Annotated in this window: 42 protein-coding genes and 1 tRNA gene (2 of these 43 only partly in view); 22 read left to right on the forward strand and 21 right to left on the reverse strand. The window is 48.0% G+C overall.

Annotation, left to right across the window (positions count from 1 at the left end; translation table 11 throughout):
* From KD145_RS05980 to KD145_RS05995, 4 genes are all read left to right on the forward strand, one after another.
* Positions 1–581, forward strand: the 3' portion of a protein-coding gene (locus KD145_RS05980) for a GLPGLI family protein (protein WP_212004997.1). 265 nt of this gene lie to the left of the window's left edge; 581 of the gene's 846 nt are visible here — the last part of the coding sequence; its start codon lies off the left edge, out of view; its stop codon occupies positions 579–581.
* 10 nt (positions 582–591) lie between these two features.
* Positions 592–1,728, forward strand: coding sequence for a carboxypeptidase-like regulatory domain-containing protein (locus KD145_RS05985; RefSeq protein ID WP_212004998.1), 1,137 nt, complete (start codon positions 592–594; stop codon positions 1,726–1,728).
* A 66-nt stretch (positions 1,729–1,794) separates the two neighbouring features.
* A protein-coding gene (locus tag KD145_RS05990; protein WP_374223485.1) for an IS3 family transposase occupies positions 1,795–2,891 on the forward strand; the annotation gives its coding sequence in 2 pieces (ribosomal slippage) (positions 1,795–2,041 and positions 2,041–2,891; 1,098 coding nt in all).
* A 262-nt stretch (positions 2,892–3,153) separates the two neighbouring features.
* Positions 3,154–4,461, forward strand: a complete 1,308-nt coding sequence (locus KD145_RS05995; RefSeq protein WP_212004999.1) for a hypothetical protein — start codon at positions 3,154–3,156, stop codon at positions 4,459–4,461.
* Positions 4,462–4,468: 7 nt separating this feature from the next.
* On the opposite strand, the gene KD145_RS06000 is transcribed toward KD145_RS05995, so the two are convergent.
* From KD145_RS06000 to KD145_RS06015, 4 genes are all read right to left on the reverse strand, one after another.
* Positions 4,469–5,101 carry a TetR/AcrR family transcriptional regulator gene (locus KD145_RS06000; RefSeq protein ID WP_212005000.1) on the reverse strand — a complete coding sequence of 211 codons (633 nt, stop codon included), beginning with the start codon at positions 5,099–5,101 and terminating at the stop codon, positions 4,469–4,471.
* Positions 5,102–5,581: 480 nt separating this feature from the next.
* A tRNA-Lys gene (locus KD145_RS06005) sits at positions 5,582–5,657 on the reverse strand.
* 125 nt (positions 5,658–5,782) lie between these two features.
* Complete coding sequence (locus tag KD145_RS06010) at positions 5,783–6,274, reverse strand: DinB family protein (protein ID WP_212005001.1); 492 nt, start codon at positions 6,272–6,274, stop codon at positions 5,783–5,785.
* A gap of 78 nt (positions 6,275–6,352) precedes the next feature.
* The gene (locus tag KD145_RS06015) at positions 6,353–7,387 is read right to left on the reverse strand and encodes a hypothetical protein (RefSeq protein ID WP_212005002.1); all 1,035 of its coding nucleotides are present in this window, start codon (positions 7,385–7,387) and stop codon (positions 6,353–6,355) included.
* Between the two features lie 150 nt (positions 7,388–7,537).
* On the opposite strand from KD145_RS06015, the gene KD145_RS06020 reads away from it, so the two are divergent.
* On the forward strand, positions 7,538–8,545 hold the full coding sequence (locus KD145_RS06020) for an RNA ligase (ATP) (protein ID WP_212005003.1): 1,008 nt from the start codon (positions 7,538–7,540) through the stop codon (positions 8,543–8,545).
* An 18-nt stretch (positions 8,546–8,563) separates the two neighbouring features.
* Here the strand turns inward: KD145_RS06020 and KD145_RS06025 are convergent, their stop codons facing one another.
* The 7 genes from KD145_RS06025 to KD145_RS06055 all read right to left on the reverse strand — a co-directional run bounded on the left by KD145_RS06025 (position 8,564) and on the right by KD145_RS06055 (position 19,658).
* Positions 8,564–10,609: a TonB-dependent receptor gene (locus KD145_RS06025; protein ID WP_212005004.1), complete on the reverse strand. Its 2,046-nt coding sequence runs from the start codon at positions 10,607–10,609 to the stop codon at positions 8,564–8,566.
* Positions 10,610–10,642: 33 nt separating this feature from the next.
* A complete protein-coding gene (locus tag KD145_RS06030) occupies positions 10,643–11,791 on the reverse strand; it encodes a putative sensor domain DACNV-containing protein (RefSeq protein WP_212005005.1) in 1,149 nt (382 codons plus the stop codon).
* A 39-nt stretch (positions 11,792–11,830) separates the two neighbouring features.
* Positions 11,831–14,209 (reverse strand): ABC transporter permease, encoded by a 2,379-nt coding sequence (locus KD145_RS06035; RefSeq protein WP_212005006.1) that lies wholly within the window; start codon positions 14,207–14,209, stop codon positions 11,831–11,833.
* 178 nt (positions 14,210–14,387) lie between these two features.
* On the reverse strand, positions 14,388–15,437 hold the full coding sequence (locus KD145_RS06040; protein ID WP_212005007.1) for a type II asparaginase: 1,050 nt from the start codon (positions 15,435–15,437) through the stop codon (positions 14,388–14,390).
* Between the two features lie 28 nt (positions 15,438–15,465).
* Positions 15,466–17,112 (reverse strand): aspartate 4-decarboxylase, encoded by a 1,647-nt coding sequence (gene aspD / locus KD145_RS06045; protein ID WP_212005008.1) that lies wholly within the window; start codon positions 17,110–17,112, stop codon positions 15,466–15,468.
* Positions 17,113–17,152: 40 nt separating this feature from the next.
* The gene (gene aspT / locus KD145_RS06050; RefSeq protein WP_212005009.1) at positions 17,153–18,853 is read right to left on the reverse strand and encodes an aspartate-alanine antiporter; all 1,701 of its coding nucleotides are present in this window, start codon (positions 18,851–18,853) and stop codon (positions 17,153–17,155) included.
* 88 nt (positions 18,854–18,941) lie between these two features.
* Positions 18,942–19,658, reverse strand: a complete 717-nt coding sequence (locus KD145_RS06055; protein WP_212005010.1) for a hypothetical protein — start codon at positions 19,656–19,658, stop codon at positions 18,942–18,944.
* Positions 19,659–20,042: 384 nt separating this feature from the next.
* Here KD145_RS06055 and KD145_RS06060 point away from each other — a divergent pair, with 384 nt between their 5' ends.
* Positions 20,043–21,557, forward strand: a complete 1,515-nt coding sequence (locus tag KD145_RS06060) for a glycoside hydrolase (protein WP_212005011.1) — start codon at positions 20,043–20,045, stop codon at positions 21,555–21,557.
* 77 nt (positions 21,558–21,634) lie between these two features.
* Here the strand turns inward: KD145_RS06060 and KD145_RS06065 are convergent, their stop codons facing one another.
* From KD145_RS06065 to KD145_RS06085, 5 genes are all read right to left on the reverse strand, one after another.
* Positions 21,635–22,288 (reverse strand): hypothetical protein, encoded by a 654-nt coding sequence (locus KD145_RS06065; protein ID WP_212005012.1) that lies wholly within the window; start codon positions 22,286–22,288, stop codon positions 21,635–21,637.
* A gap of 87 nt (positions 22,289–22,375) precedes the next feature.
* Positions 22,376–23,869, reverse strand: a complete 1,494-nt coding sequence (locus KD145_RS06070; protein WP_212005013.1) for a RagB/SusD family nutrient uptake outer membrane protein — start codon at positions 23,867–23,869, stop codon at positions 22,376–22,378.
* A gap of 12 nt (positions 23,870–23,881) precedes the next feature.
* The gene (locus KD145_RS06075; RefSeq protein ID WP_212005014.1) at positions 23,882–27,055 is read right to left on the reverse strand and encodes a TonB-dependent receptor; all 3,174 of its coding nucleotides are present in this window, start codon (positions 27,053–27,055) and stop codon (positions 23,882–23,884) included.
* Between the two features lie 253 nt (positions 27,056–27,308).
* Positions 27,309–28,337 (reverse strand): FecR family protein, encoded by a 1,029-nt coding sequence (locus KD145_RS06080; protein WP_212005015.1) that lies wholly within the window; start codon positions 28,335–28,337, stop codon positions 27,309–27,311.
* Between the two features lie 99 nt (positions 28,338–28,436).
* Entirely contained in the window at positions 28,437–28,991 is a 555-nt protein-coding gene (locus KD145_RS06085) for an RNA polymerase sigma-70 factor (RefSeq protein WP_212005016.1), read from the reverse strand.
* Between the two features lie 202 nt (positions 28,992–29,193).
* Here KD145_RS06085 and KD145_RS06090 point away from each other — a divergent pair, with 202 nt between their 5' ends.
* Together KD145_RS06090 and KD145_RS06095 are read left to right on the forward strand one after the other, a co-directional pair.
* Entirely contained in the window at positions 29,194–30,033 is an 840-nt protein-coding gene (locus KD145_RS06090) for a hypothetical protein (protein ID WP_212005017.1), read from the forward strand.
* Complete coding sequence (locus KD145_RS06095; protein WP_212005018.1) at positions 30,030–30,944, forward strand: patatin-like phospholipase family protein; 915 nt, start codon at positions 30,030–30,032, stop codon at positions 30,942–30,944. Before KD145_RS06090 ends, KD145_RS06095 begins: the two co-directional genes overlap by 4 nt.
* A gap of 125 nt (positions 30,945–31,069) precedes the next feature.
* Here KD145_RS06095 and KD145_RS06100 read toward each other — a convergent pair whose 3' ends face one another.
* Positions 31,070–31,882 (reverse strand): hypothetical protein, encoded by an 813-nt coding sequence (locus KD145_RS06100; RefSeq protein WP_212005019.1) that lies wholly within the window; start codon positions 31,880–31,882, stop codon positions 31,070–31,072.
* Positions 31,883–31,997: 115 nt separating this feature from the next.
* Between KD145_RS06100 and KD145_RS06105 the strand changes: the two genes are divergently transcribed.
* Positions 31,998–32,528, forward strand: a complete 531-nt coding sequence (locus tag KD145_RS06105) for a GNAT family N-acetyltransferase (RefSeq protein WP_212005020.1) — start codon at positions 31,998–32,000, stop codon at positions 32,526–32,528.
* A 4-nt stretch (positions 32,529–32,532) separates the two neighbouring features.
* On the opposite strand, the gene KD145_RS06110 is transcribed toward KD145_RS06105, so the two are convergent.
* Genes KD145_RS06110 through KD145_RS06120 form a run of 3 tightly spaced genes read right to left on the reverse strand, consistent with a single transcriptional unit; the run spans position 32,533 to position 39,236 of the window.
* Positions 32,533–34,443, reverse strand: coding sequence for a CocE/NonD family hydrolase (locus tag KD145_RS06110; RefSeq protein WP_212005021.1), 1,911 nt, complete (start codon positions 34,441–34,443; stop codon positions 32,533–32,535).
* Between the two features lie 20 nt (positions 34,444–34,463).
* Positions 34,464–35,963, reverse strand: coding sequence for a RagB/SusD family nutrient uptake outer membrane protein (locus tag KD145_RS06115; protein WP_212005022.1), 1,500 nt, complete (start codon positions 35,961–35,963; stop codon positions 34,464–34,466).
* Positions 35,964–35,975: 12 nt separating this feature from the next.
* Positions 35,976–39,236 carry a TonB-dependent receptor gene (locus KD145_RS06120; protein WP_212005023.1) on the reverse strand — a complete coding sequence of 1,087 codons (3,261 nt, stop codon included), beginning with the start codon at positions 39,234–39,236 and terminating at the stop codon, positions 35,976–35,978.
* Positions 39,237–40,062: 826 nt separating this feature from the next.
* Here KD145_RS06120 and KD145_RS06125 point away from each other — a divergent pair.
* Positions 40,063–40,305, forward strand: coding sequence for a hypothetical protein (locus tag KD145_RS06125; RefSeq protein ID WP_212005024.1), 243 nt, complete (start codon positions 40,063–40,065; stop codon positions 40,303–40,305).
* A 164-nt stretch (positions 40,306–40,469) separates the two neighbouring features.
* Here the strand turns inward: KD145_RS06125 and KD145_RS06130 are convergent, their stop codons facing one another.
* A complete protein-coding gene (locus tag KD145_RS06130) occupies positions 40,470–41,387 on the reverse strand; it encodes an alpha/beta hydrolase (protein ID WP_212006715.1) in 918 nt (305 codons plus the stop codon).
* A 203-nt stretch (positions 41,388–41,590) separates the two neighbouring features.
* On the opposite strand from KD145_RS06130, the gene KD145_RS06135 reads away from it, so the two are divergent.
* The 12 genes from KD145_RS06135 to KD145_RS06190 all read left to right on the forward strand — a co-directional run.
* Complete coding sequence (locus KD145_RS06135) at positions 41,591–41,995, forward strand: hypothetical protein (protein WP_212005025.1); 405 nt, start codon at positions 41,591–41,593, stop codon at positions 41,993–41,995.
* Positions 41,996–42,153: 158 nt separating this feature from the next.
* A complete protein-coding gene (locus KD145_RS06140) occupies positions 42,154–42,789 on the forward strand; it encodes an RNA polymerase sigma factor (protein WP_212005026.1) in 636 nt (211 codons plus the stop codon).
* An 86-nt stretch (positions 42,790–42,875) separates the two neighbouring features.
* Complete coding sequence (locus tag KD145_RS06145) at positions 42,876–44,105, forward strand: FecR family protein (protein ID WP_212005027.1); 1,230 nt, start codon at positions 42,876–42,878, stop codon at positions 44,103–44,105.
* Positions 44,106–44,385: 280 nt separating this feature from the next.
* Entirely contained in the window at positions 44,386–47,646 is a 3,261-nt protein-coding gene (locus KD145_RS06150; RefSeq protein ID WP_212005028.1) for a TonB-dependent receptor, read from the forward strand.
* A 24-nt stretch (positions 47,647–47,670) separates the two neighbouring features.
* Positions 47,671–49,311: a RagB/SusD family nutrient uptake outer membrane protein gene (locus KD145_RS06155; RefSeq protein ID WP_212005029.1), complete on the forward strand. Its 1,641-nt coding sequence runs from the start codon at positions 47,671–47,673 to the stop codon at positions 49,309–49,311.
* 59 nt (positions 49,312–49,370) lie between these two features.
* The gene (locus KD145_RS06160; protein ID WP_212005030.1) at positions 49,371–50,501 is read left to right on the forward strand and encodes an aryl-sulfate sulfotransferase; all 1,131 of its coding nucleotides are present in this window, start codon (positions 49,371–49,373) and stop codon (positions 50,499–50,501) included.
* 31 nt (positions 50,502–50,532) lie between these two features.
* A complete protein-coding gene (locus KD145_RS06165) occupies positions 50,533–51,528 on the forward strand; it encodes a c-type cytochrome (RefSeq protein ID WP_212005031.1) in 996 nt (331 codons plus the stop codon).
* 433 nt (positions 51,529–51,961) lie between these two features.
* Positions 51,962–52,288 carry a hypothetical protein gene (locus KD145_RS06170; protein ID WP_212005032.1) on the forward strand — a complete coding sequence of 109 codons (327 nt, stop codon included), beginning with the start codon at positions 51,962–51,964 and terminating at the stop codon, positions 52,286–52,288.
* Positions 52,289–52,415: 127 nt separating this feature from the next.
* Positions 52,416–53,723 (forward strand): ATP-binding protein, encoded by a 1,308-nt coding sequence (locus KD145_RS06175; protein ID WP_212005033.1) that lies wholly within the window; start codon positions 52,416–52,418, stop codon positions 53,721–53,723.
* Positions 53,724–53,876: 153 nt separating this feature from the next.
* Entirely contained in the window at positions 53,877–54,278 is a 402-nt protein-coding gene (locus KD145_RS06180; protein WP_212005034.1) for a helix-turn-helix domain-containing protein, read from the forward strand.
* Positions 54,279–54,355: 77 nt separating this feature from the next.
* Positions 54,356–56,629, forward strand: a complete 2,274-nt coding sequence (locus tag KD145_RS06185; protein WP_212005035.1) for a heavy metal translocating P-type ATPase — start codon at positions 54,356–54,358, stop codon at positions 56,627–56,629.
* A 26-nt stretch (positions 56,630–56,655) separates the two neighbouring features.
* On the forward strand, positions 56,656–57,671 hold the 5' portion of the coding sequence (locus KD145_RS06190; RefSeq protein ID WP_212005036.1) for an iron-sulfur cluster-binding domain-containing protein. The gene runs 40 nt beyond the window's last position; only the first 1,016 of its 1,056 coding nucleotides appear in the window; it begins with the start codon at positions 56,656–56,658; the stop codon falls past the right edge of the window.

The following is a 57,671-nucleotide window of genomic DNA, read 5'->3' on the forward strand; positions in this document are numbered from 1 at the left end:
ACAATAACGACCTGATTAATATGGGGCTAATTTTGCCGACAACTGAAGATGATATTTATGTAGAGAAAGGCAAACTTGCGGTAGTAAAAGACTATGACCAGCAAAGCTATCTGATTAAGGATGCTTCAGAGAAAACCAACTGGATAGTAGGTAAAGAAACTAAACAATTGTTAGGTTATACGGCACAAATGGCTACTGGTATGGTTAAGGGTAGAAAATACACAGTTTGGTTCACTACAGATATACCTGCAAGTTTTGGCCCCTGGAAATTGCAGGGACTTCCAGGTCTGATCTTAGAGGCACACGATGACCACTATTTTATAAAATTCACCTGTACTAAAGTGGTAAACAATGGCAACTTTCAAAATATAAAATCGTTAGATATACCCGCCAATACAATAACTACTACCACTGCCGAATACGAACGTATGAAAAAGGCCAGCGCCCAGGGCTTGGGAATAAACAATTCTGTTGGTACAGAAGTAGCAGTGGATAGGGTTACGGCTGCTGATGGAGGCGAAATTAAAACAGCTCCTAAAAAGAAATTTACCATAAACTATCCTTTAGAACTCACACAGTAATTCAGTAGATTTGTACATAAAAATCTTCTTATCAGGCTTTTGTCTGTTATTGTATATAATTTCGGCAAGGGCACAGCAAACCATTACTATAAATGGTACTGTAAAAGATAGTCTCGCTATGCCGGTGACATCGGCAATAGTTTCTATTATTGCAAAAAATGGCGCGGGTATAGCTTTTATCAAAACCGACCAAAAAGGTTTTTTTACCAGCACGGTGCCTAACGACACCCTATCTATCAAAATTACCGCTCTGGGATATCAGAAATTGATTTTACCTATCCCCCAAAACGCCAGTGAGCCGCTTACCATTATCCTAAAAAAAACGGTAAACACCCTAAAAGAAGTTAACATTACTACTCAAAAAAAAATATCGCTGGCCAGCGATACTTTAATGTATAATGTAAAGGCCTTTAAAGACCAGAACGACAGGGTAATTGCCGATTTGATTGGCAGGTTGCCCGGTATAAAAATTGACGAAAAGGGCGCTATCAGCTACAATGGCCGTTCCATATCAAAAGTTTATATCGATGGTGATAACCTAATGGATGGAAAATACAGGCTTGCCACCAACAATATACCGGTGAATGCGGTAGAGCAGGTGCAGGTTATTGAAAGAGACCAGCCCATAAAAGCCCTGAATGGTTATGTGGTTACCAACAATGTATCGCTAAACCTTAAACTTACCGATAGTGCCAGCACCACAACCATTAATACCGGACATGTCGGTTTTGGAAACAAAGCCTACTCTGTAGAGCTAAACAACCTCATTTTTAAAAAGATGGTTAAAAGTATTGCTAACCTCAAAGCAAATAATATCGGACAGGATTTGCTCAGTGAAAATGCAGATATTGGAACATCTTTTAATAATGAAGTTAACCTAAAAACAGCACGGCCTTATTTATCGATTGATGGTGGTACACAGCCAGCCCTGAGCGATAAGTACTATTTAATGAACAATGACAATGCCGGAAACATTAACACCTTATTTAAGTTTAAATCTGATTGGGGCTTACGCCTGAACCTATCATCATTGCAATTAAAACGAAAATATAATTACAGCAATTTTGTGAATTATTTTTTACCCAATGCTGATACCGTAGCTTATCAGGAGTTGCAGGATAATACTCATAAACTGAACCAATTGTAAGTATCCCTTTTCTGGTGACAGTTTAAACTTAGATAAAAAAGGCTAAATTTAAACTGAACTACTATCATGAAAAAGACCAGATTCACAGAAACTCAGATTGTGTCTATTTTGAAGCAGCAGGAAAATGGGCTTGCCACAAAGGACATTTGCCGCGAACATGGCATTTCTGAAGCTACTTTCTATAACTGGAAAAGCAAGTATGGAGGCATGGAGGCTTCAGATGTGAAGCGCCTCAAAGACCTGGAGGAAGAAAATTCCAGGCTCAAAAGAATGTATGCTGACCTATCCCTTGACAATCAGATACTGAAGGATCTATTCACAAAAAAAGGCTGGGCCCTTCCACAAAAAGACAAGTAGCAGAAGAATTGGTCGCAGATCAGGGTATTTCTGTGAGCAGGGCCTGTCGAATAGTTTCCTTTCCCCGTTCAAAGTTTTATTATCGTAGTCGTAGAAATGACCAGGTACTGATTGATGCCCTTCAGGACCTTGCTTTTAAGCATACTTCCTACGGTTTTCGCAAGCTTTTCGCCTATTTGAGGCGTGCAGGTCATCACTGGAATCATAAAAGAGTATACCGGGTATACAGGCTGCTTAAGCTGAATAAGAGGAGGAAGCTGAAACGCAGAGTGCCAGCACGCATTAAACAACCATTACAACAGCAAACCAATGTTAATATCATCTGGAGCATGGATTTCATGAGTGATAGCCTGATTGGAAACAAACGCTTCAGAACATTTAACGTGATAGATGATGGCTCCCGGGAGGTCTTGGGTATAGAAGTCGATACTTCACTATCGTCATACCGAATTGTACGGGTATTGGAAAGAATTATTGAATCCAGAGGCAAACCAGCCGCGATAAGAACTGATAATGGTCCGGAATTTACTTCAGGTTATTTTGAACAGTGGTGCCACCAGCACGGTATCCGGCTACAATACATTCAACCAGGCCGACCAATGCAGAATGGTTATGTCGAACGATTTAATCGTCTTTACAGAGAAGCTGTCCTCGATGCCTATATCTTTGAGGACTTGCACCAGGTAAGGGAATTAACCTATACCTGGATGGAAGAATATAACCAAAGAAGACCTCACGAATCTTTGAAGAACATGACGCCTTGCGAATGGAAAGCGGAGTTGCAAAAATCCAGAAACTCCAATTAATCACTGTTACCTAGATGGGGTACTTACACAATGGCAAGTTCAGGCTCAAATTGAAAAGAACAGTAGCTCTGTTTATCTGAAATCTATCACTAAACTGGATTTACCAAAATGGAATAGAGATGGTAACTCGGTCCAAAACGGATTAGGTTTCTCACAAAACCAGCCTTCCAATTATTTATCGTTAAGTAATGAAACCAATGTTGTAAAAGCGTTGGGAATAGGTCAAATCCTTCAGTATAATTCTGTTGTACAATATTACAAAATGGACGAAAGTTTAAAAATCCTTCCGGGAATTCAACAAGAGCTGGTAAATGATGGTGCAGGTTACCTGAAGCTGGATCAGCAGGTGCATTCTAAAAGTATCTTCGTCAACCAATCTGTAACGTATAAAACAAAATTTAAACAGCTTATACTCTCATCGTCTGCAGGTACTTCTTTTGAACGCAATAAGCTAAATAGTAATTTATATAAAACGGACAGCGCCAATAATACCAGCGTTGTAGGAAATCGCTTTAAAAATGATGTCGACTTTGATCATTTAAGCTTGTTCGGAAAAGCATCACTCATCTATCTTCTTCCAAAAGGATCATTTAGTATCGAAACAAGCCCTTCGTATGATTTTATCATCTATGCTTCACCCGAAAAAAGTCAGGCTACAAAACATAAATATTTCTTAATCAACCCAATTATTGAGTTTCGTAAAAATATGGGCAAATACAGTGAGTTGAATTTCAGGTATGCACAGCAAACTGAATTTGGGCAAATTAACGAGATTTATCCAGGTACGATTTTAGTAAATTACAGGCAGTTTAACTTCAATGAAACACCCCTGCCAAAAACAGATGCAAATTCTTTTGTACTAAGGTATTCTTACCGAAAACCATTGAAAATGCTGTTTTATAGTATTCATCTCAACTATAACAGCACAAAACAAAACTTTATAAATTCATATATTATAGACAAAGGCTTAACAAAATCTATAGCGATTGATTTTAGAAATAAAACCGATAATTACGCTATAAATGGCAACCTGTCGAAATACTTATTTTTTATGGAAACCAGCCTTTCGGCTTATGCTAATCTGGGACTTCAAAAAGGAAGTAGTTTCTATAATAATGAAATTACACCATTCGATACTTACAACGTTACCTTATCCATAACTGCCAGAAAAAAAATATTCAATACAGCTACAATATCTATTACCGGAGAAATGGCAAAATTTATAAACCATCAAAATACACTCCAAAATGCCATTGTTAAAAACGAAACAAAAACCAGCAAATTAAAAGCCGGGTGGCAGCACAATTTAAACAGCCAAATATCCTATACACTATCGTATGCATTTACTTCGTACCAGCAATCGTTGCAACAGGCCGTGCGTAACAGTTTTCCGGATCTACAAGTTAAATATGCACCCACAAAATGGAAGAGTTACTTCGAATTTCAATGTACAAACTTAGCTAACCAAAATTTATACAAACAAATCAATTCTAACACAAATCAGTTATCAGTGTTTCAAATTCCTTTAAGAGAAAGAACATTTCTATTAAAATATCTATTTACATTTTAAGAGGCCATTAAGAAAAAGCCCATTCAATAATCTGTTTAAGGGTCTTCTTTATTTTTCTGTTTCCTTCCACTGTATTGATGTCAATCCCGCACATGGTCTGACCACTCATCTTGGCCTGAAGCGTTAAGTAGTAAACACCCCCGATCAGAAGACCTTGTACTGCCCTGATATCTACTTCCTTATCCTTGAAAAAATTATCACTAATACTGCTGAAAAGTGCCTCTCCCAGTCGTTCGCGTTCCCTGTTCAGATCTGTCAAAGGTTTGAAATTCTCACATAAGCCCCAGGTAATAATTTTACGCATTTCTTGGTCGGCCATTAAAGCATCAAACTGTCCCTCTAAAGTAGTATAGGCGATCTGCTTGCCGAAATCCTCCCTGCTTCCTTCTATAATTTCATCGATGTTAACCAGGTTAACTTTCCAGTAATCCTTGTTATTCAAATACGCTTGTACAAGATTCTCCATTCCTCCAAAGTACTCGTAAATCAGTTTTCTGTCCACATCTGCTTTTGAAGCCACCCGGCTGACATTTAATCCGGGAAAACCTTCTTTTTTCAAAATAGAACCAACTGCCTTTAAAAGTTTGTTCTTAGTTCTTTCTTTATTTCTAATAGGACCGCTGGTAATTTTTCTTGTCATTTTTTTTGGATTGGTACCTGGCAATTTCCGATTTTCCAATCGATTTTCAAGGGGTATTTACAATTTTCTAAATTTCTATATCCCGATTTTGAGTTTTCTGCGTCTTTAGTTATTAAAAATAAAAGGCTACCTGATAGGCCAGGAAAATTTATTAAAGAAAGCTGGATTAAACAGAAGAAGTATAAGAAATGGCAAAAGAAAAATCAATAAAAATGAAACGATTTGGGTTAAACTGCTGTGTATTGTTTTGCAGGTGCTCTGTCCGGTTGTCAATATAATTCACTTTGATTCCATTCGGTCCGTTCTCAAAGTTTAGCTTTTGTCCTAAATGGGAATCTGTAGTGTGAGCGATTGTTGTAACTACCATATTCTTAACCTATATAAAGTATGGGAAACAAATTGAGATTATATAAAAGAAATTCGACTAAACGCTCACCCAAAACAACAAAACCCGCACCAGGTGCAGGTTTTGAAAGTATCTGGTGATCCCGCTGGGACTCGAACCCAGGACCCATACATTAAAAGTGTATTGCTCTACCAACTGAGCTACGGAATCATTCCCTGTTTTTGTAAGGGATTGCAAAGGTATAAATTATTTTCATTCTGCAAAATTTTTCTCATATAAAATTTAAAAGGCTGCTTGCCACCGGAGCCCGTACCGGTAGTAAGCAGCCTGAAAGATTAATGTTCATCTGCACTTGGACCATAACTTCCTGGGATGGGAATGTCCAGCAGTCGCAGGTATACGCCCAGTTGTGCTCTGTGGTGTACGATCTGGGAATAGGTGATACGGAGGAAAACAGCTTTGGATGTTTCGCTGAAGATCTGGTCTCCGCTACGGAGTGTCCAGGTTTCTTCCAGCTGTGCAGGTGTAGCTGCTGCCAGCTCTTTACGTCCATCTGCCAGTGAAGTTTCAAAGTAGTTCATCAGCTCTTCTCCGTTCTTGATGGATACGGGGGTATATGGCTGTTTCGCAAAATCCAGTTCGGGAGTATTCAGCGTCATGCCTATCCAGTTGGGCATTTCCGCCACATGCGTAGCCAGCTGCACCAGCGTCATGCTCTTAGGATGTGGTTGCCAGTCGTATTTGTCTTCCGGCACACGTGATAACATTTTCCGGGTGGTGAGCGATTCCTGCTCCATCTCCTGCAGTAGTGATTGAATAACAGACATAGTATTTACATTTTATTTGTGATAACAAAGTAAGAATAACGATGTGACAACCCTATGTCAGTAGCAACAAAAATTTTTTTATAAATGTTCTATATCGAGGTTAAACTGACGGGCCAACTGCAATACGGTGGATACATCTTCCAGCTTGACCACAAAAAAACAGTAGCTGTCTGCCGCTGTATCCATATTCATCAGTTGCCAGCCGGTAGTGGTCAGCTGTTGCTGTACAAAAGGGAACAACTGGCGGCCTTGTGGTTCTTCTTCCGGAAGGGCCAGCACAAAGTCTTCGCCGGTTAGTTCGGTGATATAATACTCTATGTCTGCTGCATCAAATTCAGGGGCGCTGTAGACGGTCGGCACAAATTTCTGCAAAACATAACGGAATAGGCCCAGCCCTTCTTCATCTGTTTCTATCATCTCCTCTTCTTCAAAAAAATCAGGATGGAAGGCCGCAAAAGAAGACGGGGCTGACAAAGCGTGATAGAGGGCATGTGCAATAATATCAAGATCGCTGTCTTCTTCATATACGTCCTGGGCCAACAAGGTAATCAGCTTTTTTAAGGCGGTTATCTCTTCTTCCGGAGCGCGGGGCTGTAAAATATCCGGGATCACCACTGCGCGGGCGATGGAGATATGAAACTCGCGCAACAAGGCTATCATGGCTATTTCCAGGTGCTCCAGTACATGAGCACGGGCCTCCTCGTTCAGTGTATTGACAGGCACCGCTGTGCTCAACTGCCGGACCATATCCTGTGGCTGATATACAGGCAGATAATAAACAACCGGACCATTGCTGGTAGAAAACACCACCAATGTTTCAAATTTGTTTGCCGGTACATCGACCGGATAATAGATCACCAGCACATCGTCTCCTTTCATAACAGCCTCACCTGGCATTTGCTGTACCTGGGCCAGAAAAGCCTCCGGACTGTTGAAGCCATTTGCTTCAAACACTTGCCCTTCCATCGTTTTAAAGGCCGGTAAATGTACCAGCAAAGCGGTGATGTCTGCCCTCAAGCCTTTCACCGGAAGATGAAAATGATGACTTTCTTCTTCCTGCAAAGCACGGAACAGTTTTTCAAGATATCTCGTTTGTATGATGCGTTCGGTCATGAAAACCTATTGTTGATATGCCGCAAAAATAGGAGTAATTACACCGCTTCACTGAAAAAAAATTCCGCAGTAAAGTTTTCAAATATCAATTTTAAATATATTTTTGCGCCCTAATATTTTTGTTAACCTTACATCAATCCAAACATCAACATGGAACATAAACTGGCGTCTACCGTTGTGATAGACGACCTGCAGCCCATTGAAGGCGCTGATCTTATCGAAGTAGCCACTGTAAAAGGGTGGAAATTAGTTGTTAAAAAGAATGAATACCAGGTAGGCGACCACGCTATCTATTGTGAGATCGACTCCTTCCTGCCCGAGAAAGAGGAATTTGAATTCCTGCGTAAAAGCTCCTTTAGAAAAATGGGAGATACACCCGGCTTCCGGCTGAAGACCATCAGACTGCGTGGGCAGATATCCCAGGGCCTGCTCCTGCCGGTATCTGTACTCTCCGGATATGCGTATACGTTAGGAGAAGATGTGTCCGCCATACTGGGCATCGTTAAATACGAACCTCCGGTACCCGCCTCCCTGGCCGGTGTAGCCAGAGGTAACTTCCCTTCTTTTATTCCTAAAACAGATGAAGAAAGGGTACAGAACCTGAGCAAAGAATACGAAAAGTACCGGCAGCATACATTTTATGTGACTGAAAAGCTGGATGGCTCTTCCGCCACCTACTACTACCGCGATGGTGTGTTTGGCGTATGCTCCCGTAACCTGGACCTGGAAGAAACACCTGATAATTCTTTCTGGAAAGTAGCCAGAGAGCTGGACCTTCCGGCCAAACTGGCTGCTCTGGGCAAAAACATCGCTCTTCAGGGAGAGCTCATCGGAGAAGGTGTACAGGGAAACCCTTACGGTATAAGGGCGCAGAGCGTTCGTTTTTTCAACGTTTTTGATATCGATGCGTACACTTACCTGGCACTGGAAGCTTTTAAGGAGATGATACACCAACTGGAACTGCAACATGTTCCTATACTGGACGAAGCCTTCACACTACCTGAAACCGTACACCAGCTGCTGCTGACTGCGGAAGGCGCCTCTGTGCTAAGCCCTGCAGGCAAACACGTAGAACGGGAAGGACTGGTGATACGTTCTGCAGACAGACGTATATCCTTCAAGGCGATATCCAACAAATTTCTGCTCAACGAAAACTAAAGGCTGTGGCGCTGTACTTTACAGCGCCACACTTATACCTCCAAAATACGTACGTCCCGGTGCGGGATTGTAATACCGCTCCCCTACTGCATTCAGATCATTCCCCAGACTATACGACTGGTTCAGCAGATTATCAGCTCCTGCCTGCAGTGTCAGATGATATTTATGAGAGAAAGGAAGATGCCAGCCAGCTTTGCATTGCAATAGCTGATACGCACGCGCATAGGCACTGTTGGCATCATTCAGGGGAATAGTGGCGGTATAATTATGCGACATATACAAAAACACAGCCTTCGGCAAATACAGCGTCAGCCCCGTCACCACTACATTCCGGGGCACACCGGTCAGCCTGTTGCCGGAAAAATCCTTACCACCACTTATATAATCCCGGAAATAAAAATCACTCCATGTATAACTGCTATGCAGCTCCAGTCCTCTTATTACCCCATGGGAACGCGGCGTTATCAACTGTAACCTGCCTTCTACTTCCACACCGGTCTGATTAACACCACCGGCATTCACAAAAAACTCCGTGCCGTTGTCATGCAACTTTCGCACGATGGCATCTGTCATACGGTAATGGAAGCCGGTCAGGTCCAGCATATAACGCCTGGATGCCGGCAGCAGGCGTAGCCCTGCTTCATAGTTCCAGCCCGTTTCCGGAGCCAGAGAGGTGTTGATGATATTATCGGAAGCTCTTACTTCCGCCGTGGCTGGCGGTGAATAACCGCGGCTCACACTCATCCGCCCTGTCAGCTGATCATTGATGAGATAAGACAGAGAGATGCGGGGCATCAGTTGTGGTGTAAAGGCTACGTTCGTACGCCCGTTGCGGTTATAGGTGTAATGATAATAATTGACGCTGGCAGCCGCCTCCATGGTCCAGCGATACAGCTGGGCATGAAAACGGGTGAAATAGAAGTATTGTCCTGCAGTCAGTTTATCCGCTGCCTGTATGGTATCCCGCTTGCCTTGCCGGTTACCGTAGTTAATAATATCGTATCGGGTCTGTTCCCATTCCACACCGGCCTGCCATCGCCAGTGCAACGGAGCGCTGGTGGCGGGATGATTGGTCCACGACAGATAGGTGCGGAAGCCGGCTGTATTTTCATCCCGCGCTTCGTAGTTGGTGATAAAAGGATTTTCAAAATGGGTGTTGGCTCCGAAAACGGTAAACACATGCTGCCAGCGGGGGCTCAGCTGTGCTTCATGAATCAGGCCACCCTGGACGGTACGGTTGTAGATACCGGCCCTTTGTGCTACTGCGCCAGGTAGTGTGTTGGTAGCGGGTCTTGCAGCCCTGGGGTCCTGTCCCAGCTGTGTCAGGGTGAGGCTTCCGGGAGTACGGTAGCCCAGGTCAGAATAGAAACCCAGCATCTTCAATACATAACCTGGCTTATATTCCCAACGCTGGCCGATCTGTGAGTAAGAGCGGCGTAAAGCGGTATTCTGCCGGTATCCGTCTGCCTGCTGATAGCCCTGGAAAAGCTGTAGACCATAGTTGCCCAGCTGCTGATGATAAGCAGCCGAAGCATGTAAAAGGCCATAACTCCCTCCCTGCACACCTGCCTGCAACCGGCTACTGTCGCCGGGCAGGGGTAATACATCCAGTCGCACTACTCCGCCTGAATTGGCGCCAAACAGGCTTCCATCCGGACCTTTTAATATCTCGGCACGGCTCAGCACCGAAGGGTCCAGCAGATTCAGGTAAGTGTTGCCGCCTGCGTCGGTGAGCGGGATCTCGTCCATATATATCTTCACATTACGGACCCCAAAAGGAGAACGTAACAAACTACCGCGGATGGATAAACGATAACTGCCGGGCGAACGTTCCTCCATGCGCACGCCGGCAATGCTGTTGAACGCCGGCACCAGGGAAGCCCCCTGCTGCAACTGCAGCTGTTGCGGTGACAGCACACTAACGGCAGTGGGTATACGTAATAATGTCTCTTTCGAAAGATAGGATTTTACCACTACCTCCTGCAGCTCATGCAGGGTATCCTGCTGAGCGGCCAGTGGCAGGGCAAACAGCAACGATACAGTGGTCAGCAAAGGGAATTTCATTCGGTTGATTTATCTGTTTGCAGCAGGTATGGATTATAATAACAGGATATCTACCCGGTGTGCCTGTACCATCTGTTTGGTCCCCGACCATGAGAAAATGGTAAAATAACCGTCCTGGGAAGCTACCAGCGCAATAGCGTCGTGCTGATCATGCACAAACTGTGCGGCCGATAAATGGCGGGTACCGCCGATACTGGAAGGATGTACATACGAAGGACTGCCGCCCATCACCGGTTCCATCATCAGCACTTTTTCTACGGGAGAAGAATTGCCTGCACGGGTGATTTTGGCGCCAAAAGCCAGCAGCTCATGATGTTTATTGATGATAGTAGCGCCATCTACGGCCGTGAGGCCACTGATATTTTCCACCTCCCGGCGTAATGCGTTCTGCCAGTATAATTCGCTGACGGTGGAACTGTCTTGTCTGACAAGATCGGCCACTCCGGCAAATGCCGGTGATACCGGGTATTGTAGCGGCTGTACGATGGATTCTCTCCAGGAAGAGCTGTTGTCGGGTACTACGAGCAGGATACCACCGCGTTTATGTGCCCGCATAGACACCGCTATCTGTATCAATACATTTTCGGGATTGCTCCAGAGCGTGGAAGTGTCCAGCCCCAGCAGAGACCTGAGTAATCCGGGACTACAGGTGTTCATCCCCGATGTTTCATCCACCACCTTCACCTGGTCACCTTTCAGCATGGCCACATTGGTAAACTTGCCCAGCCCCAGTACACGCCGGTGTTTAACCACCAGCAGCCCCGGCTCGGACACGTCCAGTACAAAACAGTAGTTAGGCAGTTTGATGGTAGTGCCCCATATATAAAGCTCATCTCCGTCGTGCCAGATACCTACATGCACACCAGCTCTTTCCACTCCTGGCGCCAGTTTGGTTAGCACCTGCGGATTCAGCGGAAGCGGTTGTTCAAACAACAACGGTTTGCCCGCCTGTGCCGGGTCGACAAACGCCAGCGACATCCGGGTGGCATTGCCCTCTTCCCTCCGCAGGCTCGCCCAGAAAGCCACATCGATGATTCTCTCCACTATCCGGGCAGACGGTATGGAAGCCAGATTATCTGTCCCTTCTTCCTTCGCGGCCTCCAGATGTTTTATAAAATGTGCTTCTATAATTCCGGCTACTGTAGATGCTGCCTGATATGTCGATTCTGTTGTCAGTGCCATATGCCCAATTGATTTCAGGCATAAATATACGAAAGCTCCCTATTCTGTACGGAGGCTCTTTACCGGATTGGCCACTGCGGCCCTGATAGCCTGGAAACTAATCGTGCACAGCGTGATCAGCAGTGCCATCACTGCCGCCACCAGAAAGACGCCCGGACCAATGTTAATACGGTATTCATACTGCGCCAGCCAATGCTGCAGGAAATACAACGCCAGCGGAGACGCAATCAGACAACTGATCAGCACCAGTACGATAAAATCCCGCGACAAGAGGAACCATACCTGCACAATAGAAGCCCCCAGCACCTTGCGGACCCCTATCTCCTTCGTCCGTTGTTCGGCCATATAGGCGGCCAGCCCCAATAACCCCAGACAGGAAATGGCAATGGCCAGTATGGCTAAAATCCCGGAAAGCCTTCCTGTCAGCACTTCCTGATAAAATTTACTGTTGTATGCTTTATCTACAAACTCATAAACATAGGGATAAGCAGGATTATATTTGTTGAATATAGTCTCCAGCCCTGCTAATGCTTTATGTGGCTCTACCCCCGGCGCCAGCCGGTACAACAGATACTCTCCTTCATCATAAGTACGGGTAAACATGGTTGGGTCAGCCTGCTGAAACGGAGACAGCATCAACGCATTGCGCACCACGCCGATTACCCGGTACCGCTCGTTCTCTCCACGCCTGATCTCCGCATTAAGCGGATCTTTCAGCCGGAGCCGCTTCACGGCCGCCTCATTCAGGATTACACTGTTGCTGTCTGCCAGGCCCTGTGTATAGTCCCGGCCACTCAGCAATTTCATACCCATCGTTGAAAAGTAATCATTGGAAATAACGATCATCCCCATCTCAACCGTCTCCCCTGGCAGCTTGCCTGGGAAATATTTCAGGTCACTGTGCCAGCTGATAGTGGTAGGAGGACTGGAAGACCGGGCTACCTGAGAAACCAGCCCGCTTTGCAACAATTCATTCTTTAATACATCATAATGTTTGTTCAGATCATAAGACATCTGTGACATGACCAGCCTGTCTGCATCATAGCCAGTAGGCCGCTCTTTGGCATACTGCATTTGCCGGTAGATCACCAGTGTGCTGATCACCAGCGCTATAGAGCAGGTAAACTGAACCACTACCAGCGCCCGGCGGGAGAATACGGCAGACCGTCCTGTTTTCACCGCTCCCTTCAGTGTTCGCACCGGATTGAAAGACGACAGGTAAACCGCAGGTTTCAGGCCGGCAGCAATACCGGTCAACACCACACATAACAGGGTGATGCCCCAGAAGCTCACATTACTTGCCGGCATGTGCACCGCTGTACCGGTTATGCTGTTAAAGGCAGGCAACAGCAGCCATACCATCAGCAAAGAACATATTAACGCCATAAAGGAGAGCAACAATGACTCCACCAAAAACTGTATCACCAACTGCGACCGTTGTGACCCAATGGCCTTGCGGATGCCCACTTCCCTGCCCCGCTTCCCTGACCTGGCCGTGGTAAGGTTTACAAAGTTGATACAGGCGATGATCAGCACCAATACGCCTATTACACTGAATATGCGGATATAATCGATAAACCCGCCTGTATTCTTTCCGTTTTTATATTCGCCAAACAGATGCCAGCGGTTCATCGCCTGCAGGATCACAATCGACTTCTCCGCATTGGTACTGCCCTTTTCCCGCTTTTCCAGAAAAGCAATCTTTGCCGCCAGCCGGTCAAAGTCAACCCCCGCCTTCAACTTGACGAATATCTGAAAGGCATTGTTATCAAAACCTCCGCTGCGGCTGTTTTTAACAAAAATGGACGTTTGATCGTAGTAACTGAACGGAATGAGGTACTTAAACTGAAAAGTGGAATTAGCCGGTAAATCCTGCAGGATACCGGTTATCCTGAAATTATCACGGTTGTCAACGCGGACCATCTTTCCCATGGGGTCTTCTTTGCCGAACAAGGCTGCGGCAGCAGATTTTGTCAGTACAATAGAAGAAGGGTCCTGAAACACTGTTTCAGCCTTGCCCTGCAGCAAAGGAAACTGAAAGGCTTTCAGGAAATCCTGCTGTACGCCACCACCGTCCATCACCACTTTACGGTCTCCTGCCATGAGCCCGTGTGTACTCAGCCAGTCGGCTTCACATACATACTCCATCTCTGGTATCTCACTACGCAATACATCCGACAGCTTTAAGGATACCGTATTAAAAGTAAGCGTGTCCCCGTTATTTTCGAAGTTGCGCATCACTCTGTACAACTGGTTATTGTCAGGCAGAAAACGGTCGTAGGCATATTCGTTGACTACCCACAACGTTATCAGCATAGCCACCGCCATGCCGGCAGACAGGCCCAGAATATTGATAGCACTGTACCCTTTATTGTTAGTAATGTTGCGCCAGGCAACCTTAAAGTAGTTTCTGATCATGCCAAAGGTTAACTAAGAAAAATGCCAAACTGATAATGCTTCAGATCAACGATCTTTTATATTAAACATTATAAAATATGTTCGGTTTTGATACAATCGTTGTCCGCTTCTGTAAGATATAAAAAGAAAGACGCAAAGGATATCCTTTGCGTCCTGGCCATTCTATTTCCGGGATTGATCAGTAAGTAAAGAAATATTGCTGTAATGTCTTTTTGTCTTTGGTTTTTGTGAGTCCCAGCATCAGGAGGATACGGGCTTTCTGGGGGCTGAGGTCATCGCTTACGATGGTGCCCAGTTTGGCGTCGTCCGTTTCATCGTACAGGGTCACCCTGCCGGTAAGCACCCGGGAAGAGCGGCATATGGTGATACCTTTGTTCACAGCACGCATTACAGCTTCTGTATTGACTTTGTTCAGGTTACCATTACCCAGTCCGGCGGTCACGATACCATCCACACCTTTGTCGATATAGGCATCAATAGTAGTGGAAGGCGCGTCGGCAAAGAGTTCGGCGACTACCACGTTAGGCAGTTTATCCATGCCCGTGATATCGAAGGGTGTATTTTTGTTACCCTTACGCTGGTCGTGCATATAATACACCACCTTGCCGTCGTACACCTGTCCTACTGGTCCGGTGTTGGGAGCTTTAAACGCATCTACGTGGGTAGTGCTGATTTTTTCCGCTTCGCGGCCGGCAAAGATATTTTCACTGAACACCACCATCACACCTTTGCCTCTGGAATTGGGACTGGCTGCTACCGTAACGGCGTCATACAGGTTTTTGGGACCGTCGGCACTGATAGCAGTAGCCGGGCGCATAGAACCGGTAAGCACTACCGGCAGATCGTACCTAACGGTGAGGCTGAGGAAGTAGGCTGTTTCTTCCTGGGTATCTGTACCGTGGGTGATCACGATGCCATCCGCTTCATTGTTTTTAAATATCTCGTTGATACGTTTGTTCAGCTTGATCCAGATGTCTACTGTCATATCCTGACTGCCTACGTTGGAGATCTGTTCTCCTGAGATCTCTGCCACTTTATCGATGCCCGGCACGGCCTCAATGAGATCTTTGATAGGCAAGGATCCTGCCTTGTAGGCCGCACGGTCGGCAGACGCCCCTTTACCGGCAATAGTACCGCCGGTGGCCAGTATTTTGACACGGGGAAGTTTTTGCGCAGATACCGTAAAACATACAATCAGGATACAAATGATACTTAACAGTTTTTTCATACAACCACTTTTTGATGAATAGAGAGATTTATTTTTTCAGGGTTCCGTTACTTTTCCATACGCCTGCATAGGCACGCATGATCTCAGTAATATGTCTGCCGATTAAAGGATACGACGCTGTAGGCAGATTGGCCAGCGAAACACGCACAGACCATTCCGGGCCATCAAAGCCGCCACCGTTCAATAGTACCACTCCGGTCCTTTCCGCCAGCCGGAACAGGATGTCTACCGGTTCGAAGTTTTGTTTCAGCCATATGAAAAATTTCTCTCCATACACTTTTTCACTCCATACCTGTATATCTATTTCAGAATAATAACCGGCATTCAACGCATCTTTTACCAACGCTATTTCCAGCTCATCCCACAACAGTCTGAGACGTTTCTGCACCAATACCTGCGTCAGTTTTTTGTACTTGTTTTTAGTATCCAGCAGCGCAAAGGCAGCAAAGAGCATCATCTGCGTCTGTTGCGGCAAAGAGAGTCCGGCCGTATGGTTGAGTGCCACCATGCGGCTGTCGGCCACCATTCTGTCAATAAATTTGATATGCTGCGGATCAAGCGCAATGCTACCGTAACGTTTTGTCAATGCTTTGGTGCTGGCCGCGGGTAAACGGCTGATACTTTCGTCGAACATATTTTTCCTGTGAACAGCGATCACTCCCAGGCGCCATCCGGTACAGCCAAAGTATTTGGAAAAGGAATATACCCCGATGGTATTGTAGGGTATGGCAGCCATAAGTGAACGAAATCCCGGCACAAAGGTACCATATACATCATCTGTCACCACCATCAAACCAGGATTATCTTTTTTTACAATCCTGATAATCTTGCTAAGTCCATCCGGATCAATGGCGGTGGAAGGCGGATTGCTGGGATTAACGGTGAACAATATACGAATAGACGGGTCTTTTAATTGATTCAGCTCACTATCCGGATACTGCCAGGTATGACGTCCATCTTTGTTCATCGTGCTGGCTTTTAACTGCACCACATCAAAGCCGAAACGCTCCAGCTGGGGTATCTCGATGTAAGGTGTAAACACGGGCACCATCAGCGCTATCTTATCTCCCTTTTTGATCAGAAAATTCTGCATCAGCGAATCAAAGATGTAACACATGGCTGCAGTACCGCCTTCTACGGCAAAGAGATCATATTTACCGGAAGGAGGTTCATCGTTGCACATCTCCTTCATAAGATAGTCGTGCACGATAGGTTCCATATGCGACAACATCCTATCAGGCACCGGATACTGGTCGCCTATCACACTCTCCGCCAGTTCATGCACCCATGCATCCGGATTGTAGTTATGTTGTTTGATACCGTATTTATATACTTTCTGCAGCAATTCTATACCTGGCGCTGTTTTATTGGCAGCAAGAAATTTTTCAAAACGTTTGGCAATCCCCTTTTTCTCCGGGATACCAGCCAGCCCTTCTGTATTGTCCATTACCCGTCTGCACTCCTCCAGTCCGAAGAGGCCCAGCGTAAAAAAAGCTTCGCGTGGTGTGGTGGCTATCCAGTTGGGATTACCCCGGCCGGCGTTCAGCATCACTGTAGTGCTTTGACGGCTCTCCTCCTGCGCCAGTTTGATCAGGTTATCCTTCAACTGAAAAGGGCTCAGGCTTTCCAGCATATGCTCTCTTTTTTTACTGGTTTTAAGTTTTGTAAGTCCCATAGCATAATGGTTTTGGGGAGATGACTAACAAATATTTCAGCTATTGCATGAGCAGGACAATCACGACGCCCCAGATGATCAGCAGGGTATTACCCACAGCATAAGTAACCGTATAACCCAGGGCAGGTGTTTTACTGTCTACTGCATCCTGAATGGCACCTAGTGCTGCGGTGGTGGTACGTGCACCGGCAGTACAGCCTAGTATCAGTGCAGGGTGGAACTTAAAAAGATATCTGCCCATCAGTACGCCGGATAACAATGGCAGCGCTGTGGCAACGGCTCCTACCAGAAAAAGGCTTATGCCTACCTGCTTAAATCCATCGACAAAGCCGGGACCTGCAGAGATGCCCACTACAGCTATAAACATATTCAGCCCCACATTGTTCATCACCCATAAGGCTGGTGCAGGAATACGCCCGAAGGTAGGATGCTGGGAGCGAAGCCAGCCAAATACCAGCCCGATGATCAGCGCACCACCACTGGCGCTCAGACTGATAGGCACTCCACCTATTCTTATCGTCAGCACTCCTATCAATCCTCCTATCACAATACCCAGTCCAACAAAAGTCATATCGGTCTTTTCCGTAGGCCTGTCAGCGTAGCCTATCTGTTGTGCGGCCTTGTCCACTTCTTTTTTGAGGCCCACCAGCTCTATCATGTCTCCCCGTTCAATCACGGTATTCGGCATCACGGGCACTTCAATATCAACAGCTTTAATACTACGGATGAAAATGCCGTGCATAAACGGCTTTGCACGCAACTCTTCTGCTGTAAGGCCTGCAATCTCTTTTTTGGCCACCAGCACCGGCAACGCCTCTGCGGGGAAATGCAACAACTCACCATCCTGAATCTCAGGTCCTACCAGCCCATATTCCCCTACCAGATTGGCTCGTCTTCCGCTGATCACAATACTGTCTCCTTTATGGATCACCACATCCGGCGCCACCTCCACCACTTTATTCTGCTGACGCACCTTTTCTACAAACAAACGAAGATCATGGGCTGCCAGCCGCTCCTCCAGCGCCTTTACGGTTTGCCCTTTATCAAACCAGTCGCTGGTAACTTTATAGGCACGGAAAATAACCACCCTGTCTGCTGCAATCATACCAGGCTGATCACTTTCATCACCGGCGCCCATAGAGGCTTCCAGCTCTTTACATGCTTTCTTCACTTTCTCCAGCCCTCCCAACATAGCGGGGGCCACACTGGCCAACAGCCAGGCAGATCCTGCTGTGCCGAAGATATAAGTCACGGCATAACATACCGGTATTGCATTGATAAACTCCTGCTTTTGCTGAGCAGATAACGGTAAACCATTGATGGTATCACCAGCTACGCCTATCACGGCTGATATAGTTTGTGAACCGGCCAGCAATCCGGCTGCCTGTCCCATGTGATACCCCATCACCCGCGCACAGAGCCAGGGAAAAACAAGACAGGTGATCAACATCAGCACAGCAAATCCCATCTGTGGCAAACCCGTTTTTTTCAGGCCACGAAAAAACTGTGGACCTACACTATATCCTACTGCAAACAGAAACATCAGGAAAAATACCGACTTCACCGTGGGAGATATATCAATCTTCAGCTGCCCTACCAGTACGCCTACCAGCAGCACAGCAGTTACAGTACCCAGACTGAATGTTTTGATTTTTAAAGGGCCTATAGCGAAACCCAGCGCGATAGTGAGGAAAATAGCCAGTTCCGGATACTGCTGAAGTACATGGGTGATCCACTGCATATATGGTCATTTTCGTTATAGAAAAGCTCGGTCTAAGCTCTTAAACAAGAGCCTTTTGCGTTTTGTTCGATAACGAAGGGTATGCAGTTCAGTAGTATTCGTTAGGCAACAGCAGCTTCAGGTCGGGCCAGTCATAGTTATCTATTATTTCAGCCTCCTCTGCTCTCTGCATGATCGTTTCAAATGCTGCAGGTACCCAGCAATACAGTATGTAATTATTATAACCATTGCCTGATAAATAAAACCAGGTATCAATTGGCGGAAGGTCCCATGAATCCACATAACCCATGCTTTCCCATTCAGAACCTCCATCGAGTAAAGAGTTATTCGTTTCTATTGCCACTACTTTACCTCTATCCAGTGCTTCCTGTAAAGATGGCAATTCCTTTACCTGCCGGGCTGCCATTGCATCTGCCAACAATCCACCTATATTTACTTTATTCGGTTCGATATTCCATCCCACAAATTTATCATTAAAGTAAAATGCAGGTATCCCGTTTATCTGTGGAATTGTTTGCCTGAATACTTTACAATAGTCTCCCTGCTCATAATCAAAATCCTTTGCCAGCTGCGCCGTCCAGGCAGCCACCTCCAGCAGCTGCCGGATAAAGACCGCCTGTTGTTTTTCTCCCAGTGGTGGATGCTCACGAACAAACGGTTTCCACTCCATTGCAGGTTGTGGTGTTGGTGTTACTAGTGCATTATCTCCGGAAGGAGTATAAAAATGGCGCCATAAAACAACGAGGATCGTCACAATGGCCGCTACGGGCAACAAATATGCATTCAGATCAAAAGCCGGCAACATAGGGAAACAATATGCTACTTGAAAAATTCGTAAAAAATCAGTCGGGTTATCTAAAAAAGATATCCAAAATTACTATCATTAAACATATATCCAAGCAATCGTCCCTGTTATGCTATGGATACCACTACTACCCCTCACCCCTATACGAGAAATGTAATATTCACCACATTATTATCTAATTGCTAAGTTATCCCACAAGTATAGTTTTTGTTAACAAAAATTTTCTATCTTAGGAAGAAATTACCCGGAAATGTGCTGTAGGGTCATATTTTATATTCCGGTGCAGGTGAACAATAGAGAAAAAGTATAGTTTCTGTTAACTTTTAAATTTCGTATTCCCGTAGTCTCTAATCCTATTTTTATAAACCCAAACCCACCCTAACAATGAAAAAAAATCTGAAAGGACTCTCCCTCCCCTTTATGGCGATGGTTCTGGCCACTGGTTGTGCTAAAAACATGCAGGACAACCTCCGTGACACGCCTGGCAAATTGGACACAAAAGCCGGTATTGCTGCTGCCATCAGTCTGGACACCGCCACCATCACCCTTAACTGGGGCACCACCTACCAACGTTTAGAAGGATTCGGCGCTTTTGCAGGACGTGCCACTCCATTTTTTGAATCTCCCAAACGGGACAGCATCATGAAGCAGCTGTGGGGAACAGACGGCTTGCAATTAAACATGATCCGTGGGGAAGTAATGTATAATTATCCTTTTGACAAAACCACCGGTACCGTTACCATTCAGCCTGCAGGAACAAGCGTTGATATGGATATCACCAGTGCAGGATACCAGGCGCTTACCAGCGCACAGAAAGCCCAACTGGCGCAGCTGTGGATTCTGAAAAAGGTTAAAGAACGCTACCAGACACCGATTATGTTTGCCAGCACCTGGACACCACCACTGTCCATGAAAACAAACCCCAACAGCGAAAGCGGCAAAAACTTCAATGGTCTCAACTATAGCTGCTGCTCTACAGATTTTGCCAATTACCTGGCAGGATTCACCAAAGCCTATCAGAACGAGGGTATCAATTTTTACGGCATCTCCCCCAGCAACGAACCGGAGAATGTATTCTCCGACTGGGCCGCCTCTTACTGGACAGCTGGTCACCTGGGTGAGTTCATCACCAATAATCTCCGGCCGGCATTAAACGCCAAAGGACTGAATACCGTTAAAATTATCTCTTCTGAAAATGCAGCCTGGGGCACCGCCAACAGCTTCCTGTCTGGTATGGACAAAAGCAATGTAGATGTGCTGGCTGGCCATGGTTATGTGGAGATCGGTGACCTGATTTTAGGTAAAAGAGGTTTAAACCCCAACCCTGTTACCTGGAACTATGCTACCGGCAACAGACCAGTATGGATGACCGAAGCATCCGATGATTCCGGGGTATATGATAATACCATGACCGGTGGTCTTAAGCTGGCAATCAACATGCATAAGTTCCTGGCAGAATGTAACGTCAACGCCTATGTGTACTGGCTGGGTATGCTGGCCATCCGTAACAACGAATCGCTGATCTGCACCAATGGAGACGGATCACTGGACTACCCTAAAACATATGATGTAATGGGACAGTACTCCCGGTTTGTACATGCTGGTTATTACCGTTTCAACTCCGCCCTGGCCAACAATTCCACATTAAAGGTATCTGCCTGGAAAGACCCGGCTACCGGTAAATTCAGTGTGGTGATTGTTAACCCAGGTGGGTCAGAAACACATTGCAGACTCAACTTGTCCGGATTTAGTTCCAGCCAGCTGACAAGCTACCTCACTGCCGACAACTCCAGCGCGCACTGGCAGCAAAGCGCTCCGATATCGCCTGCAGCCAATGGCGGCTTTGTAGTAGTGGTACCGCCTTCCAGCGTGATCACCTTTACAGGCAATGCTATCTAGGAAATAATTAAATATAAAAAATATAGCCCGGCGTTTTGCAGAACAAAACGCCGGGCTATATTTTTTTTGTGCAGTAGTTATTTCTGCTGAATAATTTTATCAAGATAGATAGTAAAACGTCCCGTCACTTTTACCTTTTTGGCGCCGCAGATATCAGGATTATACGCCGGAATACGGCCGCTGTTCTTAACACCATCCAGCACACAGTCTTGAGACTCCGGTGTTGGAGCATACGCAGCATTATAATGGAATTCTCCGCTCAGCTTCAGCAAATTAGCTGTATCCTGTACGGCATTGAGTGTGATATAGGATTTACTGTTTTTCTGCCCGGGGTCTGTGTCGTAATACAAATAATACAACATACCGGAGAAGTCTCTTTTACCTGCATTATCCTCCACAGTTACCGATCCGCCGACTCCGTTCTGTTCAATGCCGGTTTTCAATTGTAAGGCCATCAGCCCTGTGGAGGTAGATAACACAGGGTTGCCGGAACTGTTCAGGACAGTACCACCTACACCAAAACCTTCCAGCGATGTCTGGGTAAACTTCAGCAGCCCAACGCTCACGTCTTTTCCCCGCTGGTTGATGCTCTGGGTCACATCTCCTTCTATAATAACGGAAACACTATTCAGCGAAGCAGGGTCAGTATCATTCGCCTTTTCTTTGTCAGATTTGCTGCAGGCAGCCATGGCACAGGCCATTAACGGTAGATAGATTTTTTTGTAAAGCATGGTAGTACGAAAATAGAAAAATTCTAAACACAAAGAAACCGGGACGATACCCGGCTTCTTGTTTTTATCTAACAACCTACTAATACATTATTTATATCCCGGGTTCTGCTGCAGGTTAGGATTGGCGTCCAGCTGGGCCTGCGGGATGGGAAACAGTTTACGGAAATCGGGATCGGCAGGATGGAACTGCCATGCGCTGTTCCATTTACCAAAGCGGACCAGGTCCTGTCTGCGACAGCCTTCCCAGATAAACTCACGGCCTCTTTCGGCCAGCAGATCATCCAGTGTAAGCGCCACCAGCGGCTTGCTCACAGCGAAATTGCGAGCGCGTACCTCATTTACCAGGCTGAGGGCAGGTCCGGTTTGACCCGTCCGCAACAGACCTTCCGCTTTCAGCATCAATGCATCTGCATAGCGGAAAATAACCAGGTCATTATTCTGATCGGCATACGGGGTGTTTTTCTCAATCTCATATTTTACGATCCGTACCCCTTCCGTCTGTGTTGCATTGGCCAGATCATTGATTTCCGGCGTAAAGATGAGCGGCGCCCCCTGCTCTGTTTTCAGCGGGGTACCGTCCTGTGCGTACTGCTGCCCCACGAGGAATATGGTTTTACGTCTATCATCATTATCGTATGACTCATAATGTGCTTTCAGCGTGCACCATCCATTCCAGGGTGAACTGGGCAGACCGTAGGTATAACGGCTGTTATAATGCAGTGTGAGATAATGTAGCATCATGCCTTTAGCATTGATGGCGTCGTATGGCACTACAAAAATATTCTCTTTGGATGTTTCGTTGTGGGTGGAGAAATTGGCAAAATAATCGGCTTCCAGCTGATAGCCCTGTTTGGTAACGGAATCGCACATACGAATACAATCATTCCAGCGTGGCATTCCCGTATATACTTCAGCGTTGGCATACAACTTCGCCAGCAGCATAAAACCCATTCCTTTGGTCACTTTGCCATAGTTGCGGGTGTTCAGTTCTGCAGGGAGTGCATTAATATTATCCAGTATTTCTTTTTCAATGAATGTAAAGGCCTGCGCCCGTGGAGTGTTTTTAGGCGGCTCGGTCTGGCTGAAGGAGGTAACAATGGGGATGTTGCCGAAGGCGTCCATGGCCAGGTAGAAATGAAATGCCCGCAGCACCTTCATCTGGGCCACTACCTGCGTTTTGGTGGGCAGCTGTATCGAAGAACCTTCCAGCTTTTGCAGGATGGCATTGACAGGATTTACACCATCGCGGTAAATGCTGTTCCACATATCATTGATATATTGGTGGGTCACCGGAAACTGGTGACTGATCAGCACCCGCCACAGTCCACCTTCGTTCCAGTCGGCGCCCCGGGAAGGCACGGTGGTTTCATCCGTGGTCACCTCGTTCATTTTCCAATAGGCATCACGGTACTTGCGTAAATTGGCGTAAGCCCCGTTGGCAAAGGCATTGAGTTCATCTTCCGTTTTCAGGAAATTATCGTCGGTACCTCTATCGTAAAATGTTTCGTCCAGTTTGGTACAGCTGAAGAGAGAGCAGGCCAGGCCCGCCAGTAGTGTATATTTCAGGATACTTGTTTTCATGGTTGTCATTTTTTATTTAAAGTTCACCGTAAAGCCCACAGCCAGGGACCGTGTTTTCGGATATACGTTACGGTTATCAATGCCAGGCGCCAGGCCATCTATCGGCAGCTCAGGGTCCAGACCGGAATAGGCGGTAAGGATGAACAGGTTCTGCCCTGATACATATACCCGCGGATTGGCAAACCACTTACTGTTGGCAGCGGGGATGTTATAACCCAGGGTGAAGTTGTCCAGCCGCAGGAAAGCGCCGTTTTCAATAAAGCGATCCGACACATAGGTACCGCGGATATTACTGTCTGCATATTTAGCCATGGCATTTCTGCCGGGCAGGCGGCTGAAACGGTCGCTCAGCACCAGTTCGGTGGCGTTGAAGATCTGATATCCGAAGAGGCTGCGCAACAGGAAGTTGAGGTCGAAGTTTTTGTACCGGAAGGTATTGGCAAGGCCAGCCTGGTATTTGGGCAGACCATTACCGGCCACACGGCTGTCGCTGCGGAAATCGAAAGAGCCGTTGCCATCCAGGTCTTTGAAACGCTGGTTGCCATTGGCATCTACGCCATCGTACTGCGGAATATAGAAAGTACCGATAGAATAACCCGGCACCACTTTTACAATCTGCACTGCGGTAAGGCCGCGGGCGCCCACAGTACCGGAATAGATGGCATCGCTCTTGAACTGGTCGTTGGCGATGGATAATATTTCGTTGAAGTTACGGGAGATATTAAACGATACATTCCAGCTGAAATCCTTTTTTTCAACCACGCCGGCACTCAGCGACAGCTCAATACCTTTGTTGCTGATCTGACCTACGTTGGCCAGGATAGTGGGATATAGGTATGGCGGCGAAGGAACATTGTAGTTAAAGAGCAGGTCTTTGGTCCGTTTGTTATAATATTCAATGGTGCCGGTGAGGCGGCCTTTGAACACGCTGAAGTCAATGCCGGCGTTGAATTGTGCAGTGGACTCCCAGCGAAGATTGGGATTTTCGTTCTGCCCGATGGTGTAGGCAGTCACCCAACGGCCGTTATCGAGCACTTTACCACCGGGACCGTAGGTCAGCGGAGATTTGTAGTTGTCGATTTCCTGATTGCCGGTAACGCCGTAGCCTACACGGAGTTTCAGATCTTCCAGCCATTTGCTGCCAGTCAGAAAAGGCTCCTGGGTCATGCGCCAGGCGAACGATGCAGAGGGGAAGGTACCCCACTTTTTGTCTTTTCCGAAACGGGTGGAGCCATCGCGGCGGATGGTGCCGGTGAGCAGGTATTTATCGTGATAGCTGTAAAATGCACGGCCAATGAAAGACACCAGGGAGTTCTCCCCTGCTCCTGATCCTACGGATGGCAGATCAGCCTGACCAGCGCCCAGGTTGTTGTAACCAAAGATATCAGATACAAACTGGGAGTTGCCGGCATTCATAAAGTTATTGTAGAAGTTCTGATAGGAATAACCAGCCGTCACTTTCAGATTATGCTGTTGCCATTGTTTGCCATAGGTGAAATAGGTTTCCAGCGTTTTGTTGTCCCATGTTTTGGATTCGCGGGTGGCGGTACCATTGCTGCCGGCCCCTTCTATGACCGGTGACTTTTTGGAATAGTACAGTCCGCGATCGCTGGAAGCTCTTTCCAGTCCGAGCAACACGTCATAGGTCAGGTTTTTGGTTATATCGTAGGTGATTTTGGCTGATCCGATAAACTTGTTGAATGCGCGCTGGTGTTTGATCTGGTTCGCCAGTGCTACGGGATTGTAGTTATCGTTGATATCCAGTTTTTCGAAATAGGAGCCATCCGGTTTATAGATCGGTGCGGTAGGATTGTAGGCGATAGACTGTTCCCAGATGCGGTTATCACCGTTATCATCAGGGTCTGTGCCCTGGTATTTATTTTTCTCTCCTACATAATTCATGGACAAGCCTATACGAAGGCGGTTGTCGAAGATGCCCTGGTCGAGGGTGATACGGCCGATGATCCTTTCCAGGCCGGAATTGATTACCACGCCTTCATTGTTGAGATAATTGACAGAGGCGCTGTAGCGGGTATCTCCCTTACCTCCGCCCATAGACAGGTTGTGATTGTGGCTCACACCGGTGCGGGTAATAGCCTTCTGCCAGTTGGTGCTGGAGCCCAGATCAAAACCCGCAGGATCGATATTATTGTCTTTTAAATATTTACGGTACTGGTCAGCACTAAGCACATCATAGGTATTGGCGATATGGTCAAAGCCAACATAACCACTGTACGATACCTGCGGGGCTCCTTCCTTACCACGACGGGTGGTAACGATGATTACCCCATTGGCACCACGGGAACCGTAGATAGCAGCAGCAGAGGCATCTTTGAGCACATCGATGGAAACGATATCATCCGGCGGTACCACGTTGATGTCTATACCGGGAATACCATCTACCACAAACAAGGGCTGGCTGCTGGCTGAGAGGGAAGAAGCACCGCGCAGCCGGATGCTGACTTTTCCGTTGGGATTGCCGCCGGGCTTGCTGATTACCAGACCTGCCACCTTGCCTTGTAAAACCTGTACAGGGTTGCTGATGATGCCTTTGTTAAAATCTTTTGGTGTAACACTCACCACAGAACCGGTGAGATCTTTTTTCTGCGTAGCTCCATATCCTATTACCACTACTTCGGTGAGGGCACTGGAGGATTTTTTGAGTTGTATCTGCAGGGTGCTTTTCACCGGTATCTCCAGCTGATCATAGCCTACATAGCGAAACAGCAGTGTTCCGCCGGAAGGCGCGTTGAGCGAGAAATTCCCGTTTTCGTCTGTGAGTGTGCCGATGGTGGTGCCTTTCACCTGTACGGTCACACCGGGGAGCGGCACGCCATCATCGGCGCCTGTCACCCGGCCTTTTACCTGGATATTTTCCCATTCGGCACTTTCTGGGAGAATGACTACCAGCCGGTTTTCCAGCTCTTTATAGGTGAAGCCGGTACCTGCCAGCACCTTATGGAGCAGGGATGGTAACGGCTCATCTTCTGCGTGGATGCTTACTTTCCGGTGGAGATCTACCTTACGGTCGCTGTAGAGGAAACGCACGTCGGTCTGACCGGAGATGCGGTCCAGCACTTTTTTGATCTCCGTATCCTTGACCTGCAATGTCACGCGGCGCTGGGAATAACCGGTAGCGGCCACCTGCAAACAGGAGAGTAAAACAATAAAGAAAGATAGCTTCATAATGAATAGAGGCTTTAGTACCGCCGTTCTTCGCCGGCAGCGATGCGATTGGTTGACATTTTGCATAAATTTGTAATGAAGGGTGAGAAAATAGCAATGCCACTACCGCCTGGCCAAAGGGGATGCGCATTGTTTTTTTACCTTAATGCAGGAAATGTTCACAGCATTTCCTGCTTTTTTTCTGTTTGTTCTACTGTTTTTTACTGTTTCATAACGTTTTTTTGATGATGGTTTTTTATTCCCTTGTTGACATTTAATATATGGTTATCGTTTTGCCCTGTACTTCATAGCGGAAGTCTTCAGTCAGCTGTAAAGCGCTCAGGGCCTGTGTGACAGATTCATTGGCGAAGGCGCCGCTGAACACATAGTGCTTAGGTTTTTCATTCCGGAAAGTGATTTGCACCCCATACCAGCGTTGCAGCAGGAGGGCCAGTTCTTCAAAGTCAACAGCATCAAATTGCAGCCGGTTGCTCACCCAGGCGGTTTCGGTCAGGCTGCTGTCTGCCGCCGGCGCGGCGATAGCAGTGGCAACGGGAACGCCGGCATGCACGGGTTTCAGGTTTATCTTTTTTATAGGAACGGTTGGGATGCCGGTGGCATCCAGGGCCAGTTTTTCGTAGGGTCGCAACCGTATTTTACGGTCAGGTGTATGTTCGGTATATACTTCTACTGCGCCCTGCAGCAGGGTCGTTTCACATTTGGGTTGTCCGGGATAGGCTTTTACGTTAAAGGCAGTGCCCAGTGCCCTGATATTCACGCCGGCGGCATGTACTACAAAAGGGCGGCCAGGGTCGCGGGCCACCTCAAAATAGGCTTCTCCATCCAGCCATAGCTCCCGGTGCCCGGCATCGAGCACACAACGAAGCCGGCTGCCGCCGTTCAGATGTACAACGGTAGCGTCGCTGAGCCGGAATACTTTTCTTTCTCCGTCCATCGTCTGTACTATCTGGTCTGTAGCTGGTTTCCCGGACCGCTGAAAGAAAAACAGTCCCAGGAGGATACCCGCCACTGCGGCAGCACTCCAAAGCCAGCGGTAGGATCCTTTTATAGATGGGGCGGATGCCGGCACCTCCACTGCTTCGGCCATCATTTGCTGAAACACGGCTTCAGGCGGTGCTGTTTCTGACGGAACAGCTTTCCAGTATTGTTCCAGCAGTGACAGCACCGCCCGCTGCTCCGGAAAACGTTGCAGCAATGCTTCCAGCTCGGCCTTACCCGCAGCATCAATAGTGCCTGCCATGCTGGCGGCTATCAGTTCGTTCAGGCGTTGATCAGGTGTCATGTGTACATCCGGGAATATCATCTCCCCTATCCTTCAGACACGAAAAAATGATGGATTACCTACAAGCCTTTAAAATTTTTTTATGGAGAAGTGCCCGGATCATTTTTCCGGTTGCTGCAGTGGTTGCAACACCTGCCGCAGGCGGGCGATGGCCCTTACCAGCTGGGTTTCTACGGTGCGGGGTGAGATATCGAGGATAGTGGCTACTTCTTTATATTTAAATCCTTCTTCCCGGACCATACGGAAAATAGTGCGGCCCTGGGGCGACAACCGCTCTACAGCAGCATCCAGTGATTGCTGCAGCTCTTTCCATTCCAGCGAAGGCAAAAGCCCTGCTACTGCCGGTTCTTCAATCTCTTCCAATCCCAGCCACCGGTGTTGCTGATGGTCCCGTATATAATTATAGCTGCGGTTGCGGACAGCTGTATATAAATAGGTCTTTAATCGTATAACCCCTACCGTTTGTTTACGGTTTTTCCATAACTGCACAAACACATCAGACACGATCTCTTCTGCCGCCTCCCTGGTACCTGCCAGGTCGGTGGCAAAACGTACCAACCTGTTATAAAAATAATCGAACAACGCACGGAACGCCAGCTGATCATCATCACCAATAACAGACTGCCACAGCGTGTTTATTTCAGCGTCTTCCATACAATAGTTTTAAAAAATACGTGCACCCGGGTAAACTAATCATTTTTTCCCGCAAAGCAGCTATCCCTGCCTGTGAAAGTATCAGCATATTTTTCTTCGGTAATTAAGAAGTATCCTTCGGCACTGCAATGCATATTGGCCCAGCCTGGCTTAATTTTCCGGTACCGAATATACTCAACCGGAGACGAGCAATTTATAGTATATGAGAAAAACCGTACTGCTGTTGTTACTATGCCTGGGCAGTTTCAGCGACGTCGCTGCACAAGTACCTGTCAAATGCTGCGATGATGCCAGCTGCAGAGCAAAAGCAATAACTTATGCCCATTCCCTTTCTGCCCTTACCAAAATACTGGGCCGATGCCAGCCACAGGATAGTACCAACATACAACTGCTGGACAATCTGAAAAAAAGGGATATTAAAAGCTATCAGTCTTTTGTAGGCCTGAGTAAACAAACAGCCACCTTTATACATGACACCCTTAATGGCACCTGTTTTGCCGATGCCCTCCCTGATGACGAAGCCAGCAACGTATTTCAGTGGTTGTTATACATGAACCGCACGACTGTTTCCAGTCCTCAGTTTCCATCATCCGAATTCTGCGGCGGGCTGGAAAGACGGCTGGAGTTAGGTCAGGGTGCTGCTGATATTTTCAGTAGCCAGGTGGCTTATATGGGTACTCTCAGAGGATACCTGAGTTATACCTTTGCGCCCGCAGGTCAATGTGGTGGCCACCTGCGGCTGATGGCCGGACCAGCTGTCTTCCTTCGCGGCAATACTTTCTACACCACCCTCAGCAGCAGGCTGGCGGTAAGGATCACGGATATCTCCGTTAAAAAAATACCGGTAGGAGTAGGTAACCTCAACGTATATACGGAATATAACACCAGCTTCGTTCATTTCAACCAGGTGGCTGTCGGAGCCGAAGTGCAGCTAGGCCCTTTCGGTATCAATGCTTCCGTGAACAATGAACTGAAATCTGCCCGTATAGGCTTTGCCGTGGGCCTTGTATTATTTCATCAGCCTTTCAACAAAAAACCATGAACGTACTCATCACCAGCGGAGGCGGCGCCAAAGGCGCTTTCAGCGTGGGCGCATTGCGGCAGCTGCTGGCCGGCACCGGCATCCAATCTTTTGATCTCATCAGCGGCACCAGTACCGGCGCATTAATAGCCGCCATGGTGGCTGCCGGCAAAATACCTGAAGTAACAGACATCTACCTCAGCAACAGCAACGCCGATATCCTCAACAAACAAAATGTCATCAACAATATCCTCAATAACAGACCTTATCTTTACGATACCGCGCCACTCGAAAACCAGATCCGGCAACAGATGGACGATACCGCCTGGCAAACCATCCGGCAGTCCCCTTCCCTGCTTTGCCTGAACACTGTATGCTTACAAACCGGGCGGCTCAGTATTTTCTCCTCCCGCGCGCTGGCATCCGACCCGCATTACGACAATATTGTGATCGACTCTACCGAGATACTGGTAAAATCACTGCTGAGCAGCAGCAATCAGGCTGTTTTTATGCCGCCTGTAACCATCAATGACCGGCAATATGCCGATGGTGGCAACCGCGAGGTAATCCCTACCCGGGCTGTCATCAGCAACCTTTCCCGCCAGGAAGAGCACCGTATCTTTATCCTTAGTAATAACCCCGACACCCAGCTCGCTACCGGTAACGCCTATACGGCCCTGCTGGATGTGCTGATGCGTGCCATCACCATCTTCATACAGGAAGTACGGGAAAACAACCTGGAAGTATTGCGCAACTTCAAACTCACCACTACCAGCCCGGTAAAGGTCTATTATATATGCCCGGACGCAGAACTGGACCCGGATTTCCCTACAGGCCTGCGTTTCGATAAACTACTGATGCAGTCCTGGATGAAACAGGGTCAGCTACGCGCAAAAATGGTATTACAACAGTTCCCGGACGGGAATATGTAGTGCGGAACAAACTATGCGGTATATTAATTTAATAAAACAGCTGCTGCCTTTAAAAAATGCCGCAGGTCAGTGTAGCAGGCATGTTGATCATTATCACCGCAGCCCTCATTAATCCGGCAGTCAGCCTAAGAGCCGAGTAAGTATAACAGCTGATCAGCTTCTCCCTGTTTGCCGGGCAGGAAATGCAGATGTACTTCCTGTCCGGTGCTGATAGCTAATTCCGGCGCCCGCAAGGGCTTCAGCAGATAAAGGGTATCACCTAAACGGATATACGTATCCTCCACTCTTTTGCCTCTTCTGATAGGATGCAGGATCTCTGTGACCCTGCCGATAACAATTACTTTTTCCCTGCTGCGATGTTCCCGGACCAGCTGTTTGTCTGTTTCCGTTAATGCCGCCGCTGCTTTAACCGCCGGCTGGTTGGGATAAGATACCTGCAGCAATACGCCGGTGGCGCTGATATGTAACAATACTTTCTCTCCGGAAAGACCCTCCGCCTGTTCAATAACACCCGGATAAAAGGCAGCCTGCTGTTTACCCAATATCGATATACCTGGCAAAGGTACCGCTACCCGGTATACTTCCCCGTTAGCGGCCACATAGTCCAAACCACCCCTGCCATTGGGTTTCAACGCTTTCAGCTGCAGCTCCACAATACCTTTGCGGCCATCCTGTATGCCCCGCTGGCTGCGACGCGACATCAGCCACATCCCCCGCCACATAAAAAAACAAAGGGCTGTCAGCAGTAAAAAGGCAATCGCTACCGGAATCGAAATTCCGGCCTCGCCCATCCGTGATGAACCCAGCAACAATATTCCCAGGTCCAGCGCAACAAACGTCAGCAGCACCAGCATCCTCAACCGGCGCCCTTTCACACGGCCCAGGCTTTTCAGCAATTGTATGTCCTCCGCTGTAAGACGGGTCTCTTCCTTAATCATACAACGAAGTTACTAAAAGGAAATTGCTCTGACACGCTCTGCCGGTATCTTCCAACCATTGAAACGGTAAAGGGTATACGTCTGAATTAAAGTATCTTTGCAAAAACCGGAACCCATGGAGCATATCGACATCATCACCGCCACCAATGATCATCTCCCACTCCTGCAGCAACTGGCTTCTCAAACCTTCCTCGAAACTTTTGCGGCTTACAATACCGCCAGCGATATGGAGTCTTATGTTTCCAGGCACTTCAATCCGGCACAGCTTGCCCTGGAGATCAATTCACCGGACAGCAACTATTATATTGCCTTCCATCAGCATACACCTATCGGCTACATCAAACTCAACACCGGCGAAGCACAAACCGAGATTAAAAAACCGGATACCCTCGAAATAGAACGCATATACGTACTACAGGCTTATCAGGGACTGAAAGCAGGGCACCACCTGCTGGAGCATGCCATCACTATTGCCCGACAGCTACAAGTAACTTACATCTGGCTGGGCGTTTGGGAGAAAAATGAAAAGGCCCTCGGCTTCTACCGTAAACACGGCTTCATTCCTTTCGGCACCCATATCTTCCTGCTCGGCTCCGATGAACAGACCGACATTCTCATGAAACTGGAGCCCGGAAGCACGCTGTAATCCTTTACTGTTTTACCTGTGGAAGCACAGGCAATATCACTCCTGAAGGATGGACCGCATCATGATATATGCGGATAGTGGCTTTGCGGAAATCATTCTCTGTAGCTTCGTAAATGTTGACGAACTGCTGGGGGTTTCTGTCAGCCAGCGGGAACCAGCTGCTTTGTATCTGCACCATGATACGATGCCCCTTTAAAAAGGTATGTGCAATGTCCGGCAGGTTAAAACGGACTTTTTCAATTTTCCCTGGCACAAATGGTTCGGGGTCAGCAAAACTATGCCGGTAGCGTCCTCTGAAAATATCACCCCGTACCAGCATCTGGTAACCTCCCATCTGGTAAGGGCCACCGGCATCGCGGGTTTTGTTGGGCGGAGGAGCACCCGGATACTGGAAATCATCCGGAAATACGTCAATGATTTTCACTACAAAATCAGCATCCGTTCCGGAAATACTCACGTTCAGATCGGCTGTTACAGTGCCTCCCAGTGTAACCGGTGCCGTTAGCACGGCTGTTTCAAATGTCAGCACATCACAGCGGCGTGAGGCAAAGCGCTGATCATCGGTCATATAATCCCGGGTACGGATATAGTGCACATCTTCCGTATAAGGTACCGGACGCGCCGGATCACTGATGTATTCAGTGTATACCGGGGTCTGCGTCTTCGGTGGCGCCCATGCCAGCGCAGCATCGGGCTGCAGGTATAACGTTGCAGGCTGTACGTAGGAAGCAGGCCACTCCGTAAACTGCCGCCATTGGTTTTCTCCGGTAAAAAACACCGTCGCTTCCGGCAAGGCATCCAGCGAACCTTTGCCTTTCAGATAATAATTAAAGAAAGGTACTTCGATGTTATCCTGGTACCAGGTTGCCGTATTACTGCTGAAGCGGATGTTGCCCAGCCGGGAACCATCTGCAGCAGCCCATTGTCCGTGATACCAGGGCCCCATCACCAGTTTATTGAAATGTGTCACGGGCCTTTTCTTTTCAATAGCCTTATAAAGATTCCAGGCACCAAAACAATCTTCCGCATCAAAGAGACCACCCACTACCAGCGAAGCCGGTTGCAGGTGCTGTACGTAGTTACGCGGGTCGCGGGCTTTCCACCAGTCATCATAGTTGGGATGTGCCATGATTTCTTTCCAGAAAGCCAGGCTGTCGCCGGTAAGACGGGTGAAATTTTGAATGGTACCTATTTTCAGAAAAGTATTGTAATTATCCGCGCAGGGCAGTTTCAGCGCCTGTACCGGTGCTACAGATACGGGATGCGGATGGGGATATCCGAAACCTTTGGTATAAAAACCAAAACAATCCATGAGGAAAAAGGCGCCGTTATGATGAAAGTCATCACCGTGAAACCAGTCTGTCACCGGTGCCTGGGGACTAACAGCCTTCAGCGCCGGATGCCCGCTCAAAGCGCCCATGGTAGTATAAAACCCGGGATACGATATACCGAAAAGGCCTACACGCCCGTTGTTATGCGGTATGTTCTGCAACAGCCAGTCGATGGTATCATAAGTATCACTGGCTTCATCAATATCGGGTGCTTTTTTATCCGGGTTAAATGGCCGGATGTCAACAAAACTGCCTTCACTCATCCATCGCCCCCTTACATCCTGCAACACAATGATATAACCTTCACGCACATACTGTTTCCAGTAGGTATTCCACAGATTGGGGCTGAATGCTTCTCCGTAAGGTGCACTGGAATAGGGTGTGCGGGTCATCAGCACCGGATGTTTTTCACTGCTGTCTTTGGGTTGATAGATAACGGTGAACAGCTGTACACCATCACGCATACGGATATACTGTTCCCGTTTGATATAGTTGGCTTTCACCCAGATGGAATCGGAAGCCGACCGCGCGGCTGCTGTCAGAGACAGCAGCCCGCATATCAGCCCTGTTAAAACATATCTCATGGTTTCCGCTTTGTCCGCAGCTAGTACCCTTTATTCTGGGGGAAGCTGGCGGGATCATTATGTATATTGATTTCGCTTTGCGGGATGGGAAACAGCAAGCGGTCTGTGTTCAGTACCGGTGTGGGCAGTCCGTATTCCTGCAGCAGATGGGCCTGCATAACTGCCACTCCTTTGCTGTTGCGGGCGAGGTCAAACCAACGATCGTTTTCGAAGGCCAGTTCTACCCTCCGCTCCCGGAACACTGCGTCCCGGAAGCTGGCCTGATCAGGAAGATCGACCGTTGTTTTTTCCGGCAGGCCGGCCCTTTTGCGGACTGCATTCAGGTATCCAAAAGCAGTGCCATCGCCGGTTCCCCCGTTATATCCCTGTTCATTGAGCGCTTCTGCCTGTAACAATAATATATCAGCATAACGCAGTACCGGGAAGCTGCTGCCACCATCATTGGTAGCACCAGGCACGTCCAGGTATTTTTTCACATAGTTGCCTTTCATCAGGTTGGTAGCTGAATTGTAATAAACGGTGTCCAGCGAAATGCCCAGCCGCTTGTCTCCTGCTTCGTAAGCCGCCACCAGGTTACGTGTAGGACGGTTATTGTTGGAACCGCCGTACAGTATGCCGTTATAGAAAAAAGAAACCGGCACCATATCAGCGAAATAGTTGTTGCCTTCAGAAGGACTCAGTCCTTTTTTAAAGCGCACGGCAAACAACATTTCCGTGTTGATGATATTGGCAGGTTTATACAGGTCGGCATAATCACTGACCAGACTATAATTGCCTACATTTTTAAGGGCTGTCAGGGCATTGGCCCATTTCTTTTCCGTGACCAGCACTTTACCCAGCAGACCATATGCACTGCCGGCGGTAGCACGCCCATAGTCGTTGACGTTAGTGTACACCGCAGGTAACAGGGAAGCTGCCGTTTGCAGATCATTTTCAATCTGTGCATATACTTCAGTTACCGCATTCCTTTTATGGTTCAGTGCCTGGCTGGTGGTTTCGGTTTTGATGACCAGCGGCACAGGACCGTATAGCCGTACCAGGTTGAAGTAAGAAAGCGCGCGCAGGAAGAGGGCTTCTCCTTTGAATTGTTTTTTGGAAGAATCCGGGATAGCTGCTGCATCAATCTGATCCAGCACGGCATTGGCCCGGGTAATGATCACATAGGCGCCGGCATAACCATCGCTGATAAAAGGATTGGTCGTCACTTCGGTGAAGAAGTCTATCTGTGAAGCCACGCCTGCCAGTGCTCCCCTGTCCCAGATATCGGAGTTGTCGCTTCGTACTTCCATCAGGTAATAATAGCTTTTACCGTAGGTCTGGGTGCTTTGCAGCCCATCATAGATAGCGTTGACACCTTGCTGGAAATCGGAGGCTGTTTTAAAAAAGGTAGCCGTCGTTTGATTGGACTGTGGCGTGAGATTGATAAAATCCTTGCTGCACGCAGTCAGCAACAGGCAACTGACAATGACTGCTCCGCAGGCTTTGAAAAAAGGCAGGTGATATATAGTTGATAATTTCATGAGTGCCTGGTTTTAGAATGAAAGATTTAAGCCGGCAATAAAGGTTTTAGGTAGCGGGTAAGTACCATAGTCTTCCCCTTGTGAGAGCGGACTGTCGGGTCTGGCGTTGACTTCCGGGTTGTAGCCGGTGTAACGGGTCCAGGTGTAAATGTTTTGTCCGGACAAATACAGGCGCAGGGAACGGACATGATTACCCAGCTGTTTGCTGTTGAAAGTATACCCGATGGTCAGGTTACGTAAACGCACAAACGAACCATCTTCCACATGGAAAGAACTGATCTGGGCGCTGTTGGCATTGGTAACCCTGTTGGCCCGCATCACGTTGCCATCGCCTGGGTCCTGTGGGGATTTCCAGGACGATACTGCATCGGCCATCTGGTTAGCATTACCTTCCATATTAAAGATGAAGCGGCGCTGCAGGTTGAGGATTTCGTTGCCCTGTACTCCCTGCAGGGATACAGCCAGGTCAAATCCTTTGAAGCGGAGTTCGTTGGTCAGGCCCCAGATGTAGTCCGGGAAATAGCTGCCGATGGCGGTACGGTCGTTGGCATCAATCTTTTTATCACCATTCACATCAACGAAGCGGCGGTCGCCCGGCTTGGCCGTCGCATAATGCGGATAGGCGTTGATTTCATCCTGGTCTTTAAACACGCCACCATTTACATACCCATAATAACTGCCGATCGGCTGCCCTACTGCCGTAATAAAGAGCTGGGAGATCGTACCATTACCGCCATCAGACAGAATGGGCGCATTACCGGGGCCCAGCTGCAGCACTTTGTTTTTGTTGGCAGCTATATTAAAGCTGGTATTCCAGGAGAAGGCGCCGGTAAGGTTATGGGTGGTAATCCCGAGTTCCACCCCGCTGTTCTGTACCTTCCCTACGTTACGGAGGGCTGTGGCAAAACCGGAACTGAAAGGCACCGGTACATTCAGCAGCAGGTCGGAGGTGGTGGTTTTATAATAATCAGCGTTGAGATAGATCCGGTTGGAGAACAGCCCCAAATCCAGACCGGCATTGAGTTGCGCGGTTTTCTCCCAGGTCAGGTCCGGATTGGCCGGTTGTGCCAGTCCTGCACCATTCACCACGGTACCGTTGCCATTACCCAGGATATAGTTGTTGGATGCCAGCAGATCGTAAGAGGCGTAGTTGGCAATCTGGAAGTTACCGGAAGTACCGTAACTAACCCTTGCCTTCAGCTCTGAAATCACCGGCACTTTAAAGAAGGCTTCGTTGCTGATCAGCCACCCGCCTGAAATGGAAGGGAAATAGCCCCATTTGTTGTTGGCACCGAAGCGGGAAGATCCATCGCTACGCATACTGGCACTGATGAAATATTTATCGTTGTAGTTGTAGTTGATCCTGCCCAGATAAGATAACAAAGACCACTGGGAAGTGTTGGAAGTGCCACTGGTAATAGTAGCCGCATTTATCGTATGTACGGCATCGTTAGGGAAGCCGGTACCAACGGTTTCATTGGCTTTGGTGGTGTTTTTCTGGGAGGTATAACCAGCCAGCACATCGAAGTGGTGTTTGGACACTTCAAAATGATAGTTGAGGGTGTTTTCCCAAAGCCAGTTCACCGACTGGGCCGTTTGAGCGGAGCCTTTAGGTATGGTGGGCGCACCTTGTTGAATAGGTTTGTAGCTGCCCAGTGTGGAAGGCCGGTAATAATTCCGGTTGAAATAGTTGATATCAGTACCGAAGAAGGTTTTGAAAGTGAGGCCTTTTATAATGGTATATTCTCCGTAAATATTTCCCGGGTTACGGATGTGGTCCAGTTTGTCTTCTATCTGAGTGGCCAGTGCCACGGGGTTTTCACCGCCTGAATATCCGTAGGCCCATACGTTTTGTTTGTTGGTGGCCAGGGAGCCGTCGGGGTTGTAGACCGGGAAGATGGGAGCGGCTTTGAGGGCGTTGCTCAGGATACCATCGAATGTCCAGGGACCTTCACTGTTGATGAGATCATAATGATCGAAGGTAGGATTGAGGGAGATGCCCACCTTGAGCCGGGGAGTAAGGTTGGCGGTCATATTGGCGCGGACGCCATATCGTTTATATCCTGAACCGATCACGATTCCTTTCTGGTCGAGATAATTTCCGGAGATATAATACTGGAATTTATCATTGCCGCCGGAGGCCGAGAGGGTATGGTTCTGGACAGGTGCTGTGCGGAATACGGCATCCTGCCAGTCGGTATTAACCAGGCCAGGCTCTCCTCTGAGATAGGGTAATATCTCAGGTGCTATCTGGAAGTTGGAGTTGCCCCGGGTAGCGTTGTCATCGTTGATGCTACCGGAGGGTTTTGCGTCGAGGTATGCATTGTTTTTGGCATCATATGACAGTTTGGCCCATTGGTAGGCATCCAGCATTTTTATTTTTTTGCTGACCTGCTGAAATCCGCCATAGGCATTGTAGCTGAATGAGGGCGGGCCTTCCCTTTTGCCTTTTTTGGTGGAGATGAGCACCACACCGTTGGAAGCCCGGGAGCCGTAGATGGAGGCAGCAGAAGCATCTTTCAGTATTTCGATGGATTCGATATCGTCACTGTTGAGTGTACTGAGTGGATCGGGGGATTTCTGGAAGGAAGCCTGACCGGTGATATTGACCACATCGGTGGTGCCTTGCAGGTTTTTGAGGTCGTTGGATAACGGGAACCCATCTACGACGTACAGTGGATCGATGCCGGCGGAGATGGAGTTGAGGCCCCTGATACGTACACTGATACTACCGCCGGGGGCGCCAGTGTTCTGGATCACCTGTACGCCGGCCACTTTACCAGCGATGGCCTGCTGGAAGCTGGATACCGGCTGGTCTTTCAGTTGCGCTGCACGGATGGAAGATACAGCGCCGGTTACTTCCCGGCGTCTTTGTACGCCATAGCCTACCACGACTACCTGGTTGAGGGAAGAAGTCGTTTCTTTAAGGGTGGCCGGGAGTTGCAGCGGGCTGTTCTCTTTGAGGCTGTATCCCGACAGTACCAGGGGTTCCAGTCCTACAAAGGTAAAGCGGAAACTATAAGGCCCTCCGGCGGGCAGGTTGATAAACTGAAATACGCCGGCGGCGTTGGTTTGTGCCGAGCTAACGGCGCCGGTGGAGGTGTTGGTAGCCGTTACAGAAACGCCTGGCAGCGTTTCGTTCCGGTCGTTGCGTACAGTACCGGTCACGCTTACACGTTGTTGCGCCAGCAATAACAAAGGGGAAAATAAAGCCAGGACCAACAGGGAGGTCCACCGTTCCCACTTACGTGCACTAAAGTAAAATAAGTCCATAGATAACTTTTGGTTTAAACAAATGAATATCCATTACCAGGTTTGGCCTGGTAATTATCCCGGGTAGAAAAAGGTTGACAATCTTTTTTTAGATGAGTTTGCGCTTTGATCGCGTATCAAAAACGATCGATTTCGGTTGTTGCGCTGTTGCCTTTTGCAGGCAGCGAACAATTAATGTTATTCGATAAAAGTATAAACAAGTTTTTAGTCCACCAAATTTATAGACTACTAACTTTCCCAGTACCTGTCTAAAGGAGTTTTTTCCGGATGAATGGCATATCTACATATAATACGCAATCGTCACATTAAATATTTAACAGGTCTGTTTTCAATTAAATATTTTCAATATATCAATATCCTGTGTCGTTAATTTCCGTTGCCAAATACAGATAAACTAATATTATTATATTAATTAAATATACAATTCAATTAATCAGCTCCTGGCAATTCATTTTCGGCACTTCATCAATTTTCATAAATAATAATATAATACAAATTAAGCATTCAATAATTAATCTATCTATGTTCAGGGATCAATGGGTTCAAACAATGATAGATGTCAAAATATTTAATATAGACTCTAATTTAGTTGTAACAGAATTGTATACCTTCATTATTTCATATTGATTAATAATACAAATAATATCATATAATTTACTAATACTATTATTTCACTGATACCACTCTCCTTCCATTCAGAAATTAATTAATAAAATATAATAATATTATACTAATTTAACATCTTATAAATAACGCAGCACACCCGCTTTTACGAGTCAATTCAATTTAACAATATCTATTGTATTAGTTAAAATACACATAAAAAATGACCGCAATCAGTCACGAAAAATTACTGGAGTTAGGGTTCACTTTTCAGCAGGCCAAAAGGTCCTATAAAATCGAAATAGACGGGTCTGGTTTTGGGGTGGTACAAAATGGTCCGCGCTGGTTATTCTCTCCGTTACCGATGGAACACGTATCCCTTGTAACCGTTAATTCTGCGGAAGAGCTGGAAGAACTGGTTTATACCGAAACCGGTAAACGACTGAGTACCGGTCAAACTGCCTGATTGTAATTTATGATATTTACTTAAAGTTTTGCTTTACTTCAATCAATATCATTAAAATAATTATAAATCAAATAGTTACAATACACTTATTGAACATAAAATGTAATAAAAAAATGCAGGTAGTGATACCTGCATTTTTATTAAATACTACATATTAAATAGCGCTATTTCAGCCATTTCTTAAGATCATTGATAAAAATTGCCTGCTGATCAGTGAACACATTATGCGATGCACCGGTTAGATAATCCATGTGCTCTGAACCAATAATACCCTCCAGATCACCCACCTGTTTTTCAGAGAATAACCCATCCTCCTTTCCATAAATCCCATACACTTTTACCTTCCTGGCCACCACATTTTTGATGTTGGGCAACACGTTCAGTGTAGTATAATGTTCGTTCTTCCAGAAGCCATTGGGTGCCTGTCTGGTCATCTGGCTGCCATACTTTTTGAGCAGGCTGTCTTTAGCCGCTTCGCGGTAAATAGCCTTCGCTTCCTCAGAAGGATGTTTGGGTGTATAGAAGCCATTGAGCATGGCATGACCCAGTGTATAGGAACTGTACATCAGGCCGGCGGTATCCATTCCTTCTATCAATGAAATATATTGCAAATTGGCACTGTCATGTTTTTCACGATAGATGTCTTTTACCCTCCGGAGAATGGTACGGAAGTTTTCCTGCGCTTCCACCAGGGCACTGGCCAACACCACGGCATCTACTGCCGCCGGATGTTTTTCTGCATACAGGGTAGCCAGTACTCCACCGAAACTATGTCCCAGTAAAACCGCCTTTTTTAAATGATATGTTTTGTAAAGACCATCGATATCAGTCAGTGCTTCGTCGAAGGTAAACCGGGCAGCGGTGTCTGGTGAACGGCCTTCTCCTCTCCGGTCATATACGATCACAAAAAAACCTTTTCCGGCCAGTTGAGCTGCTGTCGTCACTTCAAAATTAACGGCATTATAACCCGGACCTCCATGCAGAAAAATGATCGGTTTGTCTTTGGGATTGCCATAGGTTTTTACATATAATGTCTGGGCGTTGGCATAAAGTGTGGTGAAAAATAAGAGGACAGTGAGGATTTTTTCATGAAGGTATAAGGATTTTTATTTATCTAATGTCGGAAAAAAGCACCATTGTCAACCTGGCTCCTTACATTTGCGCTTCAACATTTTTTATGAAAACGACAATTTGTATAACCTCCCTTTTCCTATTGACGGTTATTTTCAGCTCTTTCCGTATCCCACCCCGGAAACAATATTGTAATTCCCGATTTCAGTTCTGCATGGAATACCCACAGGATTTTAAAGGCGAAGGTGAGTCTACCAGCGGTGACGGCCAAACGTTTATGGCACGCCAGGGCAGCGCTAAAATCTGGGCCTTTGGTCACCTCGTACTCGATCCAAGAGACCTGGATGAAAACGCTGACCCCGATCCTATGAAATATGAGCTCAAATCAGCCACCAGCGACTATAAAGTGGCGTATAAAGTTGTCAAGCCCAACTTCTTCATTTTCTCCGGCACCGATGATAAAGGCAATATTGTATACTGTAAAACTGTCAAACGTAAAATTGATTACCTCGGCGATCCCGCCACTGAAGTTTTCCAGACGGTGATGATCCTTTATCCCGCTGCAGAACAGGAAAAGTATAAAGACTATTGTACTTATATCGCAGGAAGCCTCAAATAACGAGGGGCTTCCACCTTCCCTTTCATATTCTCCGTTAATTATTATACCTTCCGGATTTAAAGCTAACAACCAAAGTCAACAACTACTACCACGTGAACATGAACTGTCCATCTGCACCCGGCAGCAAGACAATGACAAGACCATAATAATTCCTCGTGATGAGTAACGATCAGCCAACCACCTTCCGCGATCCGTCAACTGCGGAGTATCCGCAGGAAACCGCCAACACGTTGTTATGGGAACAGGTACGCCAGAACAACCAGGAGGCACTGGTAGCCCTATACGAAAAAATGTACCTGCACCTGGTCAACTACGGCATCCGCAGCTGCAGCGACGCCGAGCTCACCAAAGATGCCATTAATGATGTATTCCTGGAAATATGGGACAAACGGCACCAGCTGCATACTGTACGCAATGTGAAGTCCTATCTCTTTACCTACCTGCGTCGCAAGATATTTGCCGGTATCCGTAAACAACAACAAACCGGCGCGGCTGCCGACGCCTTCGCAGCTGCCGCCCCCTACGAACTGTCGTATGAGGCCCGTATCGTGGCCGTACAAACCACTGAAGAAACCAGACAAAAAGTACGCAGGGCCATGACACAGCTTACTCCCCGCCAAAAACAACTGGTAGAACTACGTTACTTCGACGGCCTCCCCATGGAGGAAGTAGCCCGTCGCGCAGGCATCACCACCAAAACCGCCTACAATACCCTGGGCTTCGCCCTCAAAGTATTGTCGGCCGTTTTCTCCCTGCTCACCGCACTAATGCTGGCCAAAGTACCGGGTAAATAAAACAGCCCGGTCGTCTTCAAAAAAAAATTCCGGATTTCTTTGGGAATATCCGGGCATTCCCCACACTATATCATAGCAATACAATCATGGACCATTCTTTTACTTCTGCGGAAGACTTTTTACATAATGATTCATTCCTCCGGTACTGCATGGGCCTGGATGAAAAAGAAGTCCTGTGGTGGGACACCTGGATCCAGGAACATCCTGAGCACCAGGCACATGTTGACCAGGCCAGGGAGATATTCAATGCCATCAACGGTCAGCAGGGGCAGCTTCATGCTGCAGTGGGCCATTTCAGGGTATTGCTCCGGGAACATGCTACCCAGACGGCCACACAGGAGCCTGCAACCCCAACGCCACCTGTACGGGGTCAGCAACGCCGCCTGCACTGGTGGCATGCCGCAGCTGCTATAGCGCTATTACTCACCGCCGCCGGCGGCTGGTATCAGTATAGCCATTACCGTAACCAGCAGCAGATCGCTGCCAGAACACGAATGTCTGATGTACAACCCGGCTCCTCCCGGGCCATGCTCACCCTGGCCGATGGCACCAGCGTTCCGCTGGACTCCACCGGTGCCGGCAGGTTCCAGGAAAAAGACGGTACCCGTATCAATAAAGGTCAGGGTACCCTTACCTACGACAACAACAACCACGAAGAAGAAACCGTCCTGTTCAACACCCTGAGCACTCCCCGCGGCGGCGAATACCAGCTGGTACTTCCCGACGGCAGCAGGGTATGGCTCAACGCCGCTTCTTCTCTCCGCTTCCCTACCCGCTTTACCGGAAAAGACCGTACGGTTTATCTTACCGGTGAGGCCTATTTTGAGATTGCACCTAACGCCAGCCAGGCCTTTCATGTACAGCTGAACAATGGTCAACAGATAGCGGTACTGGGTACCAGCTTCAATGTCATGGATTATGAAGATGAGCATGCCACCCAAACAACACTGGTCACCGGGAAAGTAAAAGTAACACTGCCCGGCGGACAACAAACGCTGCTCGCCCCGGCACAACAGGCTACCATCACCAAAGGAAGCGATCGTATAGCCGTTACCGATGCCGACATCGACAAAACCATTGCCTGGAAAACGGGGACGTTTGAATTTGATGAAGATGAGCTGCCCACTATCATGCGGCAACTGGCCAGATGGTATGATGTCCGGGTGGTATATGCAGGCACGATCCCCACACAGCATTATTCCGGATCTATCCGCAAACAGGCTACCCTGTCGCAGGCCCTGCGCATCCTGCAAACAGCCGGTATCCACTATTCCGTCACCGATAAAACAATTACTATACAAACAACCAGCAACTGATGTAAGTATCCAATGCTAAGCGGACATCTTTCGCCAAAGACCGTCCTCTTTCCACGTGTAATTCCAACTGTCAAACAATTAAATCGTTCAGTAACAGCAACCAGATCTAATAAAAAAACCGGAGAAGTCGCCACTTCCCCGGTCATAAAATGTTCCGGTAAACAAAAAACAAATATTGTCGTAAAGGCTTATTGCTCACCAAAAACCTATCAAAGTTATGCCATTTAGAAATGCCGTCAAACACCGGTGGTCGCCGGTGTGCGCGCAAATGCTGAAAGTTATGAAGCTAACCGCTTTACTGCTCCTGGTGCTTGCACTGCAGGTCAGTGCCACCGGCTACTCTCAGAAGCTGACCCTCGACATGCGGCATGTGCCGCTGAGCAGGGTGTTCAGGGAGATCAGGAAACAAACCGGTCTTACCTTTTTCTACAACTCGGAAATGCTGAAAAAAGCAGACAAGGTATCCGTCTCCGTAGAAAAGGCTGACCTGGCAGAAGTTATGCGCCAATGTCTTGCTGACAACCAGCTCAACTACAGTATTGTAGACAATACGATTATCCTCTCTGTCAAAAATGACCTGGCAGCGGTGAAGCCCGTTGCCAATATATCCGTATACGGCCGTATCACCGATGCACTGACAGGAGAAGCACTAAGCGGCGCTTCCATCAAACTCAAAGGCACCAGCAAAGGCACCAGCACCGATGTCAATGGTAACTTCACCCTGGAGCTGCCCGATGGAGGCGGTACCCTGGTGATATCCTATTTGGGTTATGAAGCGGTGGAGAAACAGGTATCTCAGGCCGGCTCCCTCAATATACAGCTGCGCCAGAAAGCCGTGCAAACAGAAGAAATGGTGATCGTGGGTTATGGCAGCCAGAAAAGAAAAGATGTTACCGGCTCCGTATCTTCTGTAAGGGTAAATACCATCAGTGCCAATGTTTCCAAAAATATCAGCAGTGCCATCCAGGGAAGGGTGCCCGGCGTTTCTATAGAATCTGCCAGCGGCGCTCCCGGCTCCGGCCTCAACATCACTATCCGCGGGTTAAGCACCCTGGGCAACAATGCCCCGCTGTATATTGTGGACGGTGTGTTTGTCAGCAATATCGACGGAGTAAGCCCCAACGACGTAGAGTCGATTGAAGTACTGAAAGACGCTGCCACTGCCAGTATCTATGGTTCCCGCGCTGCCAACGGCGTGGTGATCGTCACCACCAAAGGAGGCCTTAAGGAAACCACCCCCAAGCTCGAAATAGACAGCTGGGTAGGTGTACAGTCCATCCCCAAAAGAATGAGCCTCCTCAATGGCGAACAGTGGACCAAACTGATGCAGGCCAACCTGTCCGGTATTCCTGATTATGCTGGTGTCAACAGCAACTGGCAGAACGCCATTTTCCGTCAGGCTACCGTTACCCGTACCAACGTTAATTTCAGCGGTGGCTCCAAAAACTTCACCTATAACCTCTCCGGTGGTTATCTCAAGGAAAACGGCACCATGATTCATACGGATTACTCTGCCGTCAATTTTCGTATAAAAACACAGTTCGAAAAAGGACGTTTCCGGATAGGCGAGACCGTTATGATTAAAAGAGGCGGCGGCCGTTTGGCTCCCAGCGGCGGAGACCAAACCCACAGTCTCATAGGCAGTGCGCTCGTCATGCCATCTACAGTTCCGGAATATGATCCTACCAATGAGCTGGGCGGCTTTGGCAGAAGATCCATCTTCATGAAAAACCTTTCCAACCCGGTAGCCCTGCTGGAAAGGGTCAATAGAAGCTCCAAAGAGCTGAACTTGCTGGCCAATGCATTTGTAGAAGTGAAACTAATAGAAGGGCTGCGATATAAATTTAACTTAGGGCTCACGGAAATACAGGGTTACAACCGTACCTATACCGGTATTTACGACGATGGTAACGCCGCTAACCAGTTGCCCGATCTGACCGAAGGTTCTTCCATCAGTAACTCCTGGCTGGCAGAAAATACCCTCAGTTATACCAAAAAACTGGGCAAACACCATATCGATGCGGTAGTCGGCTACACCGCACAGAAAAACATTTACTCCGGTTTCAGTGCTGCCCGCAACGACCTCCCCGAAGGTACTTCCGTAATGGGTGCCGGCACTGCCAACTCCCAGCAAAACGATGGTAGTGCTAATGTCAGCGCTATCCTCTCGAGTTTCGGACGTATCATGTATTCCTTTGACTCGAGGTACCTGTTTACCGCTTCTATCAGAAGAGACGGCTCTTCCCGTTTTGCCAACGATTACCAGTTCGGCTCCTTCCCCTCCTTCTCTGCCGGCTGGAATGTCCACAACGAAAATTTCTTCTCCGGTTTGCGAAACACGATCAGCAATCTGAAACTGCGCGGCAGCTGGGGTATGCTGGGCAACCAGGAAATAGGCAACTACCTAACCCAGTCTGCTATTACCAGTGGTATCAACTACGTACAGGGCAATGTGTTGTGGCCCGGTGCTACCGTAAGTTCCTATGCTTCTCCTACCGATCTTTCCTGGGAAGAAACCAAAATCATTAACGGCGGTATAGATGCCGGTTTCCTGGACAACAAACTGTTCTTCATCTTTGATGTGTTCCATAAAAAGACCAGCGGTGTATTGCTGGGCGTGCCTTTCCCGTTGTCTGTAGGTAAAACAGGTACTCCTACCCTCAACGCCGGTATCATCGAAAACAGGGGTTATGAGGCTTCCGTAGAATATACCAATGAAACCCGCAGCGGCCTGAAATACCGCGTAATGCTCAACTTCTCACATACTGCCAACGAGATGACCGCCATCAATATCGGTTCCGGCCGGCAAGAGTTTGGTGACATCTCCCGGGCCAAAGTAGGTGTTCCAATAGGCTCTTTCTACCTCATTAAAACCGATGGTATTTTTAACTCGGAAGAAGAAATAAAAGCATATAACAAAGGTGGCACTCCCATACAACCCGATGCCAAACCCGGCGATATCCGGTTTGTAGATTACAATGGCGATGGCAAAATCGACAACCAGGACGTACAGAACCTGGGCAGCCCCTTCCCTAAATTCAATATGGGACTGGCCGCCAACCTGTCTTACAAAGGTTTTGACCTGAACATTTTCTTTGAAGGCGTTTCCGGTAATAAAATCTATAACGGCAGAAGACAATGGATGGAAAAAATGACCGAAGTGACCAACTTCTCCACTTCCGTACTCGATGCCTGGACACCGGACCATCATTCCAACTTCCCACGGTTCACCTTATCTGATCCCAATAACAACAAAAGGGAAAACAGTGACCGATGGCTGGAAGACGGCTCCTATCTGCGTTTTAAACGACTGGAGATAGGATACAGCGTGCCTAAAACCCTGACCGGTAAATGGGGTATAGACAGAATACGGGTATTCGGTTCTGCGGAAAATCTGTTCACCGCTACCAAGTACAAAGGTTACAATCCGGACCTGGGCATTGCCCCGGGTAGTGGCGTTCTTACCAGAGGTATGGACAATTCCTGGGATGCGTACCCCTTGTCCCGTACTTTCCTGCTGGGCCTCAACCTTTCCTTCTAACCATCCAAAAAACAATGTTGCACAATGAAAAAGTCATTTAAATATATCGGGGCGCTCACCTTGCTGATGACGCTGGCCGGCAGCTGCAATGAACACGACTTCCTCACACAGGATAATCCCAATAAAATCACCGAAACCAATTTCTGGAAAGATGAAAACAGTCTGAGTATGGCGCTGGCAGCCGCCTACAGCCCGCTCCGGCTACCGTTGTACGGCTACTGGGGTGCCTTTACAGGTATACAGGACATCAACGCCCTTGGTGACGATGTATATACCATCCCTGGCGAAGAACCACCCACCTGGGCCATCGCCTCTTTCACCAATGATGAAAACAACAAAGATGCGACCGACATCTTCGAAAAAACCTACCAGTGCATTCACCGCGCCAACCTAATTCTGGCCAGAATAGATCAGGTACCTATTGATGCTGCCAAAAAAGAAATATATATCGGAGAAGCCAGATTCCTCCGCGGCCTTTCCTATTTTATACTGGCTTCCAACTGGGGTGCCGTACCTATCAGGACTGCACCGGTAGAAACAACCAACGCCTACGCTACCCCTTGCAGCAGTAAGGAAGAAGTATGGCAGCAAGTGATCAGCGATCTTTCTGCCGCTAAAGACAAACTACCTGTAGCCCGTACATCCAAAGAAATGGGACGCGCCACCAGCGGTGCCGCCATCGCCTTCCTGGGTAAAAGTTATCTCTTCATGGAAAACTACCCGCTCGCAGAAAGCACCCTGGCCCTGCTCAGTAAAGCACCCTATGCCTACGGACTGGTAGACAATTTCGAGGATAACTTCACCGACGCCAACGAATTCAACAAAGAATCCATCTTCGAATGGGTATCCGCACCATTGGGAAATCCATATGGCCCCTGGGGTGCAGAAACCACCAATTCGCCCATGTACAACTACATCCCGCAGTTTATCGGCCCTCCTGCCGGTGGCGGATGGTTTAAATATCTCCCGTCCAACTATCTGGTGGCCCAGTTCGTCAAAGAACCACGTCCGGCAGGTTCCGATACCAAATTCGATAAAAGAATGTACGCCTCGCTGATGTGGAAACATTCCACCCTGGGTGAAGCAGACCAAACCTGGTACAACGGGAAAACCTTTGATGAACTATGGAGTTCTGCCCATAAAAAAATTCTCCTGCTCTATCCTGGTACCCAGCTGGACACTGTGACCTACGGCCGTTTCCTGATTAAAAAATATACAGGTGCCTGGCGTAATGTGGCCGATGCTGATAACTACTGGGGCGCTACGCCTTCTACTGCCAACTACCGTGTGATGCGTTATGCCGAAGTATTACTGATGCATGCCGAAGCAGCCGCCCGCAATGGTCATCCCGACCTGGCACTCGCAGACATCAATCTCATACGCACCAGAGCTGGCCTCACAGCCAAAACAGCCACAGATCTGCCCGGCCCCGATCAGCTGATAGCGGAAACGGACCACCAGAAACTACTGGAACTGTTCTACGAACAAAACAGGATATACGATCTCAGAAGATGGAACAAGTCTGCTGCGCAGCTGGGAGCGCTCTTCCTGGCAAGAGATAAACAGGGTGCCAGCAGCTTCAAGGCAAGACATTATGTATTACCAATACCGGCCGGGGAACTGAACTCCAATCCCAAAGCCACACAGAATGATCTCTGGAAATAATATGCCCACCTTCAAAGTATGGAGCCCCGTGCTCCATACTTTGCATTAATACTCCATCGATGCAAAGACTACTGCTATCCCTGCTGCTGATCATCAGCGGATGTACTGCCCACACTGTACAGATTAAAATGGATATCCCTCCTGCGTTGCAGGACCTGTTGAAAGCCAGCCATCAGGCCGGAGAACTGCCAGCCAGCTTCCGTAATGGATACCTGCTGCTCAACCAGCGTGATGAACCCGGCATGATATACCTGGTCAATACGGATGGCAAAATTGTATGGTACCATCAGGTAAAAGGCACCGGGTTTAAAACAGCGCATTTCACCGCACAGCAAACTATCCTCTGTATACTTGGCAGCAAGGAATATCCTACCAGCTATGGCAACGAGATCCTGGAAATAAGCCTCCATGGCGACACGCTGCTGCATCTGCAAAAAGGGCAGCAGGATTTTACCAGTGATGTGCATCATGAAGTATTACGGACCGCTGGCGACAATATTGTAGCATTGACCAGCATAACGAAAATCATGGACCTTTCCTTACAGGGAGGCAGTGAACAGGACACCGTTAAAAGTGACGGTATTGTGATGATGGACCGCCAGGGGCACCGGCTCTGGCAGTGGACGGTGTTTGATGAGCTGGAACCTACTGCTGATACAGCCATCCTCCGTACCCGGCACGACTGGATGCATGCCAACAGTCTGAGTTATGATAAAGACAGCAACTACCTGATTTCTTTTTACAACAATGGTCAGATATGGAAACTGAATGCCAGGACCGGTAAGGTGATGTGGAAGTTTGGCAAAGGCGGAGACTTTACGATCCCCGCTGCCGGCGCTTTTGACATGGGGCATGCTGTGCATGTCAATGCTGAAAATGACCTGATGTTGTTTGACAACGGCCCTTCCCGTCAGCAATCGCAGGCACTGGCTTTCCGGCTCAATGACAGCAGCAGGCAGGCCAGCGTTACGATGCAGGCCGTTCTGCCCCCTTACCTTTTTAATGAACGGATGGGCAGTGCTTATCTGGTAGACCATAACCATGTGCTGCAGTGCTGCTCCCGGCGCAATACCGTGATACTTACAGACAGGAAGGGCCAGCCGCTGTGGACTTTGCGCTGCACCTTCATTCCTTATCGCGCGGAGTTTATTTCCGCATCGGCCCTACTTCCCTATACCTTTCGAAATTGATTGTCGATACGACACTTAAAAAATGTCACTTATGATCAAAACAAACGATCTCCGTACAGGTGCTTTTCTGATAGCAGCTGCCGCAGTTATAATCTGGTCGTGCAACAATGGCAGCAGTGCCAAAGTACCGGTGCCCATGCCGGCAGACAAACCATTGTTGCCCCGGGCAGACACCAGTGCCATCCCGGCCGGCAAATATGGGGAGATGGTGCGTTATGGCCGTGCGCTGATGATGAACACCGCCTATTACATAGGCCCGGAAGGGGTTAGCGGCAAATACCTGGGCAACCGGATGAACTGTACCAACTGTCACCAGGATGGTGGTACGAAACCATTTTCATTTAACCTGATGTTATCACATGCGCAGTACCCCCAGTACAGGGCCAGAGAAGGTAAGGTGCTGACACTGGCAGAGCGGGTGAACAACTGCGTTACCCGGCCGCATAACGGCAAGCCCCTTCCGCTGGACAGTAAAGAGATGGTGGCTTTCCTGTCTTACTTCAGGTGGATCAATAGTTTTGTAGCACAGGACCGTTCCTATAAAGGAGGACATAACCTGGATATCACCTTTCCTGCCGGGGCTGCCAGCCCGGAAAGAGGCAAAGCCTTGTACCAGCAGCATTGCGCCCGCTGTCATGGGCCGGAAGGAGCAGGACAGGCTGCGGGGCTGACTTACGTTTATCCGCCGCTGTGGGGCCCGTACGGTTATCAGCCAGGGTCCAGTATGCACCGGGTCATCAAACAGGCACAATGGCTGAAAGCCAATATGCCATATGATAAAGCAACGTGGGAGAAACCATTCCTGACGGATGAAGAAGCACTTGATATCGCGGCCTATGTAAATGATGACAGCATCCACCCACGCCCCGATGTTAAAAACTACGATTATCCGTACAAGGAAGAAAAGGCCATCGATTACGACAAAGGTCCTTTTGCAGACACCTTTTCTGCCCAACAACACAAGTACGGCCCATTCCAGCCAATCATCCGCTACTGGGAAAACAAAGGTTTAAAAGCCGTATACTGATTCGGATTCCTGACACTATTCTATGCCTGCTATAAAAAGCTTCCCCGGTTTGTGGGAAGCTTTTTGCTTTGTTGTACCACAAAATTAATTTGGCTGTAAGTAAATTAATGTCTACCTTAATTGCCGGATTTTAACCACACATTTTTTTCTGGCAGTTTTGTTTATCAACACCTCTAAGATTAGTGAATACCCCCAGTAAACCAGGAGAGAGACAGATTTTTCACACAGTATTTATGTAAACCATGTCATTGTCATACATCGATAAGACATTGTTTTGTGACAAGACATGACCATATCATTATTGTAACCAACATCGATAGGAGTGTTGAAACAATTGACAAAACCATATTGCAGACAAACGATAGGAACATTGTTTTGTAACGACAAAGTACATACCGTGGATACAGGTATCAATATAAATATGCTGACAGCAATGTTACATACGATCTGGTACAGGTTCGTGCACCGGGTTGCAGCGACGTTTTTCCGCCAGCCACCGGGGAAGACTACTGCAGCCAGTACCTATATAAAACAGGTTAGTCATCTCAGCTATACAAACGTCAGGGTAGGGTTTACATTTCTTTCTAACGTCGAAGCACCTACGAAATCTCACAGCAGCTTCCTGGTAATTGCTTACAATGGAAGACTTGTATTTGGCAACCTGCTGACCATGGTCGGCAGCAGCACCTATCCTGATATTTTAAGACAGGCGCCCATCAGGGCCTCTCCTCCTGTCACCCTGTTTCACGGATTCATATAAAGACCATGACGCAGTTGTGTTCGAACCTAATCATGCCAATACAGGAGTATTATTATCAGCCGGGTAATCACGATACCAGGAAAACCAATAAAAGCACAGCTATCCATATCACCTGTTATTTTATCGTATGACGACCTCTTTCCACACACCACTACACTATCTCCGGGCATTCATCAACGCCCGTTTGTCTGTCCACTTCGGCCATACCAGCAGCCTCACCATGGGCGATGCTCCTGTGTTGCAGGATGGCTCTCCTTTTGCCACCTGGATAGATGAAGTCCAGCCAGGCAGGGAAGAACTGATAAGCCTGTTGCTGGCACTGGTACCTCATCTGCAACCCGGCTTTCTGGAAGACATCCTTGCGGAGTATATTCCGGAAGGCAGTGACTTCATCCCTATTGGCGGCGTAAAAAACCTTTACCACAGGGGCTTACTGCCTACCGGTGAAACACTGTTATTTATCCTCGCCGGCAATGATACAGATGCCAGAGTAGCCATTCAAAACAGGCTATTACAAGGTAGCATCTTCCGGCAGGGTATTCTCCGTATAGAAGCCGTACCTCCGGGAGCACCAGCCATGTCCGGACGGCTGCTGCTGTTGGAAGAAACCATTATTCACTGGCTGACCGGCAACAAACAACGCTCCGGGCTCCCCACGGGAATGGCTGAACGTATTTCCACCGGTCAGGAATGGAACGACCTCGTACTGAATAACAACACCATGCAGCAGGTGCAGGAAATAACACAGTGGCTGAAATATGCCAACACCATGCAGTCCGAATGGCAGCTGAAATCCGGGAACAGAGCGGGTTACCGCGCCCTGTTCCATGGCCCTGCCGGCACCGGAAAAACCATGGCTGCAGCCCTCCTGGGCCGAAACACCCAACGGGAAGTATTCCGGATAGACCTGTCCAGGGTCGTTTCCAGGTACATCGATGAAACAGAAAAAAACCTAAACCATCTCTTCGACAAGGCAGAACAAAAAAACTGGGTCCTGTTTTTTGATGAAGCCGACGCCTTGTTAGGTAAAAGAACAGAGATAAAGGATGCACATGACCGATACGCCACCCTTGAAACCAATTATCTGCTTCAACGTATGGAAGCCTATAAGGGCCTCATCATCCTGTCATCCCGTTATAAAGAGAACATGGATGAATCTTTCCTCCATCGGCTACAGAACATCGTACACTTCCCTGTTCCAGCCCCCTCCGAAAGATACCTCCTCTGGAGCCGCGCCTTTCCCGACAAAATAAAACTGGCGGAATCTATCTCCCTGGAACATATCTCCCGGCATCATGAGCTGACTGGCGCCAATATCAACAGCATTGCTTTCCGCTGCTGCCTGAAACTCTTTGGTGACCAGCGCCTGGAGCTTTCAGACGACGACCTGAAGGAAGCCATCCATCTTGAACTGGTAAAAGAAGGTAAAGTCTGACCGATAACATTTCCCTCAAAATAACCCAATACCCCGCTCATCCCAGCGGGAAATATCACCATTGCCAAATTTTATAAGTGTTTGTCATAATTGTATAACGCTTCCCTCCTGCTGATCAGTCACCTTTGTTATCTATCCACATACTGATTTAGCATGCAACATACAACACCCACACCTGAAGCCATTGCCCTGGCCATCAAACAGCAGGCAGAAACAATATATGCCGGCGATTTTTCCTTTCCGGAGAATTTCAGTCTGGCCGAACAGCTGACACAAGCGCTGCAGCTCGACTATTCCATCCTCTGCCAGACCTTCCTGGCAAAGGAAAACATTACATTAGAAAAGTATATAGAAAACCTGCGAATTGAGAAAATAAAGGAATTACTGGTATATAGTAATGATACCCTGCCACAAATAGCTGCCAAACTGGGCTTTCTGCATGCCCGGCAGATGGCGGCCCATTTCAAGGCCCATACAGGCCTCAATACGGGCTATTTCAGGGAAATCCGGAAGTCCAGGCTGTCTATTAAAGATATGCCAGGCAAACCATCTTAAAATTATATACAACTCCACCTTAATCATATAACACTCCCCCGGTATGTAACCGGTAGCTTTGTAAAAAATTAGCCACTATGAATACTTTAACACTCGATCATACATCCAGGGCCACTGGCCATCAACATAAAAAAGGACTGATCAAAGAAACCTTTCCTGTACTCGAAATGACCTGCGCCGCCTGCGCCATCAGCGTGGAGTCTACACTCGGCTCCGTAGAAGGCGTACAAGCCGCCGGCGTTAACTTCGCCAACCAGAGCGCCTGGGTCGAATACAACCCCGCCGCTGTTACACCCGAACAATTACGCGATGCAGTAAGATCTATCGGTTATGACATCGTCATTGAAAGAGAAAACCAGGACGAAATAAAAGAAGCAGCTCAGCAGAAACATTACCAGGAAGTGAAACAACGGACCATCTGGGCTTCTGCGCTCTCCCTCCCTATCGTGATCATCGGTATGTTTTTTATGGACATGCCTTATGGCAACTGGATCATGATGGCACTCGCCACACCAGTGGTGTTTTACCTGGGTCGTAGTTTCTTTATCAACGCCTGGAAACAAGCCCGTCATGGTAAAGCCAACATGGACACACTCGTAGCCCTGAGTACCGGTATCGCCTGGGTTTTCAGTGCCTTCAACACCCTGTATCCGGAATTCTGGCATCAGCGCGGATTGCACGCCCACGTATATTTTGAAGCAGCCGCGGTAGTCATCGCTTTTATCTCTCTTGGTAAACTGCTGGAAGAAAGAGCGAAATCCAACACCTCTTCCGCTATTAAAAAACTGATAGGACTACAACCTAAAACCGTACTGCTGGTAGACGCTTCCGGCAACACCCGCGAAGTGCCCATCTCTACTGTAAAAGTAAACGACATTCTGCTGGTGAAACCCGGTGAAAAAATACCAGTAGATGGTACTGTTACTGCCGGCGACTCTTATGTAGATGAAAGTATGATCACTGGCGAACCCGTGCCTGTACTGAAAAAAGAAGGGGAAGGCGTTTTTGCCGGCACCATCAATCAGAAAGGCAGCTTCCGCTTCAAGGCAGACAAAGTAGGTGCTGACACCCTGCTCGCACATATCATCAAAATGGTACAGGAAGCACAGGGCAGTAAAGCGCCGGTACAAAAACTGGTAGACAAAATTGCCGGTATATTCGTTCCCGTAGTCATCGGTATCTCCATCCTTACCTTCCTTACCTGGATCATTGCCGGTGGAGACAACGCCTTCACACATGCCCTGCTCACTTCCGTGACAGTACTGGTGATCGCCTGCCCTTGTGCACTCGGACTGGCCACTCCTACCGCCATCATGGTGGGCGTAGGTAAAGGCGCCGAAAACAATATCCTGATCAAAGATGCCGAAAGCCTGGAACTGGCACATAAAGTAAACGCCATCATCCTCGACAAAACCGGTACCATCACTGAAGGAAAACCAGTAGTGACCGACCTCTTGTATAACAACAATCATCCTGATTATAACCTCATCCAGTCTGTTTTATTCTCTCTGGAACAACAGTCAGAACACCCGCTGGCAGCCGCTATTGCTCAGCATCTGCAACAGGAAGGCGTTCAGCCGGTTAACCTGACTTCTTTCGAAAGCGTTACCGGTCAGGGTGTAAAAGGTGTATTTGAAGGCCAGACCTATCTCGCAGGTAATAAAAAACTGCTGGAAGAAAACGGTGTCATGCTGGACAGCCAGTCTATGGCCACCGCCGGCAACCTGCAGGCAGCAGCCAAAACCGTGATCTTTTACGCCAGCGGCAAACAGATACTGGCCGTAGTAGCCATCGCCGACAGAATCAAAGAAAGTTCCGCTACCGCCATCGCCGCATTGCAACGTCAGGGTATCGCAGTATACATGCTCACCGGCGACAACCAGCAGACCGCAGCAGCTGTGGCCAAACAGGTAGGCATCACCCACTATACCGCTGAAGTAATGCCGTCCTATAAAGCCACCTTTGTAAAACAGTTGCAGGAAGAAGGTAAAACCGTAGCAATGGTTGGTGATGGTATCAACGACTCCCAGGCACTGGCACAGGCAGACGTCAGCATCGCCATGGGTAAAGGCTCTGACATCGCCATGGACGTGGCTAAAATGACGCTGATCACCTCCGATCTGAACAGCATTCCCAAAGCGCTGAAACTGTCTTCCAAAACAGTCCGCACCATCAAACAGAACCTTTTCTGGGCCTTCATCTACAACATCATCGGTATACCGGTGGCAGCAGGTATCCTGTTTCCTGCCTACGGTTTCCTCCTGGACCCGATGATTGCCGGCGCCGCCATGGCCTTAAGTTCTGTAAGTGTTGTTTCCAACAGCCTCCGGCTGAAAACAGCTAAACTCTGATCCATCCGTATTCTTAAAACAACAACATGCCTTTAACATATACCTGGTACACCCAAAAAGTCATCCGGGAAACAACAGACACTGTTACTATTATTTTCGATACCCGTGGGGAAACCTTCCATTACCAGGCCGGCCAGTTCATCAATCTCACACTGACGATTGATGAACGGCCGGTAACACGGTCTTACTCCCTTAGCTCCGCGCCCGAAACAGATCTTCATCCAGCCATTACCGTTAAAAAAGTAGACGGAGGCCTCATGAGCAGCCACATTACCGCACAAGCCGAAACCATCCGCAGCTGGGAGATAGACGGACCTTATGGCTCTTTTACACCGGCAGCCGATATTACGCCTTACAAACATGTGGTATTGCTGGCCGGCGGCAGCGGAATCACACCCCTGTATTCCATCGCAAGATCTATCGCCAGCCGGCAGCCGGAAACCAGGATCACCCTGCTCTACGCCAGCCGTACAGTAGCAGAAACGATCTTCAAACCAGCCCTCGATACCTGGCAGTCACAGCACAACAATATCCAGGTCCGGTATGTTTTATCCAGACATACGGCTACTGACAACGATCCGCAGGATATCCTGCCTGGCAGGCTTAACAGGATCATCATCAAAAAACTGGTAAAACAGGCCATGGGCAGTGCGGAGACGTCTCCTCACTTTTTCATCTGCGGTCCTTCCGAACTGATGAACATGCACCAGGAAGCACTGACCGCACTGGGGATACCGGAAACGCATATACTAAAAGAATGGTTTGCGCCGGAAGCTACCACTCCTACCGTTGTGCTGCCCGACAGCAACCAGGAAGTACTGTTGCACTATTACGAACAAAGCAACCTGGTGGACGTACAACCCGGACAAACCATCCTGGCGGCCGCCCTGGAAGAGAGGATACCACTGCCCTACTCCTGTAAAGCCGGTACCTGCGGCAGATGTACCGCCAGACTTACCAAAGGCAGCGTACATATGCAGCAAAACTACAGCCTGCGGAAAGAAGAGCTGGAAGCCGGCTATATACTGCTCTGCCAGAGCTT

The organism is Chitinophaga sp. HK235 (assembly GCF_018255755.1).
Lineage (GTDB): Bacteria > Bacteroidota > Bacteroidia > Chitinophagales > Chitinophagaceae > Chitinophaga.

What these genes read in the sequence shown, in the direction of transcription:
- KD145_RS05995 (WP_212004999.1), top strand. Translation starts at nt 3,154, where the DNA reads ATGGACGAAAGTTTAAAAATCCTTCCGGGAATTCAACAAGAGCTGGTA.
- KD145_RS06000 (WP_212005000.1), bottom strand. Translation starts at nt 5,101, where the DNA reads ATGACAAGAAAAATTACCAGCGGTCCTATTAGAAATAAAGAAAGAACT.
- KD145_RS06010 (WP_212005001.1), bottom strand. Translation starts at nt 6,274, where the DNA reads ATGTCTGTTATTCAATCACTACTGCAGGAGATGGAGCAGGAATCGCTC.
- KD145_RS06015 (WP_212005002.1), bottom strand. Translation starts at nt 7,387, where the DNA reads ATGACCGAACGCATCATACAAACGAGATATCTTGAAAAACTGTTCCGT.
- KD145_RS06020 (WP_212005003.1), top strand. Translation starts at nt 7,538, where the DNA reads ATGGAACATAAACTGGCGTCTACCGTTGTGATAGACGACCTGCAGCCC.
- KD145_RS06025 (WP_212005004.1), bottom strand. Translation starts at nt 10,609, where the DNA reads ATGAAATTCCCTTTGCTGACCACTGTATCGTTGCTGTTTGCCCTGCCA.
- KD145_RS06030 (WP_212005005.1), bottom strand. Translation starts at nt 11,791, where the DNA reads ATGGCACTGACAACAGAATCGACATATCAGGCAGCATCTACAGTAGCC.
- KD145_RS06035 (WP_212005006.1), bottom strand. Translation starts at nt 14,209, where the DNA reads ATGATCAGAAACTACTTTAAGGTTGCCTGGCGCAACATTACTAACAAT.
- KD145_RS06040 (WP_212005007.1), bottom strand. Translation starts at nt 15,437, where the DNA reads ATGAAAAAACTGTTAAGTATCATTTGTATCCTGATTGTATGTTTTACG.
- aspD (WP_212005008.1), bottom strand. Translation starts at nt 17,112, where the DNA reads ATGGGACTTACAAAACTTAAAACCAGTAAAAAAAGAGAGCATATGCTG.
- aspT (WP_212005009.1), bottom strand. Translation starts at nt 18,853, where the DNA reads ATGCAGTGGATCACCCATGTACTTCAGCAGTATCCGGAACTGGCTATT.
- KD145_RS06055 (WP_212005010.1), bottom strand. Translation starts at nt 19,658, where the DNA reads ATGTTGCCGGCTTTTGATCTGAATGCATATTTGTTGCCCGTAGCGGCC.
- KD145_RS06060 (WP_212005011.1), top strand. Translation starts at nt 20,043, where the DNA reads ATGAAAAAAAATCTGAAAGGACTCTCCCTCCCCTTTATGGCGATGGTT.
- KD145_RS06065 (WP_212005012.1), bottom strand. Translation starts at nt 22,288, where the DNA reads ATGCTTTACAAAAAAATCTATCTACCGTTAATGGCCTGTGCCATGGCT.
- KD145_RS06070 (WP_212005013.1), bottom strand. Translation starts at nt 23,869, where the DNA reads ATGAAAACAAGTATCCTGAAATATACACTACTGGCGGGCCTGGCCTGC.
- KD145_RS06075 (WP_212005014.1), bottom strand. Translation starts at nt 27,055, where the DNA reads ATGAAGCTATCTTTCTTTATTGTTTTACTCTCCTGTTTGCAGGTGGCC.
- KD145_RS06080 (WP_212005015.1), bottom strand. Translation starts at nt 28,337, where the DNA reads ATGACACCTGATCAACGCCTGAACGAACTGATAGCCGCCAGCATGGCA.
- KD145_RS06085 (WP_212005016.1), bottom strand. Translation starts at nt 28,991, where the DNA reads ATGGAAGACGCTGAAATAAACACGCTGTGGCAGTCTGTTATTGGTGAT.
- KD145_RS06090 (WP_212005017.1), top strand. Translation starts at nt 29,194, where the DNA reads ATGAGAAAAACCGTACTGCTGTTGTTACTATGCCTGGGCAGTTTCAGC.
- KD145_RS06095 (WP_212005018.1), top strand. Translation starts at nt 30,030, where the DNA reads ATGAACGTACTCATCACCAGCGGAGGCGGCGCCAAAGGCGCTTTCAGC.
- KD145_RS06100 (WP_212005019.1), bottom strand. Translation starts at nt 31,882, where the DNA reads ATGATTAAGGAAGAGACCCGTCTTACAGCGGAGGACATACAATTGCTG.
- KD145_RS06105 (WP_212005020.1), top strand. Translation starts at nt 31,998, where the DNA reads ATGGAGCATATCGACATCATCACCGCCACCAATGATCATCTCCCACTC.
- KD145_RS06110 (WP_212005021.1), bottom strand. Translation starts at nt 34,443, where the DNA reads ATGAGATATGTTTTAACAGGGCTGATATGCGGGCTGCTGTCTCTGACA.
- KD145_RS06115 (WP_212005022.1), bottom strand. Translation starts at nt 35,963, where the DNA reads ATGAAATTATCAACTATATATCACCTGCCTTTTTTCAAAGCCTGCGGA.
- KD145_RS06120 (WP_212005023.1), bottom strand. Translation starts at nt 39,236, where the DNA reads ATGGACTTATTTTACTTTAGTGCACGTAAGTGGGAACGGTGGACCTCC.
- KD145_RS06125 (WP_212005024.1), top strand. Translation starts at nt 40,063, where the DNA reads ATGACCGCAATCAGTCACGAAAAATTACTGGAGTTAGGGTTCACTTTT.
- KD145_RS06135 (WP_212005025.1), top strand. Translation starts at nt 41,591, where the DNA reads ATGGAATACCCACAGGATTTTAAAGGCGAAGGTGAGTCTACCAGCGGT.
- KD145_RS06140 (WP_212005026.1), top strand. Translation starts at nt 42,154, where the DNA reads ATGAGTAACGATCAGCCAACCACCTTCCGCGATCCGTCAACTGCGGAG.
- KD145_RS06145 (WP_212005027.1), top strand. Translation starts at nt 42,876, where the DNA reads ATGGACCATTCTTTTACTTCTGCGGAAGACTTTTTACATAATGATTCA.
- KD145_RS06150 (WP_212005028.1), top strand. Translation starts at nt 44,386, where the DNA reads ATGAAGCTAACCGCTTTACTGCTCCTGGTGCTTGCACTGCAGGTCAGT.
- KD145_RS06155 (WP_212005029.1), top strand. Translation starts at nt 47,671, where the DNA reads ATGAAAAAGTCATTTAAATATATCGGGGCGCTCACCTTGCTGATGACG.
- KD145_RS06160 (WP_212005030.1), top strand. Translation starts at nt 49,371, where the DNA reads ATGCAAAGACTACTGCTATCCCTGCTGCTGATCATCAGCGGATGTACT.
- KD145_RS06165 (WP_212005031.1), top strand. Translation starts at nt 50,533, where the DNA reads ATGATCAAAACAAACGATCTCCGTACAGGTGCTTTTCTGATAGCAGCT.
- KD145_RS06170 (WP_212005032.1), top strand. Translation starts at nt 51,962, where the DNA reads ATGTTACATACGATCTGGTACAGGTTCGTGCACCGGGTTGCAGCGACG.
- KD145_RS06175 (WP_212005033.1), top strand. Translation starts at nt 52,416, where the DNA reads ATGACGACCTCTTTCCACACACCACTACACTATCTCCGGGCATTCATC.
- KD145_RS06180 (WP_212005034.1), top strand. Translation starts at nt 53,877, where the DNA reads ATGCAACATACAACACCCACACCTGAAGCCATTGCCCTGGCCATCAAA.
- KD145_RS06185 (WP_212005035.1), top strand. Translation starts at nt 54,356, where the DNA reads ATGAATACTTTAACACTCGATCATACATCCAGGGCCACTGGCCATCAA.